Source organism: Allorhizobium paknamense, from assembly GCF_030815125.1.
Classification (GTDB): domain Bacteria; phylum Pseudomonadota; class Alphaproteobacteria; order Rhizobiales; family Rhizobiaceae; genus Allorhizobium; species Allorhizobium paknamense.
The window spans coordinates 56,835-114,505 of sequence record NZ_JAUSWH010000001.1 but is presented as its reverse complement, the minus strand read 5'-3'; the positions used below and the strand labels follow the sequence as shown (position 1 = coordinate 114,505).

The window sequence follows — 57,671 nt, the reverse complement described above, 5'->3', positions numbered from 1 at the left end:
ATTGAAGTTCAGCGCTTGCGGGCTGTCCGTGGAGGGCGCGTAGAAAAGCGGGGCCTGCGATCCGGTCAGGATGACCGGCTTGGAAAGCCCGGCAAGCCGCGTTCCATCCGGTGCAAAGCGCGAGAGCAGCAGCGGAAGCGCCATGCCGCTCGCTTGCATGGTGTCGGTGCCGTGCAACACCACCCAGCCGTCCACATCCTCGTAATGGGTGAGAATATGCTCGGCCATCAGACACCAGTCAGTGGGCTGGAGGTTGGTGCTGTCCAGCATGCCTGTGGCGCTTTGCGGGAAGGTGAGATCGGTGGCGTAGGAGAGCGTCAGGTCAGGAAAGGCCTGAAGAAGAGCCGGCTCTACAAGCTGCCTGAACGCGTCGGCAAAGGCGCGTGCCGTCATCGGCGCCAGCGGAGTTCCCACGCAACTGATGGTGCCGCCGGTGTTGATGATCATGATCTTCAAGACAGAATTCCCCCTTGTTCTGACAGGCTTTGTCGCCGCCTCGCGACGTCCGGCCCTCTGGGCCGGGTGCGCTGAGCTCTTCGATACCGTTTTCCGGCTTTAAGCGATTTCGCCGCTTTGGAAAAGAAGCTGTCAGACAGATTTTTGGGAGAATATGTGCGCTTTGCCGTCAACGCGGACGCTCGATGCGGTCGTAAACGCTCATCAACTGCGTCAACCGATCGCCGTAGGCCTTTGTAATACATGCCTTATCGGCGTTGCAAGCTTGACGCGTTTTCAACCAGGCGCTCTGCTGGTCCTGTAGCTCACCGCGATTGCCCATGGGCAAGAGGCCGGCAATGAGATCGAAGGTCGTGACCATCTTCACGTCCAGATCGTTGAGGTCGCGGTTGTCGCAGATCACCTTTTCATCGGCCTTCAGATCGGTGCGGGTGCAGTCGAAGCTGGCGGCCTCACCATCTGCGGGAAGAGCAAGCGCTGCTCCCATGAGGGCGGTGGCGGCAAGGGCGATTTTCAGCATGGAAGGTCCTTTGTCGACTATGTCTATAAAAGACATGTTGCAGCAAGGAGCAATGTAAAGGGCGAGCCCCACGCTCGCTTGATCATCACGCTGTTGCAATCGCGGTTTCTTGCCACAATTTACCCCTCATCAGGTTCTTTTCCTTGTGACTCATTTTGAGTAAGCCCATATAAAACCACAGCAAGAGGAGCTTCCATGCGTGGTCTGAAACAGAAACTTGCCGCCGGTATCGCCCTGGTCGTCGTCGCGGGCTCCGTGGCGTTTGTTGCGCCGGTGGTGGCTGAGGATAACCGAGCCGTGCCGCAGACCCGCGCTGAGGTGCAGGCCTCCTTTGCGCCGCTGGTCAAGGAGACCCATGGCGCGGTGGTGAATGTCTATGCGGAGCGCATTGTCGAGCGCCGCACCAATCCCTTTGCGGGCGACCCCTTTTTCGAGCAGTTTTTCGGCCAGCGCTTTCCCAATCGTACGGAAAAGCAGTCTTCGCTGGGCTCCGGCGTGATCGTTGAAGCCAATGGCACGGTGGTGACCAATAACCACGTCATTGAAGGCGCGGATGACATCAAGGTGGCGCTTTCGGACGGCCGCGAATTTCCGGTGAAAGTGCTGCTCAAGGATGAGCGCCTTGATCTCGCCGTGCTGAAGATTGACGCCAAGGAAAACCTGCCGGTGCTGAAGATCGCCGATTCCGACAGGATCGAGGTTGGCGATCTCGTGCTGGCCATCGGCAATCCTTTTGGGGTGGGCCAGACGGTGACCAGCGGTATCGTTTCGGGTCTGGCGCGCAACCAGGTATCCGAAGGCGATTTCGGCTTCTTCATCCAGACGGATGCGGCGATCAACCCCGGCAATTCGGGGGGCGCGCTGATGAATATGAATGGCGAACTGATCGGTCTCAACACCGCGATCTTCTCCAAGGGGGGCGGGTCGAACGGCGTGGGCTTTGCCATCCCCGCCAATCTGGTCAAGGTTTTCCTGGCGGCGGCCGATAGCGGCGCCAAAGCCTTCGAGCGGCCCTATGTCGGCGCGACCTTCGAGCCTGTCACTTCGGATGTTGCCGATGCGCTGGGGCTGAAAAAGGTGCTGGGCGCGCTGGTCGTCAAGACGGTGGAGGGCGGCCCTGCCGCCAAGGCGGGCATCAAGGCCGGTCAGGTGATTACCGCCGTCAACGGCATTCCGGTAGAGCACCCGGATGCGCTGAATTATCGCCTGACCACCGCCGGTGTCGGCAAGCCGGTGACGCTGACGGTGATGGAAGAAGGCCGCGAGCGGCAGGTGGAACTGACGCTGAGCGGGGCGCCGGAAACGCGTCCGCGCGATGAGAAGGCCATTACCGGCGAAAACCCTTTCAGCGGCGCGACGGTCGGTAATCTTTCGCCGAAGCTGGCCTATGAGCTGCAAATGCCGACGGAGACCACCGGGGTGGTCATCACCAAGGTAGAGGATGGCTCGGTAGCGGATCGCCTGGGCTTCAAGCCACGCGATATCATTGTCTCTGTCAACGGCACCGAGGTGGCCAGCAGCGCCGATATGGCGAAGGTTGCTCGCAGCCAGCCGAATTTCTGGCGGGTGGAAATCAATCGCAACGGTCAGACCTTACGGCAGATTTTCCGATGAGCGATCTCTTTGCTCCCCATCTCAGCGAGGATATGGCGGCCAAACGGCCACTGGCCGACCGTTTGCGGCCAAAAAACCTCGCCGAGGTGACGGGGCAGGAGCATCTGACCGGTGAGGACGGGGTTTTGCGGCGGATGATTGCCGCAAATTCCATCGGCTCAATGATTTTCTGGGGGCCGCCCGGCACCGGCAAGACCACGGTGGCGCGGCTCCTCTCAGGCGAGACAGGCCTTGCCTTCGAGCAGATTTCCGCGATCTTTTCCGGTGTGGCCGATCTCAAGAAAGTCTTCGAATCGGCGCGGACCCGCCGCCTCTCAGGTCGTCAGACGCTGTTGTTCGTGGATGAGATCCACCGCTTCAATCGCGCCCAGCAGGACAGTTTCCTGCCGGTGATGGAAGACGGTACGGTGATCCTGGTGGGAGCGACGACGGAAAACCCATCCTTTGAACTCAATGCCGCTCTTCTCTCCCGCGCCCGGGTGCTGACCTTTCGCCCGCACGATGCCGAGAGCCTGGAAACCCTGCTGCAAAGGGCGGAAGCCGTTGAGGCAAAGCCGCTGCCGCTGGACGCCAGCGCCCGCGAAAGCCTGCTGCGCATGGCTGATGGCGATGGTCGCGCCGCGCTGACGCTGGCGGAGGAGGTGTGGCGCGCGGCCCGGCAGGGCGAAATTTTCGACCCGGACGGTCTGTCCCGCATCGTGCAGCGGCGCGCCCCGGTCTATGACAAGGGGCAGGACGGGCATTACAATCTGATTTCCGCCCTGCACAAATCCGTGCGCGGCTCCGACCCCGATGCCGCGCTCTACTATCTCTGCCGAATGTTCGATGCAGGCGAAGATCCGCTCTATCTTGGGCGGCGTCTGGTGCGCATGGCGGTGGAGGATATCGGCCTTGCCGATCCGCAGGCGCTGGTTATCTGCAACGCCGCCAAGGACGCCTATGATTATCTGGGCTCACCGGAGGGCGAGCTAGCACTGGCCGAGGCCTGCGTTTATCTCGCCACCGCACCGAAATCCAATGGCGTTTACACCGCCTACAAGGCGGCCATGCGTGCCGCCAAGGAAAACGGCTCACTGCTGCCGCCCAAGCATATCCTGAATGCGCCGACCAAGCTGATGAAGGGTGAGGGCTATGGCGACGGCTATCTCTACGATCACGACCAGCCGGACGCCTTTTCCGGCCAGGATTACTTTCCCGAAAAAATGGGCCGTCAAACCTTTTACGATCCGCCTGAACGCGGCTTCGAACGGGAAATCCGCAAGCGGCTGGATTGGTGGGCGAAGCTCAGGCGCGAACGTGCAGGCAAAATGTGATTGCCTAGAGCATTGTCCCGAGAAAAGTGGAAACCGGTTTTCCGTCCGGAAATGCGTAAAAACAAGAATTTAGAGCGTTTCAATGTTTCCGTGAAACAATGAAACGCTCTATTGCTTACCCGGCGCGCCGCGTTGGCGGGGTGATCATCTTCACAGAGGATTCTGCGAGGCCATGATGGCCTTCCATGTCCACGATCAGGTGCCAGTGGGCCGCTTCGGGAATGACGATCTTGACCGGGGCCTTCTTGGCGACGCCGCCGAGATATTTGTAATCCAGCCCTTCCTTGAAGCGCTGAAAGTTTGGCGCGGTCATCAGGCGTACATTGTTCACCGCGGAGAGGGAGACTTCAAGGATTGCGCCCGCCCGCAATTCCTTCAGATCGAAATGGGTAAAGCGGAAGCTGACCTTGGTCATTGGCATCCTCCCTCAGTATCATGCATTTTTTCGACGATCTAAAATACCCGCAGGCCGTTAAAGAAAAGTAAGATCGGTGACGGGAACCAGAGGCTACTTCACACGTTTAAGGACCATCGACGCACGCCCTGGCGGCCCTACTTGTGCCCCAGGACGTGTCTAGAAGAAGGTTCCCAACCTCCAGTCCCCGTTTCGGCCCTGTGTCGAACGGGGTTTTTTTTATTATAATCTTGATACCAAGGCGCTAGGCATTGTCGCCTTGAAGAGCTTTCCAATATCCTAACTGGATTTAGGACTTGTTATAGGCACGCAGCCTCAAAGCATTGGTGAGGACGAAAACGCTGGAAAGCCCCATGGCAGCCGCGGCGAAGATGGGTGAAAGCAGCATACCATTCACCGGATAGAGTAGCCCTGCGGCAACCGGGATCAGCAGCACATTGTAGCCGAAGGCCCAGAACAGGTTCTGGCGGATATTGGCAAACACGGCCTTGCTCAATCCCACGGCTCGGGAAACCCCGGTGAGATCGCCGGTGATCAGCACCACATCGGCACTTTCAATGGCGATATCCGAGCCGGTGCCGATGGCAATGCCGACATCAGCCGCAGAAAGCGCCGGTGCGTCATTGATGCCATCCCCCACGAAGGCGACAGCGTTTCCGCCGCTTTTCAGGCGCTCGATGGCCTCCACCTTGCCTTGTGGCAGCACCTCGGCCACGATCTGGTCAATGCCGAGCTTGCGGCCAATCGCTTCGGCGGTATGGCGATTGTCCCCGGTGATCATCGCCACCTTGAGGCCCAGCACATGCAAGGCCTGGATGGCCTGCGGCGTGGTTTCCTTGATCGGGTCCGCTACGGCGATCAATGCGGCGGCGCTTCCATCCACGGCGATGTAAAGAGGTGTATGTGCCTCCCGGGCCAATCTCTCGGCGGATGCGGCGAGAGCAGAAATATCGATGCCCGCCCGCTGAAGGGCACGGTCGGCGCCGATCACGACGCTCCGGCCTTCGACCATGCCGGAGACGCCGAAACCGGGTTCCGCCTTGAAATCCTCGACCTCGGCCAGCTTGGCGCCTTCATCCTGTGCTGCGCGGACAATGGCATTGGCCACCGGATGTTCGGATCGCGCTTCAAGGCTTGCGGCAAGTCGCAGAATATCGCCTCGCACATGGCCTTCCGTGGTGATGATCTCCGTCAGTTCCGGCTTGCCAAGGGTGAGGGTGCCGGTTTTATCAAGGGCGATGATGGAGATATCCTTGAGGCTTTGCAGAGCTTCGCCTTTGCGAAACAGCACGCCCAGTTCTGCGGCGCGGCCCGTTCCGACCATGATGGAGGTTGGCGTGGCAAGGCCCATGGCGCAGGGGCAGGCAATGATCAGCACGGCCACGGCATTCACCAGCGCGTGCGCCAGCGCAGGCGAGGGGCCGAAGATCAGCCAGATCAGAAAGGTCAGCGTGGCCGCTGCCATGACGGCAGGCACGAACCATGCCGTGATGCGATCCACCATGGCCTGAACCGGCAGCTTTGAGCCTTGCGCCTCTTCCACCATGCGGATGATCTGCGCGAGCAGGGTGGCCGATCCCACTTTTTCAGCCCGGAACCGGAACGCGCCCGTGGTGTTGATAGTGCCGCCGGTCACAGCGCTTTCCGGCGTTTTCTCGACAGGCACCGGCTCACCGGTGATCATCGACTCATCCACAAAGGAATGGCCTTCCGTGACCTGCCCATCGACGGCGATGCGTTCTCCGGGGCGCACATCGATCAGGTCGCCCGGCGCAATCTTATAAACCGGAAGATCGACAAAGCTTTCGTCGCGCCACACGCGCGCCGTCTTGGGCGCAAGATTGACCAGCCGCTTGATGGCCTGGCTGGTGCGGCCCTTGGCCCGGCTTTCCAGCATGCGGCCCAGCAGGACCAGTGTAACGATGACGGCGGCGGCTTCATAATAGACATTCACCGTGCCCGGCGGCATGAGCTGCGGCGCGAAGGTGGCGATGACCGAATAGATCCAGGCGGCGGACGCGCCCACCACCACAAGCGAATTCATATCCGGCCCGCCGCGCAGCAGCGCTGGAACGCCCTTGCGGAAAAAGGTGAGGCCGGGACCGAACAGGACAAGACTGGCAAGAACGAATTGCAGCCGCCAGCTGAAACCCATGCCGAGCGTGTCCATCACCCACATATGCATGGCGGGGATGAGATGCGATCCCATTTCCACAATGAAGACGGGCAGCGTCAAAAGCGCGCTGATGAGCGTGAGGCCGGCAAGATGCGTGGTTTCCCGGTCACGACGATCCTCCGGGGGGCTCGCCGTTTCCGCTTCGGCAGCGACAGGCTTGCGAACGGCATAGCCGGCCTTGGCAATGGCCTCTTCCAAACGCTCTTCGGCCAAGCCTTCCGCAACCGTCAGGCTCGCTTTTTCCGTGGCCAGGTTGACCGAGGCACTGACCACGCCCGGCACGGCCTGAAGCGCCTTTTCCGCCCGCCGCACACAGGAAGCGCAGCTCATGCCCTCGATCTCGATGTTCCGCTGCTCCAGCCGGGGGCTATAGCCAGCTTTTTCGATGGCTTGCAGCACGGAGGGAAGGTCCGGCTTTTCCGCAAACTCGATGCTCGCCCGCTCGGTCGCCAGATTGACATTCGCCGCCGCCACACCCGGCACGGCCAGAATGGCCTTTTCCACCCGCCGCACACAGGAGGCGCAGCTCATGCCATCAACGGCAATCTCTGCTCTATGCTGGGTGCTGGTGCTTGTCATCCTGTCTCTCCATAAGCTCGCTGCATGGCGATCCAAGGCAGAGATAGGGCTTCCCATAGGGGGAAGGTCAATGGCGGGCGGGAATTTTTTAAGGAAAAGCTCATGCCTTACTTTAAAGAAAAGGCGGCCCTGCTTGGAGCCGCCTTGCGATAATCAGCCAAACACCCGCTTGAAGATCGTATCGACATGCTTGGTGTGGTAGCCGAGGTCGAATTTTTCGCGGATGGCCTCTTCGGAGAGGGCGGCGCGGACTTCTGCGTCCGACAGCAGTTCTTCGAGGAAGTCCTTGCCCTGTTCCCATACCTTCATGGCATTGCGCTGCACGAGGCGATAGGCATCTTCGCGGGAAACGCCGGCCTGGGTCAGCGCCAGCAGCACGCGCTGCGAATGCACGAGGCCGCGGAACTTGTTGAGGTTGGCCAGCATGTTATCCGGATAGATCACCAGTTTTTCGATGACAGCGGCCAGACGGTTGAGCGCGAAATCCAGCGTAATGGTGGTATCCGGGCCAATGCCGCGCTCGACGCTGGAGTGGCTGATGTCGCGTTCATGCCAGAGGGCCACGTTTTCCATGGCGGGCGTCACGGCCATGCGCACGAGGCGGGCAAGGCCGGTCAGGTTTTCCGTCAGCACCGGATTACGCTTGTGCGGCATGGCGGAAGAGCCCTTCTGACCGGGGGAGAAGAATTCTTCCGCCTCCAGAACTTCCGTGCGCTGCATATGGCGAATTTCGATGGCGACGTTTTCGATCGACGAGGCAATCACACCAAGCGTCGCAAAGAACATGGCATGACGGTCACGCGGGATGACCTGGGTGGAAATCGTCTCCGGCGCCAGGCCGAGCTTGGCGCAGACATGTTCTTCCACGCGTGGATCGATATTGGCGAAGGTGCCGACAGCGCCGGAAATGGCGCCGGTTGCCACTTCGGCACGGGCTGCCTGCAGGCGGTCGCGGTTGCGCTTCATTTCGGCGTAGAAGCGGGCAAAGGTCAGACCCATGGTGGTCGGCTCGGCATGGATGCCGTGGCTGCGGCCGATGCGGATCGTGTCCTTATGTTCGAAAGCGCGGGTTTTGAGCGCGTTCAGCACGCGGTCCATATCGTTGAGCAGCAGGTCTGCGGCGCGCACGAGCTGAATGTTGAAAGTCGTGTCCAGCACGTCGGAAGAGGTCATGCCCTGATGCACGAAGCGGCTGTCCGGGCCGATGAATTCTGCCAGATGCGTCAGAAAGGCAATGACGTCATGCTTGGTCACAGCCTCGATTTCATCGATGCGGGCAACGTTGAACTCCGCAGCGCCACCCTTTTCCCAGATGGTGCGGGCCGATTCCTTCGGGATGACGCCGAGATCCGCCAGCGCGTCGCAGGCATGGGCCTCGATCTCGAACCAGATGCGGAACTTGGTTTCGGGCGACCAGATGGCGACCATGTCAGGCCGGGAATAGCGCGGGATCATAGGCTCAACTTTCCTGCAAAAAGAATGGTTGCGAGCCCCTTAGCAAAGGCTGGGCCGAGGTTCAATCTTTGCAATGGAAATGCAGCCCCGCAAAAGCCCAAAGGGCAAAGACTCTAAGGCTTGATCGGTACGGCAAGCCACCGCCCATCCGACCCATCGGAGGCGGGGTTCATCACCAGCACCAGCGCAATCTGCACCACGGCCCCGCCGGGGATCTGGTAGGTGACCACGCCGCCCAGCCGGTAGCCGGTAGGACAACGGCGGCTGGCGGGCACATGGCCATCCTCATAAACGACCTTGTCCTGCTTCTGGCCGGAAATCTGCGTCATGCGCAGGCGGAAGCCCTTGATGGTCTGCACCTGCTCCTTGCAGGCGGCGGGTGCGCCTTCATCCAGCTCTTCCAGCGTCAGTGTGTTGGGCTCACCGGAATTGGGCACGCTGGACCGCAGGCGATAGGTAAGGCTGTGCGGATCGCTGCTGACTTCGCTGACCGGGCTGAAGGCCACAAGCTCGCCGGGATGATCGAGAAGTCCGCGATCCTGTACGATCTTTGCCACCTGATCCGCCGCCTGCTTGCGGATGGCGGAAAGCGTGGCCTTGTCGTCATCGCCGCGCTGGCGCACCGGCGTATCCGGCAGGAAGGTGTTGTTGTTCAGGTCGATGGCATAGATGTTGGAATAGGGAATGTTGACGCCGCTCTGCACACCGAATTCCTCGAAGGCGAAAACGGAGCCATCCGCCGAAAAGCCGATGGGCCTGACGGATGCGATATCGCCCGCAAAGGCCGGAAGGGCGGATGTGAGGAGCGTGGCGGCTAGCGCGAGGCGGCGAAGCGCGGTGTTCATCACGCGCGGCCTCCTTCGGCGGCGGCGCGCAGGCCGCTCACCGTCTTGCGATAGGCATCGACGCCATCGCCCTTGTAAACGGCGGAACCCGCCACGAGAACATTGGCCCCGGCGCGGGTAACGATCGGTGCGGTTTCCACGGTAATGCCGCCATCCACTTCCAGCGCGATATCTCTGTTGCCGATCAGGGCCTTTGCCTGGGCAATCTTGTTTGCGGCCTCGGGAATAAAGCTCTGGCCGCCAAAGCCGGGATTGACGCTCATGATCAGGATCAGGTCGACATCATCGATCACATGTTCCAGTGCGGAAACGGGGGTGGCCGGGTTCAGCGAAACGCCCGCCTTCTTGCCCAGCGCCCGGATGCTTTGCAGCGAACGGTGCAGATGCGGCCCTGCCTCGGCATGCACGGTGATGTAATCGCAGCCCGCATCGGCAAAGGCGGCGAGATAGGGATCGGCAGGAGCAATCATCAGGTGACAATCGAACACTGCTTTGGTCAGCGGGCGCAGCGCCTTGATCACCGCCGGGCCAAAGGAAATGTTCGGCACGAAATGCCCGTCCATCACATCGAGATGCACCCAGTCGGCACCAGCCTCGACCACATCCGTCACTTCTTGTCCAAGCTTTGCGAAATTGGCGGCAAGGATCGACGGGGCGATCAGCAGCGGGCGGTTCATGGGCGGGGATACTCCTGGCACGGCAATTCTGGGCTCCATAGCATTCCGTGGGAAAGGCGACAACTGTGGCGATTCGTTGGTTCGATTTTTCCCGCACGTCATTTAAAACAATTTTATTGGGCGATTTGTGCGGCAAGGGAGGAAATAAAGCGCATGCAACGGTTTGTGATCGTTACCGGTGGCAGCACGGGCATCGGGCGGCAATTGGTGAAACGCTTCTGCGAGGGCGGCGACCGGGTGGCCTTCAGCTATCTCGGCGCGGCGGAACCTGCCGAAACGCTGGTGGCCGAACTCAGCGGCTCAGCCCTTGCTCTCACAGCCGATGTCGGTGAGGGCACAGCAGTGGAGCGGTTTTTCGATGCGGCCTGCGAATGGGCAGGCGCCGCGCCGGATGTGCTTGTCAACAATGCCGGCGTGCAGACCTGGGCTGGCCTTCTCGACCTCTCGGAAGCCGACTGGAACCGGGTGATCCGCACCAATCTCACGGGAGCCTTTTTGAACACCAAGGCCGCCGCCGCCCGCATGGCAGCGGCGATGAGGCCGGGTGCCATCGTCAATATCGGCTCCGGATGCAACAAGATCGCCTTTCCGAAACTGGTGGATTACACCGCCTCGAAGGGTGGCGTGGAGCAGTTCACCAAGGTGGCGGCGGTGGAGCTTGGCCCCAAGGGCATTCGCGTCAATTGCGTGGCGCCAGGGGCCATTGCCACGGAGCGCACCTTCGAGGAAGCGCCCGATTACGGCGAGACCTGGGGCAAGGTGACCCCGCTTGGCCGGGTGGGAACGCCGGATGACGTGGCCGAGGCGGTGCTGTTTCTGGCAAGCGACGCCGCCCGCTTCATCACCGGCCAGACGCTCTGGGTGGATGGCGGCCTCTTCAGTCGCCCGGTCTGGCCCTATGATGAATAGGATCCATCCTAGGGCTGGCTGGTCAGGGCGTGAAACGCACCGTCCCGCCATTCCATGAGGCGATAGGGGTTCTCTGCCCATTCATGATCGCGGCTGAAGGCGATCTTGCCGATGACGGTGTCGAGGCTGGTGGCGGGAATGGTCTCGGCCAGTCGCTGGCCCTGTGCGGACGCGGCGGAGAGAAATTGCACGGCAGCATAGGCGGGCAGGGCATAGCCATCCGGCTCCACGCCCTTTTGCCTTATGGCCTCGGCGGCAGCCTTGGCCGCAGGGGTATCCGCATAATCCGGCGTGATGACGGCCAGAACGCCATTTGCAAGCGGTACGGGCTTGTCGACAGCCTTCATCGCATCGCCGGCAAGCAGGGTGAGCGGAATGTTTTCAGAAGCCGCGTCGCGGGCGATGATGGCAACATCACTGCGGTCGCCGCCGATGAACACATGGGTTGCGCCCGTCTTCTGCAGACGGCGGACCAGCGCGATCTGGTTTTCCTGATTGGGGCGGTAGGTATCGGTAAAGACGGGTTTCAGCCCGCGCGGCTCAAGCGTTGCACGCAGGCCATCCACCAGCTCACGGCCATGAATGGTGCCGTCATCGATCAGCGCAAAGGCAGAACCCGCCCATTGGGTGAGGATGATGTCCGCCAGCTTTTCGCCCTCCGCCTTGTTGGAGGGGGCGAGGCGATAGAGTGGCCAGCCCTTCTTCAGGGCATCTTCCATGATGGTGGGCCAGCGAACCGAGAGCGTGAGCGCCGGAAGGCCAGCAGCCCCAAGCTTGGGAGCCGCCCCTTCCAGCGTTTCGCTGCACAGGAAACCGATGGCCGCCTCCACCTTCGCGGCCAGCAGGGCATCGGCAATGCCGCCGCCGCTGCCAGCGGCGCAGCTTTCATCCACCAACGTCAGCTTCGCACCGGTTGCGGCTGCGGCGGCTTCCGCGCCCGCCCGGATCTGCTGACCAAGCAGGGCGTAAGGCCCGTCCTTCGGCGCGACCACCCCAAGGGTCAGCGCTTCGGCCCGGCTTGCGCCGAAGAGCAGAAGAAGCGACAGGGCGAGAGGACGGCTGAATCTCATGGGTTCCAATGGGTGTTCTTGTCTGCGGCAACGCAGAGTTTTGAGGTTTTATTTCATCTAACAAAGGCCTTATCCTTCGCAAATGACGAGGGCAATGGCAAACATGGAATCGGGGAAGCGTAAAGGACCATGGATAACGAAGAAATTCAGGAGATTTTTGCCGCTTTAGGCCCTGTCAGCATTCGCCGGATGTTTGGCGGCAAGGGCATTTATTGCGACAGGGTGATCCTTGCGCTTTATCTGTTCGACGAGATCATGCTCAAGGCCGATGCCGAAAGCGCCCCGGAATTTTCTGCCCATGGCGCACGGCAATGGGTCTATCAGCGCCCCGGCGGCAAGCCGGTGGCCATGCCCTACTGGTCTGTGCCGGATGCCGCCTTCGACGATCCCGACGAGATGGCGAAATGGGTGCGGCTTGCCTATGAAGCCGGGCGGCGGGCGGCGGTGAAAGCGCCTGCGAAACCTCGCTCGCACCGTAAAAGCTCAGGCCGGTAAAGCGGGCACGTCGAAATGACCGGGCTGAAGCCCGGCTTTTGCCCGCTCCACCATCATCTCATAGGCATTTTCCAGATGGCGGCAGAAGCGCACGGCATCAAACAGCGGTAGGCGATAACGGTTTTCCGTGAGGTGCTGTTTCAAGGCGGTCCGGCGGGAGGCGTCGGCAATCAGTGCCGCAGCAAGAGCCAGAAACGCCGCGTCGTCCTCTGCCACCAATGTCTGCAACCCCGCCGCATTGAGCAGGCTTTCCGAAACACGGGAGGCGAAATTGCTGCCGCGCCGGGTGATGACCGGCAGGCCCGCCCAGAGCATGTCCGAAGTGGTGGTGTGGCCATTGCACGGGAAGGTGTCGATGGCGAAATCGGCAGCCTGCATGCGGGCGATATGGGCGGAATAGGCCATTTTCGGCGCGAAGAGAAATTGCGACTGTTTCACCCCCAGCCGCTTGAAATGCTCTGCCGTGGCCTGCCGGGCATGCTGGCCATCCACCATCAGCCACAGCAGCGCCTGCGGGTTTTGTTTCAGCACCTCGGCCCAGAGCGCCATGGTTTCCAGCGTGTTCTTGCGCTGGCTGTTGAAGGCGGCAATCACCACGCGGTTTTCCGGCAAGCCAAGGGCAAGCCGCGACGGCGCGGGTGGCAGCGGACGGTGAACGGGATCGTTGGGCTGATAGCTTTCCGGCAGACGGCAGAAATGCTCGTGGTAAAAGGGCTTTGCGCTGTCCGGCAGCACGAAGCGGTCGCCAATCACGTAATCGCAATCGATATCCGGGCAGCTTCCGGGAAAGCCCAGCCATTGCACATGCAGGGGCGCCAGCGGCAGGTTCATCAGATCCGAGCGTGAACCGCGCGTATGGCCCTTGAGATCGATGAGAATGTCGATGGAGCGGCCTTGAATCTCGCGCGCAGCAGCCTCGTCGTCCAGACCGTCGATCGAGACGATCGGTTGCCACTGCTGACGACCGCCCTGATCGAAGGCCAGCAGATGGGCGGGCGTATAACAGAACAGCGTCACCTCGAAACGCTCCCTGTCATGGGCTTCGAGCACGCTGCGCAAAAGCCGCATGGTGGCGTGATCGTCCCAGAGATCGCAGGAGAGATAGCCGAGCCTGATTTTTCGACCCCATGGCTGCGGCCTTTGATGACGCGCCGCACGCGCGTTCGCGGAGATCGGACGCTTGCCGCCATGGGCGGTGGCCAGCCGGTTCAGCCGCTCATCCGCCAGCCACATGATGTTGGCGTGCGGTGGTTCCGCGTTCAAGAAATCCAACCGGCCTGCGGTGATATCAGCCTCCAGCAGCGGCATTTCCGCAAGCAGAATCGGATAATCGCAATGCTCGCGCGCCAGCCGTAAAAGGTTCATGCGAATATGCTGGTCCTGCGGCTTATCCCGGCGCAGCCTGCGATAAAGCGCCAGGATCAGCGGGTTGCGCTCATCGGCATCCAGATGCTGGCGGGCAAGGGCAAGATGGGCTTCATCACTGCTGTCGATCAGTGCTGCCAGCGCTGCATCGCGCTCGGCGGGCGAGGGGAATAGGGTCTGAGCATTTCCCGGAAATGCGTCGAAACGCTCCAACGTGCAGACAGCGGCCTGTGCGGTCAGCAAAGCGGCCTCCGCACCCGACGTGCGGGCGGCGGCGAAGCGATAGGCTTCCGCCGCTTCCGCTTTCAGCCCCAATGCGGCGAGATTATCCGCAAGCAAAGCGGCGGCCTCCGGTCCGCTCCACTCGGCAATGAGCCCGGAGGCAAGCGTGAGGCTCTCTTCATGGCGGGCGGCGTTGAAAAGCCTTTGCGCCTCGGTCAGGGTTTCGGAAGCGGCTTGCACGGTAGAGGGTCCATAACAGTCTTGATGACGGCCACTCATTGTCCATCAAGCTTGCGCCAGCGTTTCATCGGCCAATCATCAGCACGGGAATGGCCAGATGCCGGGCGGCAACCACCTTGCCATAGCCCGCTTCGCCGCCGGAATTGCGGCACACCAGATGGGTCACGCCATGCTCCCGCATCAGCGCCATTTCCTGCGCCGGATCGGCGCTCGGTTTGCCGAGAACAAGCGCATGATCGGCAAAGGGCGGGGGATGGGCAGGCGGGTCCACCATGCGCAGCAGAAAACGGCAATCACGCCTGTCTGCAAAGGCGGCGATATGCTGGCGGCCCAGCGCCAGAAAGGCGCAGGCCCTTGCGGGAAGGGCGCGGGCGGCCTCTTGCAGCGATCCCATCTCCCACCAGTTATCGCCTGCCTGTTTTTGCCAGGGCTCACGCTCCAGCCGCACCAGCGGTATGCCCGCCGCCGCACAGGCAATCTCGGCATTGGCAGAAATCTGGCGGGCGAAAGGGTGAGTCGCGTCATACACCCCGGTGATGCCTTCGCTCCGCAGGAAGGCGAGAAGCCCTTCCGCGCCGCCAAAACCGCCCCGCCGCAGACGCCCTGCCGGAGGCTCCGGCTCTTCCGTGCGGCCTGCAAGCGAGGTCAGCACATCCGCCTTGCCCTCCGCCACCAGTTGCGCGGCCAGACGAACCGCCTCCGCCGTGCCGCCGAGAATGAGGATTTTGTCATGGGGACCGGGCAAGGATATTTCCCTTCCGGTCAATCACCATCACCTCCACGGCCACCGGTGCGCCCTTCAGCGTATCGAGCGCGGTCTGCCGTGCCAGCTGTGCGACGGGAGAGGCGAGATCGATCCCCCGTTCCCGCGCCAGTTCCAGCGCGTCCAGCGCGGTATTGGCGGCAAGCACGCGCTCAGCCAGTTCGGGGGACCGATCCGGAATTAGCGAGGCGAGAAAACGGTTATCGATCTGGCTTCGGGAGGAGTGCAGGTCGAGCGCGCCCTGTGCGAGCTTTGCCATTTTGGCGAAGCCACCGGCAAGGGTCAGCCGTTCGACCGGATGCTGGCGCAGATATTTGAGCAGGCCGCCTGCGAAATCGCCCATGTCCAGCAGGGCCTCGGCCGGCAGGGCATGAAAGGCCTGGGCGGCCTGTTCAGAGGTGGAGCCTGTGGCGCCCAGCACATGGGAAAGCCCCATGGCGCGCGCCACATCCACGCCGCGATGAATGGAATGTATCCAGGCCGCACAGGAAAAAGGATGGACGATGCCTGTGGTGCCGAGAATGGAGAGCCCGCCGACAATGCCAAGCCTCGGGTTCCAGGTTTTCTGGGCAATCTCCGCGCCGCCGGGAATAGACAGCGTCACATCGATATCGGCTGGTACGCCCTTAGCCAGCGCCACGGCTTGAAGCTCGGCCATCATCATCTGCCGGGGTACGGGATTGATGGCCGGTTCGCCGATGGCCAGCGGCAAGCCGGGGCGGGTGACGGTGCCGACCCCTTCACCGGCAAAGAAGCGTATACCGGCACCCGTTGGGCCGAGGCGGATGGTGGCGATGACTGTTGCACCATGAGTCACATCCGGGTCGTCGCCCGCGTCCTTGATGATGCCTGCCATCGCCGCGCCCGCTTCAAGCCGTTCTACCGCAAGCGCAAAGGCTGGTTCCTGCCCTTTCGGCAGGCGAATGCTGACCGGATCGGGGAATGTGCCGGTCAACAGGGCGGTATACGCAGCCTTGGCGGCGGCGGTGGCGCAGGCGCCCGTGGTCCAGCCGGTGCGCAGCACGCCGCCCGGCTTGCGCGCCGCGCCTTCCGTGCCCTCTCCGCTTGCCACATCCTTGGTCATTGCCCGGTTATAGAGCATCGAAGCCCGGCGTGGGAAGAAGATTTACGAAAATGCAATGCAAAAACAAAACCCTACAGAAAATCTCGGTTTTTCATCGGATTTTCAGAAGACCGGTTCCAGCTTCCGGGCCTGGACTTTATCGATCCAGCTTCTTGGCCACCCAGGTATAGGTGCTGGTCACCACATGCAGCGGCTTTTCGAAAGCCAGCTTCATATCCCGTTTGCCCGGTATCACCTCGCGGATATAACCAACGGCACGTTGGGCAAAGGAGCGCTTTTCCGCTTCCGGCATGGGTTTTTCGGGTGCCGGATCGTTTTTGGACGGGGTGGCGGGTGAGGGAACCTTCGTTGCGTTCTGCGCCAAATCCTGCTTCTGGCAAACGGCGACGACGCTTGGGTAATTCACGTTGGAAAAATGCGCCAGCACCTTTTCCGAATCGCCATTGCACATCTCCAGCGAGACCCAGCGTTGTTCGGCGGTCGCGATATACTGGCACTGGCTGACACTGTCATTGCAGCCCAGTATGGTCATGATGATCAATGCGGCTTGCATCTTCCTGCCTTTCGGGTCATTCCCGTTCGGCATACACCAAATTCCGTATCCTGGGTATTTTAATGACCGTCATCATTGCAAAAGAGCCGCCTCGCCAGCCAAAGGTGCTGGCGCTACTGGCCCAGTCGGATGCTTATATGGCGGCGCTTTATCCGTCCGAAAGCAATCATCTTCTGGATGTCTCGGCGCTGGAAAAGCCCGAGGTGAAGTTCTTCACCGCCCGGCATCACAACGACATCGTCGGATGTGCGGCGCTGGTGGAAAGCGGGGATGGCACGGGAGAAATCAAGCGGATGTTTGTCGATCCCGCCTCGCGCGGGCTTTCCATCGGGAAAAAGCTGCTCGCCTGTCTGGAGGAGGAGGCGCTGGCGCTTGGTCTTTCCGCACTCAGGCTGGAGACGGGCATTCACCAGCCGGAAGCGCTGGGGCTTTACCGCGCCTTCGGCTTTGTCGAGCGTGGTCCGTTTGGAAGCTATGCGCTCGATCCGCTCAGCCTGTTTATGGAAAAGCGGTTGAGATAAAAAGACTGCGCTCTTCAAAAAAATCCCGCCTCTTTTATAAGAAAGAGGCGGGGCTTGGGAGGAAGTTTGGATTAGAGCGTTTCATTGTTTCACGGAAACATTGAAACACTCTAACTCTTTGTTTCTACGCATTTCCGGACGGAAAACCGGCTTCCACTTTTCCTGGAAATGCTCTAGTGCGCGAAGTTCATGCGCGGCTTGTAATGCCCTGCGCCTTCCTGCACGAAAATCTGCTGAACCTGCGGATTTCTTAGCGGCTGGCCGCTTTGATCATGCTCCAGGTTCTGCTCCGAGACGTAGGCCACATATTCCGACTCATCGTTTTCCGCCAGCAGGTGGTAGAAGGGCTGGTCCTTGCTGGGCCTTATTTCCGGCGGAATGGCGTTCCACCACTCCTCGGTATTGGCGAATTCCGGATCGACATCAAACACGACGCCGCGGAACGGGAAAACCTTGTGACGGACGATGTCACCGATTCCGAATTTTGCGATGCGTTGTTTCATGGCTTCATTTCCTTTCCCTGTCATATTTGGGGAGGAAATGCCCCTTTATCAAGGGGTTTTGCGCATGGCTGCTCAGCTATGGATGAGCTTCAGCGCGACGATGACCAGGATAAAAGCCAGCAAAAGCCGTATGATACGCTCCGGCATCCGCGGCGCGGCATGACTCCCCAGGAGAATCCCCGGGATTGACCCGATCAGCAGCGACAGCAGCAGAGCCCAGTTGACGTCGCCGATCATCCAATACCCCAGTCCGCCCACCAGCGTCAGCGGTATCGCATGGGCAATGTCCGAGCCGACAATCTCGTTGACGGCGGCGCGCGGATAGAGAAACAGCAGCACAGTGACGCCGATGGCGCCCGCCCCCACCGAGGTCAGCGTGACCACCGTACCTAGCACGAGGCCGAGGCAGAAGGTTGCAATGGCAATGGTGCGGGGAGAGGGCGTCTTATGACTTTTCAGCCAGTTCAGTTCGAAACGCACCAGCAGATCGCGAAACAGCAGAATGATGGCTGTCACCAGCAGCATGATGCCGAGACTGGTGGTCAACAGCTCCACCGCATGGCCGCTGCGGCGGTCGACGCCGCTCATCAGCCAGAGCGTGATGGCGCTTGCCGGAATGCTGCCGAGGCTGAGCGCGCCGACCAGCCGCCAGCGCACATGGCCGTTGCGGTGGTGCACGCTGGCCCCTGCCATTTTGGTGATTGCCGCGTAGAGAAGATCCGTGCCCACCGCCGTAGCGGGATGGATGCCGAAGAGCAGCACCATCAGCGGTGTCATCAGGGATGCGCCCCCTACGCCGGTGATGCCGACCAGCGCGCCGACGAGAAAGCCGGAGAGAGAGACCATGGGGTCGAAGGCAAAATGGGCCGGCAACGTCTCTCCCTTCACGAATCCTGAAGCTTGCCCGGGTCTAAAGCCCGTTGCGGCTTATCAGCCTCATGCAACGTGCTTTACGTTCTTGTTTTAACGCATGTCGTTATCGCAAAACCGCTGCACACTTTTGCGCGACATGCTCTAGCGAAGGGCGAGGGGTTGCGTCAAGGACGGCAGGGATAGCAAGCGGCCTGCTTTGCTGAAACTTGTTGTTTCGTATTTTTTGAACATGGGGTAAGAGCGGCAGACCATCAGAACAATAAGACGTGCACGCCAAGGGCCAAACCCGATGAAAGACACCTATTATATCACCACCGCCATTTCCTATCCGAACGGCAAGCCGCATATCGGCCATGCCTATGAGCTGATCGCCACGGATGCCATGGCCCGCTTCCAGCGGCTGGATGGCAAGGATGTCTTCTTCCTCACCGGTACGGATGAGCATGGCCAGAAAATGCAGCAGACGGCGCGTAACGAAGGCATCACGCCCGAAGCGCTTGCCGAGCGCAATTCCAATGAATTCCGTGAGATGGGCAAGCTTCTGAATGCCTCGAACGATGATTTCATCCGCACCACCGAGCCCCGCCACCATGCTGCCAGCCAGGAAATCTGGAAGCGCATGGAAAAGAACGGCGATATCTACAAGGATAGCTATGCCGGCTGGTATTCCGTGCGGGATGAAGCCTATTACGCCGAAGAGGAAACCGAAGTCCGCGCCGATGGCGTTCGCTACGGACCGCAGGGCACGCCGGTGGAATGGGTGGAGGAGGAAAGCTATTTCTTCAAGCTCTCCGCCTATGAAGACAAGCTCCTGAAGCTCTACGAGGATCAGCCGGATTTCATCGGGCCGAACGAGCGCCGCAACGAGGTGATTTCCTTCGTCAAGTCCGGCCTCAAGGACCTGTCGGTCTCGCGCACCACCTTCGACTGGGGCATCAAGGTGCCGGGCAATGACAAGCATGTCATGTATGTCTGGGTGGATGCGCTGACCAATTACGTTACGGCCACCGGCTATCTGAGCGATGAAAACGGGCCGCGCGCCAAATACTGGCCTGCGGACGCCCACATTATCGGCAAGGACATCATCCGTTTCCACGCCGTCTATTGGCCCGCCTTCCTGATGTCGGCTGGCCTGCCGCTGCCCAAGCGCGTCTATGCCCATGGCTTCGTTCTGAACAAGGGCGAGAAGATGTCAAAGTCCTTGGGCAATGTCGTTGATCCCTTCGATCTGTTGCAGCAGTTCGGCCTCGATAATGTCCGCTATTTTCTCTGCCGCGAAATTTCGTTCGGGCAGGATGGCAACTGTAATCCAGAGCTTGTCGTCACCCGCATCAACGCCGATCTCGCCAACGGTATCGGCAATCTTGCCAGCCGTTCGCTGTCGATGATCGGCAAGAATCTTGAGGGCAAAGTGCCGGAACCCGGCCCGCTGACCGATGCCGACAAGGCCATTCTCGCCACCGCTGATGAAGCCATTGGCATTTGCCGCGAGGAAATGTCGCGCCAGCAGATCCACAAGGCGGTCGGCGCCATCATGAACATCGTCAATGAGGCAGACCGTTACTTTGCCGCGCAGGAGCCCTGGGTGCTGCGCAAGACCGATGTGGCCCGCATGGCGACGGTGCTTTATGTCACGGCGGAAGTGGTGCGCCAGATCGCCATTCTCTTTCAGCCAATCATGCCGGACAGTGCGGCGAAACTTCTCGACCTCGTGGCCGTTGCTCCCGAGGACCGGGTTTTCGCCAAGCTGGGTGAGGCAGGCCGCCTGACGCCAGGGACGGAGCTTCCTGCCGTATCGCCGGTCTTCCCGCGCTATGTTGCCCCGGAAGCAGACAAGGCCTGATTTGATGCTGATCGATACCCATTGCCATCTGGATTTCGCCGATTTCGAAGAGGAACGTGACGATCTGGTGAAGCGCGCCCATGATGCGGGCGTCAAGCAGATGGTGACCATCTCCACCCGCGTGGCGAAGCTGGAAGGGTTGCTGGCGCTGACAACCCGCTATCCTTCCGTCTTCTGCTCTGTCGGGACCCACCCGAACAATGCCGGTGACGAATTGGACATCACCGCCGACGATCTGGTGCGGCTGGCCGAGGCCCATGAAAAAGTGGTGGCCATCGGCGAATGCGGCCTCGATTATTTCTACGATACGCAGACGCCGGAAGACCAGAAAACCGGCTTTTTGCGGCATATCGAGGCTGCGCGGCGCACGCAGCTGCCGCTCGTCATCCATAGCCGCAGCGCCGATGACGACATGGCCGCGATCCTGCGGCAGGAAACGGAGAAGGGCGCTTTTCCCTTCATCCTGCATTGTTTCTCTGCCGGTGAGATGCTGGCAAAGACAGGCGTGGAGCTTGGTGGTTTCATCTCCTTCTCCGGCATTCTGACCTTCCCGAAATCGCAGGAACTGCGCGACATCGCGCGCGACGTGCCGCTGGACCGGCTGCTGGTGGAAACCGACGCACCCTATCTCGCGCCGAAGCGCTGGCGTGGAAAACGCAACGAACCCTCCTATGTGGTGAATACGGCAGAGGTGCTGGCGGAGGTGAAGGGCCTGAGCTACGCTGAGATGGCGGAGATCACCACCGCCAATGCCTTTCGTTGTTTTTCAAAGATGCCGAGGCTTTAGGGAATGCATTACAGGCGCCGCTTCACCATTCTGGGCTGCTCGTCCTCACCGGGCGTGCCGCGGATCAATGGCGATTGGGGTGCCTGCAATCCGGACAATCCAAAGAACCGCCGCAGCCGTGCGGCTTTTCTGATCGAGCAATTTGCCCCCGATGGCGGGGTGACGACCATTGTGGTCGATACCGGGCCGGATTTCCGCGAGCAGATGATCCGTGCAGGCGTTACCGCCATCGATGCCGTGGTCTATACCCATGCCCATGCTGATCACTTGCACGGCATCGATGATCTGCGCGGCTATTTCATCACCCAGCATCACCGCATTCCGATCTATGCCGAGCCGGAAACCATGCGCCGTATAGCCGATGGTTTCGGCTACTGCCTGGAAACGCCCGCAGGCAGCGGCTATCCGCCGATTGTCAGACCGCAGGTGCTGGACACGCTGGGCGAGCCCTTTTCCATAGAAGGCGCAGGCGGCGCAATCTCACTCACGCCCTTTGGGCAGCAGCACGGCGATATTCTGTCCCTGGGCTTGAGAATTGGCGATGTCGCTTATTGCAGCGATGTCAGCGACTTTCCGGAGGAAAGTCTGGCGCATCTTAACGGGCTGGATGTGCTCATCATCGATGCCCTGCAATATAAGCCGCATCCCAGTCACCTGTCGCTTGCGCAATCGCTGGAGTGGATCGAGCGATTGCAGCCGAAGCGGGCCATTCTTACCCACATGCACACGCCGCTGGATTATGATGCGGTGATGCGTGAGACGCCGGATCATGTGGAACCGGCCTATGACCAGATGCAGTTTGAATGCCTCATTGACAGTGAGGCGAGTGCGCCCGCAAGTGTCGGGGCCTGCCCGTAAGCGGGGCACGAAAAGACAATCTTAAAGAGGCGTGAGCCTTAATCTGTGAGCCGCAGATGCTGAACAAGCCCTACCAATCTCCCAGCACATCCAGTTTTCTGGATAATCTGCGGCTGTCGCGGCTGAATTCCCTGCTGCGGCGGGGGGAAATCGGCCTGGTCATCCTGGCGGCGCTGGTCGGGGTGATGGCGGGTCTGCTCGTGGCTCTCGTCAGTTTTCTCAGCAATAGCCTGCACCGGCTGATCTTCGGTGTCGATGGAACGCTGAGCGGCAGCAATATCACCGGCCAGATCGTGCTGATTGGTCCGCTGGCAGGCGGCGTCATTCTCGGGCTGATTTTCTTCATTCTGTCGCGCACCCGCAAGAAACCGATGATCGACCCGATCGAGGCGAATGCGCTGCATGGTGGACGCCTGTCCTTGACAGACAGTATCATTGTTTGCGTCCAGAACATCATTTCCAACGGCTTCGGGGCCTCCGTCGGGCTGGAGGCCGGTTATACGCAGATCGCTTCCGGGGCTGCCTCCAAGCTTGGCGTGAAGCTGAAGCTGCGGCGCGCCGACTTGCGGCTGATGGTGGGTTGCGGCGCAGCGGGCGCCATTGCCGCCGCCTTCGACGCGCCGCTGACCGGCGCTTTTTACGCCATCGAACTGATTATCGGCTCCTATACCGTGATGTCGCTCGCCCCGGTCATTGTGTCGGCGCTGGTGGCCAGCATGGTCGCCAATCAGATCTCCGAACACGGACTGGTCTTTGAGATTGGCGGCGTCGATGCCATCACGCCGCCGGATTATGTGCCCGCCATCGTGCTCGGCATTCTTTGCGCCGCCATCGGCATCGCGCTCATGCAGGCGGTGTCCTTTATCGAGGAAACGGCGCGCAAGAGCGCTATCGCGCAACCTTTCCGGCCCTTTATCGGTGGCTTTATCGTCGGGCTTCTGGCACTGGTATCGCCGCAGGTGCTGTCGGGCGGCCATGGCGCACTGCATTTGAACATGAGCAGCGAGGCAAGCCTTTGGGCGCTGGGGTCGCTCTTCCTGCTCAAAGCGGTGGCCAGCGCCGTCTCCATCGGTTCCGGGTTTCGCGGCGGCCTGTTCTTCGCTTCGCTGTTCATGGGCGCATTGATCGGCAAGATTTTCGCCTTCGCCGCACCGCTTTTTCATGGCGCCAGCGTCGAACCCGCCGTCTATGCCGTCGTCGGCATGAGCGCCTTTGCCGCTGCCGTGATCGGCGGGCCGCTGACCATGACCTTCCTGGCTCTGGAACTGACCGGAGATTTTCCCATTACCGCGCTGGTGCTGGCTGCCGTCATCACCACCTCGCTGGTGGTGCGGGTTTCCTTCGGCTACTCCTTCGCCACATGGCGCTTTCACCTGCGCGGAGAAACCATTCGCAGCGCCCATGACGTGGGCTGGGTGCGCGATCTGACCGTGGGCAAGATGATGCGCGCCGATGTGCGCACCGCCAAGGTGAGCATGGGGCTGGAAGCCTTTCGCAAGCAGTTTCCGCTGGGCTCGACCCAGCGGGTGATCATGACCCGCGACGATGGCCGCTATGCGGGTATTATTCTCGTGCCTGAAATCTATGCCGATCCCCTCGAACGCAGCAGTGAGGATGTCAGCCTGGAGCGCTTCCTGCGATACCAGAAGGATGTGCTGCTGCCGACCATGAATGTGAAGCAGGCCGCCGCCCTGTTTGATTCCACCCAGAGCGATGCGCTTGCCGTCGTCAATGACCGTGTCGAAAACCGCCCCGCAGGCCTGTTGACCGAAAGCCATACCCTGCGCCGCTACAGCGAGGAGCTCGACCTGAGACGGCGCGAGGCGGCCGGGGAGTTCTGAGGGTTAGAGCATAATCCGACCGGAGTGAAACGAGGATCGACAAGATTATGCTTCCAAAATAAAATGTTAGAGCGCCGATCTGATTCAATCAGATCGAAAAGCGCTCTAATTCCTGTAGGTTTCAGCAATCGCCTTGCCGATCTCCGCAATGGCCTTGTTTCGCTCATCCATGCTGGCCTTGGTGCCGGTGATATAGACGACAGCCACCAGCGGTGCGTGGTGCGATGGCCAGATCACCGAGACGATGCCGCGTGTGCCATGGCCTCCGGCTCCGGTCCGGTCGGCAATCCGCCAGTCCTTGGGAAGACCGGCGCGCAACAATGGCCCGGCCACCTCATCGGCGATCAGCCATTGGGTCAAGGTTGCGCGGGAAGCCTCTGGCAGTGCCTGCCCAAGCACCAGCTTTTCCATGGTTGCGGCCATGGCGGCAGGGGTCGTGGTATCGCGTGGATCGCCGGGCTTGCCTTCGTTCAGCGTGGGTTCGGTGCGGTCGAGGCGGGTACGCTTGTCGCCGATACTGCGCAGGAAGGCCGTTACGGCCTTTGGTCCACCCACGGCCTCCAGGACTTTGTTTGCCGCCGTGTTATCGCTGGTGCGCAGGGTGATGGCGCAGAAATCCGCGGCACTTGCGGATTTTCCAACCATGTCCTTGGTGACCGGCGCATACTCCATCAGGTCGGATTGCTGGACGGTCAGCATTTTTCCCGAAACCGCATCGCCACCCTTGAGCAGGGCGGCGCAGGCCAGTGCCTTGAAGGTACTCGCCATTGGGAAAGCTTCCTCAGCCCGGTAGGAGACTGTCTGGCCGTTGCCGGTGTCGTGAACCACGAAGCCGATCCTGGCCTTCAGCCGTGTCTCGGCGGCCTTCGCCGTGGTCAGGACAGGGCTCTCTGCCGACGTCTCCGCCGCCTGGGCGGGGGCCGACATTGCCAGAACGGCCATCAGCGGCATGACGATCCCGAAATTCCGTGTGCTCATCCTGCTCTCCTCCACTGCCAGGTTGATGTGCGTGACCGGAATGGCAGCGGAATGTGGCTGGTTTGGGAGCATTCTGGTTTAGGGTGTGTGGGGATTCAGTTTTGGGGGAGGCGAAAACGGTGATTTTCGAGAACCGGAGCGGATTGTACTTAAGTTACATGAGCCTAGGTAAGCGCAGGAAATTGCCGTTTGCAGCCCGCCCAAAGCTGAATCCCCACACACCCTAGGAGCATGAAAGAAAAGGCCGGCAGTTTCCCGCCGGCCTCAAAAATCTCCGTGAGCCAGATCGCTCAGGCAGAATAGTACATGTCGTATTCCACCGGATGCGGCGTCATTTCGAAACGCATGACTTCCTGCATCTTCAGCTCGATAAAGGCATCGATCTGGTCGTCATCGAACACGCCGCCAGCGGTCAGGAACTTGCGGTCCTTATCCAGGCTTTCCAGCGCTTCACGCAGGCTGCCGCAGACCGTCGGGATCTTCTTCAGCTCCTTCGGCGGCAGGTCATAAAGATCCTTGTCCATGGCCTTGCCGGGATGGATCTTGTTCTTGATGCCGTCGAGACCGGCCATCAGCATCGCGGCGAAGGCGAGATAGGGGTTGGCGGTCGGGTCGGGGAAGCGAACCTCCACGCGCTTTGCCTTCGGGTTGGAGCCAAAGGGAATGCGGCAGGAGGCAGAGCGGTTACGGGCCGAATAGGCCAGCAGCACCGGCGCTTCGTAACCCGGCACCAGACGCTTGTAGGAATTGGTGGACGGGTTGGTGAAGGCGTTGATCGCCTTGGCATGCTTGATAATGCCGCCGATGTAATAGAGGCAGGTTTCCGACAGGCCGGCATATTCGTCACCGGCGAAGGTGGGCTTGCCGTCTTTCCAGATCGACTGGTGAACGTGCATGCCGGAGCCGTTATCGCCGAAGATCGGCTTCGGCATGAAGGTTGCGGTCTTGCCATAGGCATTGGCGACCTGATGCACGACATATTTGTAGATCTGCATCTTGTCGGCATTGCGGACCAGCGTATCGAACTTGATGCCAAGCTCGTGCTGGGCGGCGGCCACTTCGTGGTGGTGCTTTTCCACGACAACGCCCATTTCGGCAAGGACCGTCAGCATTTCGGAGCGCATGTCCTGGCAGCTGTCGACCGGGGGAACCGGGAAATAGCCGCCCTTGACGCGCGGACGGTGGCCGAGATTGCCCGTTTCATAATCGGTGTCGTCGTTGGACGGCAGTTCGGTGGAGTCGAGCTTGAAACCGGTATTGTAGGGATCGGCCTTGTACTTCACGTCGTCGAAAATGAAGAATTCCGCTTCCGGACCCACGAAGACCGTGTCGCCGATACCGGAGGCCTTCAGATAGGCCTCGGCCTTCTTGGCCGTGCCGCGCGGATCGCGGTTATAGGCCTCGCCGGAAACCGGATCGAGAATATCGCACATGATCACCATGGTGGACTGGGCGAAGAAGGGGTCCATATGCACTGTATCGACATCCGGCATCAGCACCATGTCGGACTCGTTGATCGCCTTCCATCCACCGATGGACGAGCCGTCGAACATCACGCCGTCGGCGAACATGTCCTCGTCTACACAGCAAACATCCATCGTCACATGCTGCAACTTGCCCTTGGGGTCGGTAAAGCGCAGGTCCACGAATTTGACGTCGTTGTCCTTGATCTGCTTGAGAATGTCATTTGCGGTCGTCATTTATTCTGTTCCTCGATTGAGATGACGATTTTTAAAGACCGGCCTCCCTGTGCCGGCCCCAGTGCAAAGGGCCGGTTCCGGCCCCCAAAGTGCTTTCAACAGTTATTATTTGGCTTGAAGTGGCTTGGGTCCACCCCAGGAAAATCGTGCCGAAAACAGGTTCCCTCGTTTCGGTCCGATGTTTCAGCAAGATCATGCAATTGCGGAAAAGAAATGGTCCTCCCGAAAACGCAAGCGTCAGATAGCGTCCACACCTGTTTCGCCGGTTCTGATCCGGACGACTTCCTCGATATTGGAAACGAAAATCTTGCCGTCGCCAATGCGACCGGTTTGCGCAGCATTGCGAATGGCGTCGATGACGGCCTCGACGTTTTCGTCGGCGAGAACCACTTCCACCTTCACCTTGGGCAGAAAATCCACCACATATTCAGCGCCGCGATAAAGCTCGGTATGCCCTTTCTGACGCCCGAACCCCTTAGCCTCAGTGACCGTAATGCCCTGCAAACCGACTTCCTGAAGGGCTTCCTTCACTTCGTCCAGCTTGAAAGGCTTGATGATCGCTTCGATCTTTTTCATGAGAAAATGTCTCTCCGCTTCCCTCATTGATGCAGGATTATCCTGTTCGCCCTGCGATGATGCACATGCCGTGCCAATTCGGTGCGCGAATTGCGAAAAAAATTGAAGATCACCCGCATTGCGTTCGCAGTTTTGCCCAAAGCCGTGCAAAATACCAGAGGTCGCCTGCGGTTTTTTGTGGGTGGTCCGAGAATGGTTTTGCTGAAGAACTATTCAGTGATGGTCGAAATATGTGCATAAAAATGCATATCAAATATGCATTTGCTTATTTTTGGGTCATATTAGAAATATCATTGCCCTTGCTCTTTGCCTCTGCTTTGGCTTGAATAGCGGCATGCGCACAAAAGCTTTTCATTTTCTCCTTTCCCCACAGGCCATGGCACGCGTCGATCAGGCTGCAGCGTCTTCCGGCATGGACAGCTACGGCCTGATGCAAAGGGCAGGCGAAGCGGTGGCCGCCGCTGCGCTGAAGCGGTTTCCGGGCGCCCTGCGTTATGCCGTTCTGTGCGGGCCCGGCAACAATGGCGGTGATGGCTATGTGGCGGCAGCGGCCTTGCATCGCGCCGGAGCCATCACAAATGTTTTTCATCTTGGAGAGCCGGAGCGGCTGAAGGGTGATGCCGCGCGCGCGCGCCTTGCCTGGAATGGGGATAGCGAGCCGCTTTCGGCCTACCAGCCCATGGAGGGAGATGTCGTTATCGATGCGCTGTTCGGCGCAGGGCTGGCGCGGGCTGTCGATGCCGCTGTGGCAAGGGCGGTCGAAGCGGTGGAGCAGGCCGGGTGTCCGGTGTTGGCGGTCGATCTGCCCTCCGGGGTGGATGGGCTCACCGGGGCGGTGCTGGGTGCGGCCTTCCAGGCCAGCCATACCGTAACCTTCATGGCGAAGAAGCCGGGCCATCTGCTTTTGCCGGGCCGCACCCTTTGCGGCACGCTGGAGGTGTTCGATATCGGTATTCCGATGCGGCTGGTGGCGGGTGAGGCGGGGACCCTGGCGGAGAACCATCCGGATCTCTGGCGGGCCAGCCTGCCACGCCTCAGCGGCGCTTCGCACAAGTTTCGTCGCGGGCATCTCACCGTGTTTTCAGGTCCTGCCAGCGCCACGGGGGCTGCCCGGCTCTCCGCCATGGCGGGGCTGAAGGCTGGGGCAGGGCTGGTGACCCTTGCTGCGTCCGGATCGGCCCTGCTCGTCAATGCCAATCACACGACGGCCATCATGGTGAAGCGTCTGGAGGGGCGGGAGGACCTGGATGCCTATCTTGCCGATCCCCGCATGGCGGCCTTCGTTCTGGGGCCGGGATTTGGGGTGGGTGACAAGGCCCGCGATTTTGCCCTGGCGCTGAAGGAGCGGGCTCTGGTGCTGGATGCGGATGGCTTAACCTCGTTCAAGGAGGATCCTGCGGCGCTGTTTGGTGCCTTTGCCGGGGGGCAGACGCGGCTGGTGCTCACGCCGCATGAAGGGGAGTTTTCCCGATTGTTTCCGGACCTGGCCGCCGACGAAAGCCTGGGAAAGGTGGAAAAAGCCCTGACGGCGGCTGCCCGCGCCCATGCTGTCCTTGTCTGCAAGGGGGCCGATAGCGTAATCGCGAGCCCTGACGGGCGCGCTGTCATCAACACCAACGCCCCGTCAAGTCTGGCAACAGCCGGATCCGGCGATGTTCTCGCAGGCATTATCGGCGGATTGCTGGCGCAGGGAATGCCGGCCTTCGAGGCAGCATCAGCGGGCGTCTGGTTGCATGGCGATGCTGCCGCACGCGCACGTACCGCGCTGACGGCGGAAGACCTGGCGCTCAATGTGCAAACGCAACTCTCTGACAAATCCTCAGGAAGCCTCGACCAGTCTCGTCTGCCTTAGCATGCCGTTGTTTTCCAGCAGCGGGTAGCCGATAGACACGAAGAGGGAGTTCAACTCCTTCAGATCGCGCATCGTATCCAGATGCAGGGAAGAGGATTCGAAGCTGGCGATATTGCCGCTGCGCAACCGGTGCATATGGCTTTCCTCGCTGCGCTTGACCATGCCGCGCAGCGCTTCCTTGCTGGCCACAAGCTGGCGGGCGTGTTCGACATCGCGGGTCAGTAGCAGATTGAAGGCTAGCCGGGCGTTTCGTGCCACCTCTCCATGCATGCCGGTGAGTTCAGACCAGCCCTCCTCGGAAAAGGCAGTGTTGCGGGCATGTTTTTTCTGGGCGCGTGTCAGCATGTTCTGGGAAATGATGTCGGCGGCCTGCTCCAGCCGGATGGCGGTGTTCAGCAGGTTCTGCGATTGCTCCAGCAGGTTTTCATCCATCTGCAGGCGTGAAATCCGGGCCAGATAGAACTTCACATCGCGATGGATCGCATCGATATCATCGTCCAGCGCCTGAATACGCTGCATTTTCTGATCGTCCCAGCGCTGGTAGAGGTCGAAAATGCCGTTGAGCATGATCTCCGTCTTGTCGCAAAGCGTCATCATTTCCCGGGTGGCGTTGCTGAGTGCCTGGCGCGGCATGTCCAGATCGTCCGGATTGAGCGCAGACAGCCGCTTTTCCGTCAGCGTCACCGGCTCGGCGGGGATCAGCCATCGCTCCAGAGCTGCCGCCACCGGTCCGCAGAGCGGCAAGCCCGCCAGGGCGGCCAGGGCGTTCAGGCCGATATGGGCCATGACCACGGCATTGCCCGGATGGGGCGTTACCGAGGTCGGATCGAACTGCACGGCATATTGCAGGGCCAGCACCCAGAGCGTGGTGCCACCCCGAATGACCACATTGCCCAGGGGCACCACGCGGGCGGCGGGGTCGGCATTCTTGGTCAGGATAGCGCTGATGACCGAACCGCCAAAATTGATGCCCAGCACCAGCGGAATGATCAGTTCGGGCGGCAGCAGATGGCGATCGGCCAGCGAGGCAACCAACAGGATCGTCGCGACGCTGGAATGGAACGCCCAGGCAAGAAGGGCTGCAAACAGAAAGGCGCTGATCCAGTCGCGTGCGAGATAATTGAAGATCATCGGCACGACGTCACTGTGCCGCAGCGGATCGGAGGCCTCGCCGATCAACTTCAGCGACAGCAGCAGCAAGCCGAGACCGAAGGCAATGCGGCCCAGTTGCCGCGAGGCGCGCCCCTCCGACGCCCGAAACAGCACCGTGCCGGTCAGCAGCAACAGCGGAATGAGCAGCGACATATCAAAGCGCAAAACCCAAGCGATGAAGGCCGAGCCAATATCGGCGCCAAGGATGGTCGCAATGCCGATGGCGCTGCCGACATAGCCGCTGGCGACGAAGGAAGAAAGAATGAGCGCTACGGCAGTGACACTTTGCAGGGCAACAGCAAAGACAAAGCCTGCTCCGGCTGCGGCAAACCGATTACGAAGCGCAATGCGCATGCCGTTTTTCAATATCGGACCGTAGGCGCGCTCGATGCCGGTGCGCACCATGCGCGTTGCCCACAGCAGGAGAGCCACCGCTCCGGCGAGATTGATGAAGACCGAAATACCCGACATCTGCCCATCCAATCTGCGGCTGCCTGTCCGCTCCTGCTGCCTGCCGAGGTTTGATAATCCGCGTATTTCCACGAGAGTCCAATGGGGATTTTCCCGCCTGGAAATCTGCGAAAACAACAAGCTTACCAAACCTCCATCACTTCGCGTGCCCGAGGGCGACCGTGAAACGATTCATAGCGTCATGGTGACATGCTAATATTGCCCAAACCTTCCTTCGGTCTGGCAGTTCGGATTTTTGTGGGTGATGGCCTGTTGAAAAAACAGGAAAGTGTCAGTTCACGCGCTCTTGCAGAAGGCGAGCACCGTGTGGCGCATTCACCTTGCCGCCTGTGATGAAGAAGGCGAAAACGTCGCGGGGGCCGGGTGCGGCAGGAGCGTCCCGGGCAATCAGCGGAAGATCATCCGCTGCTTGGCCTTCCGCATAGCTTTTCAACCGCTTCGCCCAGAGATCGACCTCGGCTTCCGGGTAGCAGGTCTTGATCTCGTCCTCGCCCTTCTGGAGGCGGGCATAGACGAAATCGGCGGTCACATCGGGAAACATGGGATAGTCATGGTGGTCGGCACACACCGCCGCGACGTTGTGTCGACGCAGAAGACTGATGAAATCCGGGCTGAGAAAGCTTTCATGCCTCGGTTCCACCACATGCCGCAATGGCAAGCCCTCAAGCGTTTTCGGCAACAATTGCAAAAAAGCCTCGAAATCCTCCGGCTCGAATTTCTTTGTCGGCATGAATTGCCAGAGGATGGGGCCGAGATGGCCGCCAAGTTCCGCAATGCCCTGATTGAGGAATTTCTCGATGGAAGGCCCGGCTTCCGCCAGCACCTTGCGATTGGTGCAATACCGGCTGGCCTTCAGCGAAAAGATAAAATCCTCCGGCACTTCCGAAGCCCACTTGGCAAAGGTCGCGGGCTTCTGGCTGGAATAATAGGTGCCGTTGACTTCAATGGCGGTCAGTTGGCGGCTTGCATGCTCCAACTGCCGTTTTTTCGGCAGGCTGGCGGGGTAGAAGCTTTCGTCCCAAGGCTCAAAGGTCCAGCCGCCAATGCCCGTTCTGATCCTGCCAACCATGCGCTACCCTCTCATTATGCCTGCCTGTACGGAAATACCGTCACGACCTATCCGGTGAGCTCTTACTCCGCCGCTTGTCTCTTCTTCACCGGTCGCCGATCCAGAAGCTCCTTCAGGAACTGGCCGGTATAAGACGCCTTGACCTTCACTACATCTTCCGGAGTGCCTTCGGCGACAATCGTGCCGCCGCCATCTCCGCCTTCCGGGCCGAAATCGATGATCCAGTCCGCTGTCTTGATGACTTCGAGATTATGCTCGATCACCACCACGGAATTGCCCTGGTTCACCAGTTCCTGCAACATTTCCAAAAGCTTTGCGACATCGTGGAAATGCAGGCCCGTGGTCGGTTCATCAAGAATATAAAGGGTGCGGCCGGTCGAGCGCTTTGACAATTCCTTGGCCAGCTTGACGCGCTGCGCCTCACCCCCCGACAGTGTATTCGCCTGCTGGCCGACCTTGATATAGCCAAGACCGACATCGTAAAGCGCCTGCAACTTGTCACGCACGGCAGGAACTGCGGAGAAGAACTCCACGCCTTCCTCCACCGTCATGTCCAGCACATCGGCGATGGATTTACCCTTGAAGGTGACATCCAGGGTCTCGCGATTGTAACGCTTGCCGTGGCAGACATCGCAGGTGACATAGACATCCGGCAGGAAGTGCATTTCGATCTTGATGACGCCATCGCCCTGGCAGGCCTCGCAGCGCCCGCCCTTGACGTTGAAGGAGAAGCGGCCTGGCTGGTAGCCGCGCGCCTTGGCTTCCGGCAGACCGGCGAACCAGTCACGGATGGGGGTAAAGGCGCCGGTATAGGTGGCCGGGTTGGAACGTGGCGTGCGACCGATCGGCGACTGGTCGATATCGATGACCTTGTCGATGAATTCGAAGCCGTCGATACGCTCATGTTCGGACGGATTTTCCCGCGCGCCCATGATCCGCCGCGCGGCGGACTTATACAAAGTTTCGATCAGGAAGGTGGACTTACCGCCGCCTGAAACGCCGGTGACAGCGGTGAACACGCCGAGCGGGATGGAGGCCGTGACGTTTTTCAGATTGTTGCCCTTGGCCCCAACCACCTTGATCTGCTGGCCTTTCTTGGGCTTGCGCCGCTGGGATGGCACAGCTACGCCCAACTCACCGGTCAGATATTTGCCCGTCAGGGATTTCGGATTGGCCATGATTTCCTGGGGCGTACCCTCAGCCACCACCTGACCGCCATGAATACCGGCGGCAGGGCCGATATCCACCACGTAATCCGCTGTCAGGATCGCGTCCTCGTCATGCTCGACGACGATGACGGTATTGCCAATATCCCGCAGGTGTTTCAGCGTGTCGAGCAGGCGGGCATTGTCACGCTGATGCAGGCCGATGGAGGGCTCATCCAGCACGTAGAGCACACCGGTCAGCCCGGAGCCGATCTGTGAGGCAAGACGGATACGCTGGCTCTCGCCGCCGGACAATGTGCCGGAGGAGCGCGACAGGCTGAGATAATCCAGCCCCACATCATTGAGGAAGGTCAGCCGTTCGCGAATTTCCTTGAGAATGCGCGTGGCAATCTCATTCTGTTTGTCCGTCAGCTTGCCGGGCAATTCATTGAACCAGCCCCCGGCCACGCGGATCGACATTTCCGTCACCTGACCGATGTGCAGCCCATTGATTTTCACCGCCAGTGCTTCAGGCTTCAGACGGAAGCCGCTGCAGGCCGGGCAGGGGGCGGCGGACATATAACGCTCGATCTCCTCCCGCGCCCAGGCGCTGTCGGTCTCCTTCCAGCGCCGTTCAAGATTGGGCACGATGCCTTCGAAGGTCTTGGAGGTGGTATAGGAGCGGGAACCGTCGGAATAGTTGAACTCCACGGCCTTGGTCGTGCCGTGCAGAATGGCCTTCTTCGCCTCGTCGCTCAGTTCGGACCATTTGCTGGTGAGCTTGAAGCCGAAAACCTTGCCCAGGCCTTCCAGCGTCTGATTGTAATAAGGCGAGGTGGACTTCGCCCAGGGCGCGATGGCACCGTCCTTCAGACGCATAGCCTGATCCGGCACGATCAACGCTTCATCGATCTTCTGCTGAAAGCCCAGACCGTCACAGGTGGGGCAGGCGCCGAAGGGATTGTTGAAAGAGAAAAGACGCGGCTCGATTTCCGGAATGGTGAAGCCCGAAACCGGGCAGGCGAATTTTTCCGAAAACAGCACGCGCTCATGGGTTTCGTTCAGCGACTTGTTGGCGGAACCGCCCGCCGAGGTTTCTTCCGGCGGCAGCGGCTTGTCGGCAAATTCCGCCACCGCCAGGCCATCCGCAAGCCGAAGGCAGGTTTCCAGACTGTCGGCCAGACGCGTGCCAATATCCGGGCGCACCACCACGCGATCCACGACCACGTCGATGTCATGCTTGTATTTCTTGTCCAGCGCCGGAGCCTCGGCGATTTCGTAGAACTGACCGTCGATCTTGACGCGCTGGAAGCCCTTCTTCATCAGCTCCGCCAGCTCTTTCTTGTACTCGCCCTTCCGGCCCCGGATCATCGGGGCCAGAATATAAAGCCGCGTTCCTTCCTCAAAGCCGAGCACGCGGTCCACCATCTGGCTCACCGTCTGGCTTTCGATGGGCAGCCCCGTGGCTGGGGAGTAGGGGACGCCAACACGCGCAAACAGAAGGCGCATATAATCGTAGATTTCAGTGACCGTGCCGACGGTTGAGCGCGGATTGCGCGAGGTGGTTTTCTGCTCGATGGAAATGGCCGGAGACAGACCCTCGATCTGGTCCACGTCCGGCTTCTGCATCATTTCCAGAAACTGGCGGGCATAGGCTGAAAGGCTCTCGACGTAGCGGCGCTGCCCTTCGGCATAGATCGTATCGAAGGCGAGCGATGATTTGCCAGATCCCGACAGCCCCGTCATCACGATGAGGCTGTTGCGCGGCAGGTCCAGATCCACGTTCTTCAGATTGTGTTCGCGCGCACCGCGCACACTGATGGTCTTCAATTCGCTCATGACAGGCTCGATCGGTAGGAAAGCGATGGGAGAAATCGCTCCTTATGTAGTCATGGGAGCCGTGCTGTCGAGGCAGCGACAGCGAATTTGCTCCCGGCTTTGAGAATCCGTTGACACCACTATAGCGGATCTCTAGAACAAAAAAAGAACATTTTTCGTTGTGGATTACGCCCGCGGAGGGTGCCCCTGCCGGGCCGGGATGGGCTAAGGTTAAAACTGATTAAGTTTTGCAGCCGCGCATGCGCGGCAATGAGGTGAGTATCATGGCAGGAAGCGTCAACAAGGTGATTTTGATCGGCAATCTCGGGGCTGACCCGGAAATTCGCCGGACGCAGGACGGCCGGCCGATTGCCAATCTGCGCATCGCCACCTCTGAAACCTGGCGGGACCGTAATTCCGGCGAGCGCCGGGAAAAGACCGAATGGCATACCGTGGTCATCTTCAACGAGGGTCTCTGCAAGGTGGCTGAACAGTATTTGAAGAAGGGCTCGACCGTCTATGTCGAGGGTCAGCTTCAGACGCGCAAATGGCAGGATCAGAACGGTAATGACCGTTACTCCACCGAGGTCGTGCTCCAGGGCTTCAATTCCACGCTGACCATGCTGGGTGGCCGTGGTGATGGCGGCGGTGCAGGTGCTGGCCGCGGCGGCAATGATTTCGGCGGCGGCGGTGGTTATGACGATTACGGCATGGCGCCGTCCTCGGGTGGACGCGGCGGTTCGTCCGGCGGCGGCCGCGGATCCTCTCAGCCGTCAGGCGGTTTCTCCAGCGATCTGGATGACGATATTCCGTTCTGAGATTGTCCTTGATGCTTGATGCTTGATGCTTGATGCTTGATGCTTGGGGCGCCCGGGAACGGGCGCCAACCCATCTGTGCAAGCGACATCCGGTCAAAGCGCGAAGGCTGATTTCACGCCATCAACGACGAATTGCACCGACAGCGCGGCGAGGATGACGCCGAGCAACCGGGTCAGGATGGCGCGGCCCGTGAAGCCCAGGAATCGGTCCAGCCTGTCGGCGATCAACAGCGAGCAGAAGACGGCCAGGACGCTGAGGGCGATGACGGCCAGCAGTTCGATCCGCCCCACGGCGCCGGGCAGTGAGCCTGCCAGCAGGATGGTTGCGGAGATGGCGCCAGGCCCTGCGATAAGGGGCAGGGCCAACGGAAATACCGCGATATTGTGGACGTGATCGCGGGTGATGGCTTCTTCCGATGTCTTTTCCTTCCGCTCATTGCGCTTTTCGAAAATCATCTCGAAGGCGATCACGAAAAGCATCACGCCACCGGCGATGCGGAAGGCCCCCATGGAAATGCCCAGCGCCGATAGAATGCTGGCGCCGAGCAGGGCAAAGACGGCAAGAATGCCGAAGGCGATGATGCTGCCGCGAACGGCGACCTGCTTGCGCTGGCTTCTGCTCATCCCGCGCGTGAGGCCGAGGAACAGGGGTGCGAGACCGGGCGGATCGAGCGTCACCAGCAACGTGGTGAGCGCGTTCACCAGCAGTTCGATCGTCGTCATTGTCCTTCTCCTTCACACTGCTGCGCCTGAGGAGGGCGCGATCCTGCATCCTGGCATCAAAAAATTCGAAATGCCTTGTTTAATCCGTAAAAGCCTGTTCAAAACATGCGCGAAAATTGGCGCTGAGGGACCCTTTCGGCTATAAAACCCGCACACATGCGCGTTAGGGCCGAATCGCCCCTGCGTATCATGAGCAGATAACAGCCAAGACATGCGCAGCGCTTGACGTCTTCGCGCATGGCGAGGTGTTCCAACGAGAGATCGTGACCCGTTTTGACTGAGCAGAGCACACCCGGCGGCGGCAAGATGCCGTCCGATATCGAACCCATCTCGATCATGACGGAGATGCAGCGGTCCTATCTCGATTACGCGATGAGCGTGATCGTGAGCCGCGCCCTTCCGGATGTCCGCGACGGGCTGAAGCCCGTGCATCGCCGCATTCTCTTCGGCATGTCCGAGCTTGGCATTGACTGGAACAAGAAATACGTCAAATGCGCGCGTGTCACCGGTGACGTGATGGGTAAATACCATCCGCACGGCAATATGGCGATTTATGACGCGCTGGCGCGCATGGCGCAGGACTGGTCGTTGCGGCTGCCGCTGATCGACGGCCAGGGGAATTTCGGTTCCGTCGATGGCGATCCGCCCGCCGCCGAGCGTTACACCGAGTGCCGCCTGCAAAAGGCTGCCCACTCGCTGCTGGACGATCTCGACAAGGAAACGGTCGATTTCCGCGATAACTATGACGGCACGCTGCACGAACCCGTCGTCGTTCCCGCGAAGTTCCCGAACCTCCTGGTCAATGGCGCTGGCGGTATCGCGGTCGGCATGGCCACGAATATCCCGCCGCACAATCTTGGCGAAGTGGTGGATGGCTGCATCGCCATCATCGACAATCCCGCCATCGAACTGCCGGAACTGATGCAGATCATTCCCGGGCCGGATTTTCCCACCGGTGCAATGATCCTGGGCCGCAGCGGCATCAGGTCTGCATATGAGACCGGGCGTGGCTCCGTCATCATGCGGGGCGTGGCCAGGATCGAGCCGATGCGCGGCGACCGCGAGCAGATCATCATCACCGAAATTCCCTATCAGGTGAACAAGGCGACGATGATCGAGAAGATGGCCGAACTGGTGCGCGACAAGCGCATCGAAGGCATTTCCGATCTGCGTGACGAATCCGACCGTCAGGGCTACCGCGTCGTCATCGAATTGAAGCGCGACGCCAATGCCGAGGTGATCCTCAACCAGCTCTATCGCTACACGCCGCTGCAAACCTCGTTCGGCTGCAATATGGTGGCGCTGAACGGCGGCAAGCCGGAACAGCTGACGTTGATCGACATGCTGAAGGCCTTCGTGTCCTTCCGGGAAGAGGTCGTCAGCCGCCGCACGAAATACCTGTTGCGCAAGGCCCGGGATCGGGCGCATGTGCTCGTGGGTCTCGCCATCGCGGTTGCCAATATCGATGAGGTGATCAATCTCATTCGCCGCGCTCCGGATCCCCAGACCGCCCGCGAGCAGTTGATGGAGCGCCGTTGGCCGGCCCATGACGTAGAGGCGCTGATCCGGCTGATCGACGATCCGCGCCACCGGATCAATGAAGACAATACCTATAACCTCTCGGAAGAGCAGGCACGCGCCATTCTCGAATTGCGCCTGGCACGCCTCACCGCCCTTGGGCGCGATGAAATCGATGAGGAATTGAACAAGATCGGCGCTGAAATCTCCGACTATCTGGAGATCCTTTCCTCCCGCGTCCGCATTATGCAGATCGTCAAGGACGAACTGACCGCCGTGCGCGACGAGTTCGGCACCCCGCGCCGCACCCAGATCCTGGAAGGCGGCCCGGATATGGATGACGAGGACCTGATTGCCCGCGAGGACATGGTCGTCACCGTATCGCATGCCGGTTATATCAAGCGGGTGCCGCTCGCCACCTACCGCGCCCAGCGTCGTGGCGGCAAAGGCCGCTCCGGCATGGCGATGAAGGACGAGGATTTCGCGACCCGCCTGTTCGTGGCCAATACGCACACGCCGGTGCTGTTCTTCTCCTCACGCGGTATCGTCTACAAGGAAAAGGTCTGGCGCCTGCCCATCGGTACGCCGACCACGCGCGGCAAGGCACTGATCAACATGCTGCCGCTGGAGCCGGGCGAGCGGATCACCACCATCATGCCGCTGCCCGAGGATGAGGCGAGCTGGGAAAATCTCGACGTCATGTTCTCCACGACGCGCGGCACCGTGCGCCGGAACAAGCTGTCGGATTTCGTACAGGTCAACCGCAATGGCAAGATCGCCATGAAGCTGGAAGAGGAGGGGGATGAAATCCTCTCCGTCGAAACCTGTACGGATCGGGATGACGTGCTGTTGACCACGGCGCTCGGTCAGGCGATCCGCTTCCCCGTCGATGAGGTGCGCGTCTTTGCGGGCCGCAATTCCATCGGGGTGCGGGGCATTACGCTGCAACCGGGAGACCGCATCATCTCCATGACCATTGTTGGCCATGTCGATGCTGAGCCGTGGGAGCGGGCTGCCTATCTCAAGCGGTCAGCCGCAGAGCGTCGCGCCAGCGGTGTCGATGAGGAGGATATCGCGCTGGTCGGCGAAGAGGTTGGCGAAGTGCAGGAACTCGCCGAGGAGCGGTATCAGGAGCTGAAGGCGCAGGAGCAATTCGTGCTGACAGTCTCAGAGCGGGGCTTCGGCAAGCGCTCTTCCTCCTATGACTTCCGCACATCGGGCCGTGGCGGCAAGGGTATTCGCGCAACCGACACCTCCAAGACCAATGAAATCGGTGAACTTGTTGCCGCCTTCCCGGTGGAGGACAAGGACCAGCTCATGCTGGTTTCCGATGGCGGTCAGTTGATCCGCGTGCCGGTCGATGGCATTCGCATCGCCAGCCGCGCCACCAAGGGGGTTACGATCTTCTCCACCGCCAAGGATGAGAAGGTGGTTTCCGTAGAGCGCATCAGCGAGCCGGAGGGGGATGACGAGGCCGGCGCGCTGGCCGAGGAGGGCGTTGTTCCGGATGCGCCTGAAGGAGACGCGCCACAGGAATGAGCGCGCATGGTTAATACCCATTAACATCAGCGGCCCCGGAAGGGGCCGTTTTGCTTTGAAACAGTGTCGAATGGCCTGATTTTAACCGAGCATTAACCATAACGCGAAGTTCTTGCCTTAAGCCTTTAACCATAATCGCATTTTTGCCATGTTGTCCCCATCTTTGCTGTGGCAGGTTCTGTGCCAAACGGGGAAAGAGGACGTATCATTCTGGAATTGCGATGCGGCATTCGCAATCCAGATGTCGGCCTTGGTGCGATGAAGGTTATGCTGGTGATTAAAGCTTTTCGGCCGGTTACGGTTTGTTTTAGGGGTGTGGCATTGGCCTGTTTCGGGCTGTCGCTGGCAGCGTGCTCCACAACCCACGACACCTCCAAGATCAATACGCCGAAGAAGCGCAGCAAGGAATATTTTGCTGAATCTGCTTATGGCGTGAAGGCAAGCCCGCGTGTGGTGGAAAACGGTCCTGTGCCGAAGGGTGGTGGCCGTCGGCTTGTCGGCGATCCTTATGTGGTGGCTGGCAAAGTTTATACGCCACGGGAAAATCCCAATTACGAGGCAAATGGCCTTGCATCCTGGTATGGCTCGGCTTTCCATGGCCGCTACACCGCCAATGGCGAAGTATATGACCAGTACAGCATTTCCGCAGCCCACCCCACCATGCCGCTGCCCAGCTATGCGCGGGTGACGAATACCGATACTGGCAGCTCTGTTATCGTCCGCGTCAATGATCGCGGACCTTTCCACGAGGGGCGGTTGATCGACCTATCGGAAAAGGCTGCTGAACTTCTTGATGTGAAGGGCCACGGCACGGCGCATGTGAAGGTGAAATATGTCGGACCAGCCGATATGAGCGGCCACGACATGCCCTATCTGATGGCATCCTACACCCGCAAGGGTGAGCGCGTTCCGCTCAATGATCCGATGCTGAACGGCAATGTCATGGTGGCGTCGAATTCTTCGCCGCTGCAGAGCTTCTTTGGCCGCTTTGCCGGTCCGACCGAGCCGTCGCGTCCGGCCGCCAAGACCTCCAAGCCGACGGTTCAGTCCGCGCCGACGGTAGCCTATAACGCGCCGCAGCAGCCTGCGGTCAGGGCGGCCCCGCCGGTTCAGGAGGCTTATACGGCTCCCAAGCCAGTGGTCGCACAGGCGCCGGTTGCCATGCCGCAGCCGGTGCAGCGCACGGCAATCCGTGCAGAGTTGCCGCCGGTGCGTCAGGCTGCCGTGGCGCCCGCACCTCAGCCGGTCTATCGTGAACCTGCAAGAGCGAGCGTCCAGCCGCAACCGGTTCAGCGAAGCAAGCCTGCTGCCATTGCCTCGGCTCCTGCACCGCAGCCCATGCAGAAAAACGGCCTGCCGCCGGGCTGGAATGTCGGCCCCCAGCCGGTCAAGGTTGGATCAGCTTACGTGGAAAATGACGGCTGATCTTCTGCTCGTCTTGCTTTAGGGCGTTTGATAAAACGCACGGCGCTGTAGGCGCATGCTATGAGGAATGAACCGCGATTCCTGTGAAGCGCGGTTTTCTTTGACTCGTTCCGCAGGAAGGATCGCTTTGAGCCTGCGTCTGGCCGCCATCTGCTTTTTCCTCTTGGTTTCGTTTTTTAACGCGACATCTGCGCCTGCGCAGACGCCGCAGGCCTTCGTGACTGACGCAAAGCAGGTTTTGCTGGTGGAGGAGGAAACCGGCACTATTCTGTTTGAAAAGCAGAGCGCGGCAGCTTTTTCATCTGCCTCCCTTTCCAAGCTGATGACGGCGGAGGTTGTGCTGGATGCGCTGAAGAACGGGCGCTTGCGGCTGGAGGATGAATTTCCTGTTTCCGAAAATGCCTGGCGGACAGGTGGCGCACCGTCGCGCACGGCGACGATGTTTGCGGCGGTCCGCTCGCGTGTGCCTGTCAGCGCGCTTTTGCGCGGGCTGATGGTGCAGATGGCCAATGATGCCTGCCTGATCCTGGCGGAAGGAATGGCAGGATCAGAGGAGAATTTCGTCAAGCGGATGAATGAACGGGCCGCCGCCCTTGGGCTCAAGGACAGCCATTTTGCCAATGCGACGGGTCTGCCAGACCCCGGCAACAAGGTGAGCGCCCGTGACATGCTGAAGCTCGCCGAACATGTGCGGCAAGCCTATCCGGAATTTTACAGCCTCTACAAACAGCCCGATTTCGAATGGAACCGGATTTTCCAGCGTAATCGAAACCCGCTCCTGGGCCAGGCTCCCGGCGTGGACGGCCTGGTGGCAGGCTTTGCCGAGGGAGAAGGATATTCCGTGGTGGCTTCTGCGGAGCAGAACGGCACGCGGCTTTTTCTGGTGATGGCAGGCAGCGAGACCGAAAAGGCGAGGGTGGACGATGCTGCGCGTGCCTTTGCCTGGGGTTTTTCTTCTTTTGAGAAGATCCGCCTGTTTGAGGCCGGACAGGAAGTGGAAAAGGCGACCGTCTATGGGGGTGAGCCGAAGCAGGTCGCGCTGGTGGCTGAGCAGCCGGTCGATGTCTATGCGCCCCTAGGCTCCGCGGACAAGCTGGAAGCGGATGTGACCTATGCCTGGCCGCTTCGTCCGGGCTTTGGTAAGGGCGATGAGATCGCGCGGCTGCAAATCCGCCTGGGCGACAAGGTCCTGCGGCAGGAACCGCTTCACGCGGCGGACGCCTCTGCTCTGGCGCCACTCACCGCCCGCGCCCGTGATGCGCTGGTGGAATTGCTGTTCTTCTGGCTGTGAAAGCATTGGGCTTTCGCGGAAATTACAGTAAAGAGCGAGGAGGATCATGCCCCTGCCGGGGTGTAGGAGACAATAGGCCCGTGGCAGCAGGTAGCGGTTTGTTCGTGACATTCGAGGGTGGTGAAGGGGCGGGGAAGTCTACGCAGATTCGCCTTTTGGCCGAGCGTTTGCGTGCCCTTGGATTGCCTGTCACCGTCACCCGCGAGCCGGGTGGATCGCCAGCGGCGGAAGCTTTGCGCCATGTCTTGCTCTCCGGTGCGGCGGAGCGTTTTGGCGTGCGTATGGAGGCGGTGCTGTTTGCTGCTGCGCGAAACGACCATGTGCGCACGCTGGTGCGTCCGGCTCTGCAAAAGGGCGGTATCGTGCTCTGCGACCGCTTCATGGATTCCTCCCGCGTCTATCAGGGGGCAACCGGCAATCTGGAGCCGGATTTCGTCGCCCGTCTGGAGCGGGTGGCTGTGGATGGCGTCGTGCCGGATCTTACGGTTATCCTTGATCTACCCGCTGAAACCGGGCTTGCGCGGGCGCGGCAGCGGGCAGGGGCGCAAGGGAACGATCAGCCGGACCGCTTCGAAAAGGAAGAGCGCGCCACCCATGAGAAGCGGCGCGAAGCCTTTCTGGCAATTGCTGCCGCCGAGCCCGACCGTTGCAAGGTGGTGGATGGTGCGGCGGCACAGGATTTGATTGCAGCGCGCATTTTTGCTCTGGTTGAGCCGCTTCTGGCGAATGCAAAGCTGCCAACTGGACGGAGCCGCTGATGGAAGCGCCCGGTCTTCTTGATGGTGCGATTGCGCCGGTGCAAAACACACAGCTCTTCGGTCATCAGGCGGAAGAGACCTTTCTGGCCAAGGCCTATCGCAGCGGCAAGCTGCATCATGCTCTGCTGATCGAAGGGCCGGAAGGCATCGGTAAGGCGACGCTGGCCTTTCGCTTTGCCCATCACGTTCTAAGCCATCCGGATCCAGAGCGTGCGCCGGATATGCTGGCCAATCCCGATCCACAATCCGTGGTGGGCCGTCAGCTCGCCTCCGGGGCTTCACATAATCTTCTGCATATTACGCGGCCAGTGGATGAAAAGAGCGGACGGGTGAAATCTGCCATCACCATCGAGGAAATTCGCCGTGTGGGGCATTTCTTCTCGCAGACCTCCGGTACTGGCAATTGGCGCATCGTCATCATCGATCCCGCAGATGACATGAACCGCAATGCCGCCAATGCCGTGTTGAAGGTGCTGGAGGAGCCGCCGAAGCGGTCGCTGTTTCTGGTGCTGTCGCATGCACCCGGCAAGCTTTTGCCAACCATTCGCTCACGCTGCCTGCCACTGCGGCTTGCGCCTTTGACGTCTTCCGATCTCAAGCAGGCGCTGGACCATCTTGGGCTTGCGGTGCAGCCTGATCAGACGGACATGCTGGCGACCCTTGCCAAGGGAAGCGTATCGCAAGCCTTGAAGCTGCTGAACTATGGCGGCGCGGATATTCTGGCTGCCTTCCGCGACATTCTCTCGGCTGATGGAGTGGTAGCACGCCGACAGATGCATAAACTGGCGGATGCCCTTTCAGGAAAAGACAGTGATGTCATCTACCAGTTCTTCATCGAACATCTGTCGGAATATCTGATGCAGGAAGCCAAAAGCGCCGCTCTTCAAGGTGACCTCCACCGCGCAGATGCACAATCGAGGCTCTCCAGCGAAATCATCGAGCGCCTGACGATTGCTTCCGCCTACAACCTGGATCGCAAACAGACCCTTTTGGATGTCCTGGCAGATGTGAGGCGATAATACCAAGGCATCGAAGATGCTGACGCATCCTCGCCTTGAAGAGATTTCGAATATCTCAATTGCGTCAGAAGCTTGAGATACTCGAAAAAGGAATACGAACTGTCATTTTCAATGACCCTTCGTATTATCCGCCTGTCACGATATCAATGATAGCGCCGAATCAACCCCACCAGCTTGCCCTGAATCTTGACCCTGTCCGGCCCGAAAATACGGGTCTCGTAGGCGGGGTTAGCCGCTTCCAGAGCAATCGAGGCGCCCCGGCGGCGAAAGCGCTTGAGTGTCGCTTCCTCATCATCCACCAGCGCGACGATGATATCCCCCGGGCTTGCGGTGTTGCCGTTGCGGATAATCACCGTATCGCCATCGAGAATACCCGCCTCGATCATCGAATCGCCTTTGACTTCCAAGGCGTAGTGCTCCCCCGTGCCGAGCATCTCCATGGGCACGGAAATCTCGTGGGTGTTGTTCTGGATCGCCGAAATCGGCACACCGGCGGCAATGCGCCCCATGACGGGAATAGAGGTGGATTTGGACTCTTCAACTGGCTTCGGCGCAACATTCGGCTGAGGCGGCTTGCCCCGGCTGCCCTCGATAACGGAGGGCGAAAACGTCCCCCGCCGGGGCGGAATGCTCGGCATCATCGCTTCCGGCAGCTTGATAACCTCAAGCGCACGCGCCCTGTTCGGCAGCCGGCGAATAAAGCCGCGTTCCTCCAGCGCCGTGATCAGGCGATGGATGCCCGATTTGGACGCAAGATCGAGCGCATCCTTCATCTCATCAAAGGAAGGCGGCACGCCTGATTCCTTCATTCGCTCGTGAATGAAAAGCAGAAGTTCCTGTTGCTTGCGCGTCAGCATCGGGGATCCTCGAATCCGTGAAACAAATCCAGAACATACGCTATATGTTCCAGTTGTGTTCCGCAAGCCTTAAATTTCAGTGATCTCAACCGAAAGTTTTTTGAACGGTTCAGGAAAAGACAGCGACGTCAGGATCTTCAGAGATGGTGCGGACGACGGGAATCGAACCCGTACGGATCACTCCGAGGGATTTTAAGTCCCTTGCGTCTACCAGTTTCGCCACGTCCGCTTGCCAGCCTTTTCAACGGGCTGGAAAAAAAATGCAAGAGGTTCCCCACGATGCGAGGTGGGAAAACCCCTTATTCCCTCAATCGTCAGGGGCTTATTCTGTTGTGTCCGCCTGGCGTTCCAGATGCTTGGCGTCTTGCCAGAGTTCTTCCATGCGCTCCAGCGTGGCGTGGTGAATATCTTCACCTTGTTTTTCCAGACTCTCCTCGATGTGCCGGAAACGGCGCCGGAATTTGCTGTTGGTGCCGCGCAGCGCCTGTTCGGGATCGCTTTTGACATGCCGTCCGATATTGACGAGGGCGAAGAGGAGATCGCCCAACTCATCCTGAACGCGGTTTTGCGCACCGTCCCGCAGCGCTTCGCGCAGTTCGGCGATTTCTTCTTCGATCTTGTCGAGAATGGGCTCCGGCTTGTCCCAGTCGAAGCCGACTTTCGCAGCTTTCTCCTGGATTTTCAGGGCCTCTGTCAGGGCCGGAAAGCTGCGCTGGACTTCTGCGAGAAGCCCCTTGGCCTTGTCTTCCGCCATGCCACGTTGCGTGCGGCGCGCGGCGCGTTCGCGTTTTTCCGCCTGCTTGATGGCGTCCCATTGCGCTTTTACGGCCTCAGGCGTATCGGCATCAGAGCGGGCGAAGACATGCGGGTGGCGGCGAATCATCTTGCGGGTGATGGCCTGCACCACGTCACCGAAGCTGAACAGGCCCTGCTCTTCGGCGATGCGGGCATGGAAAACCACCTGCAGCAAAAGGTCGCCCAGTTCCTCGCAGAGATCATCCGGATCATTGCGCTCGATGGCGTCTGCCACCTCATAGGCTTCTTCAATCGTATAGGGCTTGATGGTTTCGAAGCTTTGCTCGATGTCCCAAGGGCAGCCGGTATCCGGCTGGCGCAGGGCGGCCATGATCTCGAGCAGCCGCGCAATGTCCTTCGAAGGCTCCATCCGTCTGTTCCGTTTGCTGCTCAGTTGAGGGGGATGCTGTTGCCGGATTTGCCGGACTGGTAGCGGGCGGAAAGGTCGCCATAGAGCGTGCGGATGCGCTCCGCCTGCACCATCAGGTCCTGCCTTTCGCTGTCATCGGCGAATTCGATCATCTCATTGAGCCAGAAACTGTGCCAGAAGGCGTTTTGCTTGCGATAGCCGCCGGGCTCAAGGCCGAAGACTTCCTTGAGGATTTTCAGATCGTGCGGAATGGCAAAGGCGTCCCGGCTGTCCTCATGGCTGAAGAAGTAATAGAAATTGTCAAACCCCGCCCAGGTGATGGAGGACATGCACATGGTGCAGGGTTCGTGGGTGGAGAGGAAGATGAGATCGGAGGTGTCGGGCCGCTCCGCCATTTCGTAAAACCGCTTCAGCGTATGAACCTCGCCGTGCCACAGCGGGTTTTCCAGCTCGTTATTGGTTTCCGCCAGCACCAGCGAAAGATCGGATTTGCGCAGGATGGCGGCGCCGAAGATCTTGTTTCCGGCTTCGACGCCTTTTTGCGTCAGCGGAACGATATCATTTTCGATCACGTCGAGCAGGCGGGCTGTCAGGCTTGGGTCGCTCAAGGGGATGTCCTTCTTTTCTTTGTCATGGCGTTGTAGCGCATAAACGCCCGGGAATGGAATATGCCGGGTGTTCATCCACGCCTTTGGGGCAGCAATGGGCACGCGCGGATGGGTTTTGCGTGCCACCGGCAACACTGAGCAAAGAAATGCCCGCCTTCGCGGTCATACGGATTTCTGTTTCTTCAGGAACTGTGCTTAATTGACGATACTCATGTCAAAGAGGTGCGTGTTGACCAAGGATTCGGACAGGCTGACAGTGTTCCCGGCTTTCTTTCGCGTTGCTGGCGCGAAGGTGGCCGTTTTTGGTGCTGGAGACGAGGCCTATGCGAAGGCCAGGCTTCTGCGCAACACTGAAGCTGACATTATTGCCTTCGCCAAAGAGCCGGAGGCGGATTACGCGGCTTTTCTGGCGCGGGAAGCCATTGTGGTGGATGACCGTGATTTCTGTCCCGCCCTTCTTGAAGGCTTTGCACTCGTCTTTGCGGCAACCGGTGAAAATGTCGAAGACCGGCGGATCGTCGATGCCGCCCGTGCGATGAAGATTCCGGCCAATGCCGTGGACCAGCCCGACTATTGCGATTTCTACACGCCTGCGCTCGTCAACCGCGCGCCTGTTGCGGTGGCGATTGGCACGGAGGGTGTTGGTCCCGTACTGGCGCAGATGATCCGCGCCGATGTGGACCGTCTTCTGCCGCGTTCGATGGGCAAGCTTGGGCGTCTTGCAAACTCCTACCGCACGGCGGTGGAAAAGCTGGTGCCGCGCGGTGCTCCGCGCCGTCTGTACTGGCGCGCTTTCTTCAAGGGCAAGGTTGCCGATGCGGTAGAGGCTGGCGATGTCAGCGCGGCCCGCCGCGAAGCGACCCGGCTCTTGAAGGGTGTGGCGGCTGACAAGGTCGAAGGCCGGGTTTTCCTGGTGGGGCCGGGTGCGGAGGATTTGCTGACGCTTCGTGCGCATCGCCTGATGATGGAAGCAGACGCTATCGTGTATGACGCCCTGGTTCCGCAGGCCGTGGTGGATATGGGGCGGCGGGATGCCGAGCGCATTCCCGTTGGAAAACGTAAAGGCTGCCATTCCAAGTCCCAGAGCGAGATCAACGCGCTGCTGGTGGAACTCGGTCTGGCGGGCAAGCGGGTGGTGCGGTTGAAATCCGGCGATCCGCTGGTTTTCGGGAGGGCTGGCGAGGAAATGGCCGCCCTTCGCGATGCCGGCGTGGCCTATGAGATCGTACCGGGGATAACCTCCGCTCTTGCCGCGGCGGCGGATTTCGAATTGCCGCTGACGCTGCGGGGTGTTTCGTCCTCGCTGGTCTTTACCACCGGCCATGATTTGCATGGCGATGTTTTGCCGGATTGGGCCCGTCTTGCTCTTTCCGGCGCAACGGTTGCAGTTTATATGGGCCGCAGTGTCGCAGCTTCCGTTGCGGAGCGCTTGATGCAGGCAGGGCTTGCGGCGGATACCACCGTGGCCGTGATTGAAAATGCCGGGCGCGCCAGCCGCACGCTGTTGCATGGTACGCTTTTGGAATTGCCGGGGCTTGAGCATCGCGAAGAGCTGAAAGGCCCCGTCATGGTGATTATCGGGGATGCGGTGGCGGGCGCGAATTTCGCGCTGTCGAAGCCGCTTCGCCTCTCGGCGGATGCCGATCAGGAAACAGTGAGGGTTTGACCATGGCTCAGAAAGTCTTGACTGCCAATCGCCTGTTGGATGGCATTGCCGTCTGGCTCGATGCCGCCGGCAATTGGACGGAAAACCTTCAGGATGCCTTCGTGGCGCGCCATGCTGAAGCCGTGGCCGCGCTCGAGGAAACCGGCAAGCGCGCCTTTGCCGATAATCTCGTCGTTGACGTCAATGTCGTCGATGTCGAGGAGCGGGATGGCAAGCTCTGGCCGCTGCGCCTGCGTGAGCGTATTCGCGCGCTTGGTCCCACCATTGCCTATGCTGACGGATACGGCGCTGCCGATTCCGATTTCGTTGCTGCCTGAGGATTAGCATGTATCGTTACGATGAGTTCGACCACGCCTTCGTGTCCGCCCGCGTGGAGCAGTTCCGTGATCAGGTGGCGCGCCGCCTTTCCGGCGAATTGGCGGAAGATGCCTTCAAGCCGCTGCGCCTGATGAATGGCGTGTATCTGCAGCTTCATGCCTATATGCTGCGTGTCGCTATTCCCTATGGTACGCTGAATTCGAAACAGTTGCGCATGCTGGCCCATGTGGCGCGCAAATATGACCGTGGCTACGGCCATTTCACCACGCGGCAGAACATTCAGTACAATTGGCCCGCCCTGAAGGACACGCCGGATATTCTGGCAGACCTCGCCAGCGTCGAGATGCATGCCATCCAGACCTCTGGCAACTGCATCCGCAACGTGACGGCGGATCATTTTGCCGGTGCGGCCCGTGATGAAGTGGCCGATCCGCGCCCTTACGCGGAAATCCTGAGGCAATGGTCCTCCGTTCATCCGGAGTTTTCCTTCCTGCCGCGCAAGTTCAAGATTGCGGTGACAGGGGCGCCGCATGACCGTGCAGCCATTCAGGTGCACGATATTGGCCTGCAACTGAAAAAGGACGAGGCGGGCAAGCTCGGCTTTGCCGTCTATGTCGGCGGCGGGCAGGGCCGTACGCCGATGATCGCCAAGAAGATTCGCGACTTCCTGCCGGAAGAGGATCTTCTGTCCTATGTGACGGCTATCGTGCGCGTTTATAACCTGCATGGCCGCCGCGATAACAAGTACAAGGCCCGCATCAAGATCCTCGTGCATGAAACCGGCACGGAAGAACTGACGCGACAGGTGGAAGCCGAATTTGCCGAGCTGAAGGATAGCGTTCTGAAGCTTCCCGATGCAGACATTCGCGCCATCGAGCGTTATTTTGCCCCGCCTGAACTGGCAGCCCGCCCCGAAGGCTGGGAACTCCTCGCCAAGGCCAAGAAGGCGGATGCCGATTTCGCCACCTGGGTTGCTCAGAACGTGCAGCCGCACAAGCATCCCGATTATGGCATGGTGACGATTTCGCTGAAACCGATCGGCGGCATTCCGGGCGATGCCTCGGATGCGCAGATGGAACTGGTGGCCGATCTGGCCGAGCGTTACGCCTTTGACGAGATCCGCGTGAGCCATGAGCAGAACCTCATTCTGCCGCATGTGGCCATGGCTGATCTTTATGCGCTGTACGAAAACCTGAAGACTGCCAATCTGGCGACCGCAAACTCCAATCTGATTACGGACATCATTGCCTGTCCCGGGCTGGATTATTGCGCGCTGGCCAATGCCCGGTCCATTCCGGTGGCGCAGGCCATTTCCGAGCGTTTCGGCTCGCAGGCCCGTCAGGCGGAAATCGGCGAGTTGAAGATCAAGATTTCCGGCTGCATCAATGCCTGCGGCCACCACCATGTCGGCCATATCGGCCTTTTGGGTGTGGAGAAGAAGGGCGCGGAACTGTACCAGATCACGCTCGGCGGTTCCGGCGATGAAAACTCGTCGATCGGTGAAATCATTGGCCGCGGCTTCGAGCCCGAGAAGGTGACGGACGCCGTTGAGACAGTGGTGGATACCTATCTGGGCTTGCGTCTGAGCCCCGAGGAAACCTTCCTGGAAGCCTATCGCCGCGTTGGGCCGAAGCCCTTCAAGGATGCGCTTTACGGCGCTGCTGCCGAAGCCGCCTGAGGACAAGATCATGACCCGTATCTGGAAAGAAAGCGGCTTTGCCGAGCAGGATAACTGGATCATCGAGACCGATGAGGTCAAGGCAGGCGAGGGGCAGAAGCCGCTCCTGCCTCTCGATGCGTTCCTGAGCGCAGTCGCGGAAACCAATGAGGTCGGCCTTGGTGTTCTCATCAAGCCAGCCGATGATGTCACCAAACTCGCGGCCCACCTCGACCGTGTCGAATTGATTGCCGTCCAGTTTCCCGCCTTCAACGATGGCCGCGGGTTCAGCCATGCCTCGCTCTTGCGCGAGCGGCTTAACTATCAGGGCGAGCTTCGTGCCGTTGGCGACGTGTTGATCGATCAGGTGCCGCTGATGTTGCGCACCGGCTTCAACAGCTTTGCGGTCACCAATGCCGTGGCCATCAAGCGTCTGGAGGAAGGCCGCCTGCCGGGCATTGCCAACCACTATCAGCCGACGGCGCGTCCGGCGGCAGAGGTGGAAGGCTATAGCTGGCGCCGCCGGACGGTCGCGGGGTGAGCCGTTGCAGCTTTTATGTGTTTCCGGACGGCAAACCGGATTCCACCTTTTCGGGAAACACTCTGATGCGATGTGATCTCTGTCAGTAACGAAACAGGTTTCCGGTCATGGAATGATATGTGCTCGCCGCGAGGCTGGCTTGTCATTGCCCGGGCTTTCCCAAAACACGCTTCAAGTGTATAGGAGCCCCGTGAAATGGCCGTGGACGATATGCAAGGTTAGAATTTCGATGAACGCTCCTGTGAAAACCGACCAAGCCGAACTCATCGTGCCGGAAGGCGTCTACGCCGAAACCGTGCTGAGCGTGACGCATTATACGGACCGTCTTTTCCGCTTCCGCATGACCCGGCCTCAGGGTTTTCGCTTCCGCTCCGGCGAGTTCGCGATGATCGGGTTGATGGTCGAGGGCAAGCCGATTTACCGCGCCTATTCCATCGCCAGCCCTTCCTGGGATGAAGAACTGGAATTCTTCTCCATCAAGGTGCCCAATGGTCCGCTGACGCAGCATTTGCAGCGCATTCAGCCGGGCGACAAGGTGTTGATGCGCAAGAAGCCGACCGGCACCCTGGTGCTGGATGCTCTGGTGCCGGGCCGTCGCCTTTACATGTTTTCCACCGGCACCGGCATCGCGCCCTTTGCCAGCCTGATCCGCGACCCGGAAACCTATGAGAAGTTCGAGGAAGTCATCCTCACCCATACCTGCCGGGAAGTATCCGAATTGAAATATGGCTTCGACCTGATCGAAGAGATCAAGGCCGATGAGATGCTGAGCGAAATCGTCGGCGACAAGCTGAAGCATTACGCGACCGTCACCCGTGAAGACTTCCCCTTCCAGGGCCGCATCACCGATCTCATTGCCAATGGCAAGCTGTTCACCGATCTCGGTGTGCCGCCTCTGGACCCCGCCATTGATCGCGGCATGATCTGCGGCTCTGCGGCGATGCTGAAAGACACCAAGGAACTGCTGGAAAAGGCTGGCCTTACCGAAGGCGCCAATAACAAGCCGGCGGAATTCGTGATCGAACGCGCTTTCGTCGGCTGATACGAAGAGTCATTGAAGATGACTCTTCGTATTCCCTTTTCGAATATCTCAAGCCATCGACGCATTTGAGATATTCGAAATTCCTTCAAGGCGAGGATGCGTCAGCATCTTCGAGCCTTGGTATGAGCTGAAAATATTTGAAAATGAAAAAGGCACCGGTTGTCGCACCGGCGCCTTTTTTCATTTGCTGCTCAACTGCTCGCCGTCCGGGCCGATCACTTCCACGGTTGCCGTCAGACCGGCAATCAGCGCCACGTCCTGTGGTACATTGATCAGGCGAATACGAACAGGCACGCGCTGGGCAAGGCGAACCCAGTTGAAGGTGGGGGTGATGTTGGCGAGCAGGCCGGTGGAAGAGGAGCGCTCGCGGTCTTCGATGCCGGTGGCGATGCTGTCAACCACGCCATCCAGCACGATTTTCTGGCCCATGAGATGAATGCGGGCGCGGTCGCCGGGCTTTATACGTGGCAGCTTGTTCTCCTCGAAATAGCCTTCCGCCCGCAGCGAATCGCTGTTGACCACCGCTACCTTTGCGGTTCCTGCGGCGACATAATCCCCCGGCTGGAGTGAGAGGTTACTGATCGTGCCGTTCACCGTGGAGCGCACGTCGGCGCGTTCGAGGTTCAGCTTCGCCACGTCGCGGGTGGCGACGGCTTCACGATAGGCGGCGGCGGCCTGTTCCTCGGTGGAGGCCGCTTTTTCCCGCTCCTGGATCGAGCCGGAATCGCCCAGCCGTTCCTGCCGTTCGCGTTCGCGAATGGCGAGATCCCAGCTGGATTTAGACTGTTCCAGCGAAGCCTCCGCCTGGGCCAGCGCCAGTTCGAAGCGGCGCTTATCGACGCGGAAGAGGATATCGCCGGTATGGACCTGTTGATTGTCCCTGACCATGACATCGCTCACCAGCCCGGACACATCCGGAGCGATGTTGACGATATCGGCGCGGATCTTGCCATCCCGCGTCCAGGGTTCTTCCATGTAATAGGTCCACATATGGCGGCCGACCAGCACGGCGGCAGCGACGACAATCAGGGTGAGGCAAATTCTGCCGATCAGTTTGAGCGTGTTCATGGTTTTATCCATAGCGTGATAGGGCGTGATCAACCGGATCAGGACACTTCTCCGGGATCAGGCATTTGGGGTTCAAAGATTCGCGAGCGCCGAAAGGCCGCCGAGCAGCAGCGTGTAGAGCGCGATATCGAACAGGCCGCGGTGCCAGACGAGGCGGTAAAAGCCAATCCATGCCAGCCCCTTGCGCAGCAGTATGCTGATCACAAGGGCAGCGAGCATCAGCAGGAGAAGGCGGGGCACGAAGAGCCCGTAAAGGTCAATTTCACTCGGCATGGTCGTTACTCGGCTGCGTTGGGCAGGGCTTGGTGTGACGGCGGTGTTTCAGGGTTGAGTGTCCTGCTGCGCTCAGGTGGCGGCGCTTCGGGAAAGAGAACGCGTCTCAGCCCCACCAGCGAATCCACCGAACGCCTCAGGTTTTCAGGCGGGGTGGCTTGACGCAGGCTCAAAAGCGCAGTGTCCACCACCTCTCGCAATGCCTCGGGCGGTGGCAGTGAGCGAGCGGCCCGCACCTGACGACGATAATGATCGGCAATTCCCGCAAGCACGGCGGAGACCTGTTGCCGCTCGGGCTCGGCAAGCCTTGCCCGGTCTTCCTGCAGGATCAGCACGTTGAAGCCAAGCCGCACGTCGGCAAAGCCGTCCACCTGCTGAATATCGCGGGTGGTCGCCGTGGCTAGGCGCGGCACCAGCTGGCCAAGCCGGTCAAGAATGCGCGAGGCAAGACGGTTGTGGTCAGCAGAGCGCAATCCCGCCGCCGTTTGCGCCAGATCCCGCCAGCCCGACAGCACCAGCCGCCTTGCGGCCAGTTCCGCGCCGAAAGGCCGCGTCGCCGTAACCCAGACGAAGGCGAAGCTGACCCCCAGCATGGTGGCAATCGAGCTGTTGGCGAAACTGGTCATATCGGCGGAATACTGGTCCTGGATGGCAATGAAAGAGGCATTGTTCACCGCCATCAGCATGGCAAGCGTCATGGTCGCCGGATTGGTCATTTGCAGGCCGAGGAACAGGAAGGCCGGGGCCAGCACCATCACCAGCATCTCAAAGCTGTTGATCATCGGCAGGATGCCGAAGATGTAGATGAAGGATGTGACGATGGCGACGCCGGTCCACAACAGCATGGAGAGGATCATCGGCCCGGGCCGGTCCTGGGCGGCGAAGAAGGAGGAGGCAACAGCAGCCATGGCCACGAAGGTTGCACCCTGGTCCCAGCCCAGGAAAATCCATATCATGCAGGCGGCGAAGGTTCCCGCCACCACGGTACCGGCCTTCACCACCAGCAGAGCATGATCGTAATGCCGCGCACCCAGTTGCAGCCGGCGTTCGCGAAATTCCGGCTTGAAGCTGCCGCTTTCGGTCTGGCCGCCGATGGTGTCGCGCAAGGTCAGGCAATCCTGCCAGAGCTGGATGATTTCCTTCAGCCGCGCCAGGAGGCCGGTCAGCACCAGTCGCTGCCAGTCGCTGCGGTCATTGCCGGCGGAAAGCGTATCGATGGCGGCAATAAGCGCATGGGCCGAGCTCTGCGTGTCGCTGTTTGCGCCCTTGCCCATCCAGTCTGCGGTCCTTTGCAAGAGGCCAGGCAGTTCGGGCGGCAGATCGCCCTCTTCCATCTTCAGGGCATGCAAGCGGTCTGCCAGCGATGAGAAGAGCGGCAGCAGCATCAGCAGGCGGCTTCTGAGTTCGCGCGCCTCGCGCACCACATCCACCGTTGCGGGATCATAGCTCAACTGGCTGATCAACTGGTCGAGCGCGGTGACATCTGTAGCAAGCTTCTGCCGTTTCAGCGGAGTGACCGGTGTTGCACCTTCGCCACGCAAAATATCATCGGCCCAGGCACCGGCATCAGCCAGCCAGCCGTCGATCCGGTCCCTGAAAACGGTTCCGATGCTGGAGGGAAAGAGGACGCTACTGACCAGGCTGGCGCAGACGATGCCAAGCGTAATTTCCTCGGCGCGGGCCAGCGCAACATCGAACACCGTATCGGGTGAACCCACGGTCGGCAGGGCAATCAGCGGCAGCGTATAGCCCGCCAGCATGAAGACATAGCTGCGGGCGCTGCGATCCAGCATGGAGATGAACAACAGTGTTCCCGTCCACAGCGCCACGATCAGCGACAGCAGGACCGGCGCATTAACGAAAACCGGCACAAAAATCACGGCTGCAACGGCGCCCAGCACAGTGCCCATGACGCGGTAGAGCGCCTTGGATTTCGTTGCGCCTGAAAAGGGGCTGGAGACGATGTAGACGGCAGACAGCGCCCAATAGGGGCGTGAGAGATCAAGCGCCAGCGCGATATAGAGTGCCAGCATGGCGGCAATGAAGGCCTTTACGGAAAAAAGCCAGTCTCTCCAGCCGGGCATGGTCATCATGCGTCTCCCTTGGCGCGGGCAGAACGGGCTGCCGCACAGCGATCGTGGAAAACCGATAGAACGCGCAGGGCCGCCTCCAGGTCCGCCTGCGGAATATCCTGCATCAGGCGGGTGCGTTCTTCATCGAGCACGCCTTCGATCCTCTCCGCCATCTCCTTTCCGGCCTCAGTCAGCCAAAGGCCTTTGGCGCGGCGGTCATGCGGGTCGTCCTTGCGGAGAATGAAGCCCATGCCTTCCAACTGATCCAGCAGCCGTACCAGCGACGGACCTTCGATGCCGATCTGTTCGGCCAGAGTGATCTGCCGCACACCGCCGCCCATGCGCCCGATCCAGACAAGAGGGGCGGCGCAGGCTTCGGAAATGCCATGGGCACTGAGCGCCGGATCAATGCAGCGGCGCCAGACGCGCGCGGCGGAAAACAGTTGGGTGGTAAAGGCGCGTTGCATCGCGTGATGATCCTGCATTGTTCACTCACCGGACAAAAATGGGGAAGGGGCAATCTGCCTTGTTCTGTATTCTAGGGTGTTTGGTTATTCAGCTTTGGGCGGGCTGCAAACGGCAATTTCCTGCGCTTCCGGTGCTCATGTACTCAAGTACACTCCGCTCCGGTTCTCGAAAATCACCGTTTTCGCCTCCCCCAAAACTGAATCCCCACACACCCTAGATAGGATAGAAATAATTAGCTTTCAAACTATTTATGTATGCATATTTCGCACGGCTGGATGGTGCAACCGTCACGTCTACAGCGCCGTGCGTTTTATCAAACGCACAAAGGACGCTGTAACACTTTAAATCTGCTGCATAATTTTCATCTTAAATCGATTCCGATTTAAGGAATTATGCAGCAGGCCCGCTGGAACTTCACGAGAGCCGCAGGGTTGATAACGACAGGGGGACTTATACCAAGGCTCGAAGATGCTAACGCATCCTCGCCTTGAAAGGATTTCGAATATCTCAAATGCATCAGGGGCTTGAGATATTCGAAAAGGGAATACGAAGAGTCATGTTCAATGACTCTTCGTATTATCCGGCCTGTTGCATCATTTTAGGAGGAGCCAATGACGTCCCAGACGACAACCGATCACGATGAGATCCGCGCATGGGTGGAAGAGCGAGGAGGGCGTCCCTCCGTCATCCGCACGGAAGGAAAAGGCGGTGTCCTGCGCATCGACTTTGGAGAGAAGGAAGAGGCCTTCGAGGAAATAGGCTGGGAGGAGTTCTTCGAGATTTTCGAAGCCAGCAAACTCGCCTTTCTCTATCAGGACGAGACCCAGGATGGCGAAACGAGCCGATTCAACAAATTCGTAGACCGGCAATAAAATGTCAAAGGCCCGGGCAATGTCGCGGGACATCTCCGGGCCTTCGAGAAATCAGCAGATCACCGGGCGGCTAAACCGCCCGATATCCTCAAGCCGCCATGGCCTTCTGGAGGTTTTCGTCGATCTTGTCGAGGAAGGCAGTGGTGGAGAGCCACGGCTGGTCGGGACCGATCAGCAGCGCGAGGTCCTTGGTCATGTAACCGGCTTCGACGGTTTCCACGCACACTTTTTCCAGCGTCGATGCAAAGCGGGCAAGTTCCGCATTGTCGTCCAGCTTGGCGCGGTGGGCAAGGCCACGCGTCCAGGCGAAGATGGAGGCGATGGAGTTGGTCGAGGTTTCCTGACCCTTCTGGTGCTGGCGGTAGTGACGCGTCACCGTGCCGTGAGCGGCTTCGGCCTCGACGGTCTTGCCATCGGGGGTCAGCAGAACCGAGGTCATCAGGCCGAGCGAACCAAAGCCCTGGGCAACCGTATCGGATTGCACGTCGCCGTCGTAGTTTTTGCAGGCCCAGACATAGCCGCCGGACCACTTCAGCGCGGAAGCTACCATGTCGTCGATCAGGCGGTGCTCATAGGTGATGCCGATTTCATCGAACTTCGCCTTGAACTCAGCCTCGTAGACTTCCTGGAAAATGTCCTTGAAGCGGCCGTCATAGGCCTTGAGGATGGTGTTCTTGGTAGAGAGGTAAACCGGCCATTTGCGCATCAGGCCGTACATCATCGAGGCGCGGGCGAATTCGCGGATCGACTCATCCAGGTTGTACATGGCCATGGCCACGCCCGAACCCGGAGCGTTGAAGACTTCCTTTTCGATCACTTCGCCGTCTTCGCCGACAAACTTTATCGTCAGCTTGCCCTTGCCCGGGAATTTGAAATCGGTGGCGCGGTACTGGTCACCGAAAGCGTGACGGCCGACGACGATCGGCTGGGTCCAGCCGGGAACGAGGCGCGGAACGTTCTTGCAGATGATCGGCTCGCGGAAGATAACGCCGCCCAGGATGTTGCGGATCGTGCCGTTCGGGCTCTTCCACATCTGCTTCAGGTTGAATTCCTTGACGCGGGCTTCATCCGGCGTGATGGTCGCGCACTTGATGCCGACGCCGTGCTTCTTGATGGCGTTGGCGGCATCCACGGTCACCTGGTCGTCGGTGGCGTCGCGGTTTTCAACCGAGAGGTCGTAATATTCGATCTCAAGATCGAGGTAGGGCAGGATCAGCTTGTCCTTGATGTACTGC

50 protein-coding genes, 1 tRNA gene and 1 pseudogene (2 of these 52 cut by a window edge) are annotated in these 57,671 nt (G+C 59.9%); 22 read left to right on the top strand and 30 right to left on the bottom strand.

All coding sequences use genetic code 11. The annotated features are described in order from the left end of the window. Positions 1-447: the 5' portion of an asparaginase domain-containing protein gene (locus QO005_RS00550; RefSeq protein ID WP_307156563.1), read on the bottom strand. It extends 1,134 nt beyond the left edge of the window; 447 of the gene's 1,581 nt are visible here — the first part of the coding sequence; it begins with the start codon at positions 445-447; its stop codon lies off the left edge, out of view. A gap of 178 nt (positions 448-625) precedes the next feature. Continuing rightward, positions 626-976 (bottom strand): lysozyme inhibitor LprI family protein, encoded by a 351-nt coding sequence (locus tag QO005_RS00545; RefSeq protein WP_370877974.1) that lies wholly within the window; start codon positions 974-976, stop codon positions 626-628. A gap of 195 nt (positions 977-1,171) precedes the next feature. Here QO005_RS00545 and QO005_RS00540 point away from each other — a divergent pair, with 195 nt between their 5' ends. Together QO005_RS00540 and QO005_RS00535 are read left to right on the top strand one after the other, a co-directional pair. Then, positions 1,172-2,590 carry a DegQ family serine endoprotease gene (locus QO005_RS00540; RefSeq protein ID WP_307156025.1) on the top strand — a complete coding sequence of 473 codons (1,419 nt, stop codon included), beginning with the start codon at positions 1,172-1,174 and terminating at the stop codon, positions 2,588-2,590. Continuing rightward, positions 2,587-3,903, top strand: a complete 1,317-nt coding sequence (locus QO005_RS00535) for a replication-associated recombination protein A (RefSeq protein WP_307156024.1) — start codon at positions 2,587-2,589, stop codon at positions 3,901-3,903. The genes QO005_RS00540 and QO005_RS00535 overlap by 4 nt, the downstream gene beginning before the upstream one ends. Before the next feature lie 115 nt (positions 3,904-4,018). On the opposite strand, the gene QO005_RS00530 is transcribed toward QO005_RS00535, so the two are convergent. From QO005_RS00530 to rpe, 5 genes are all read right to left on the bottom strand, one after another. After that, positions 4,019-4,318, bottom strand: a complete 300-nt coding sequence (locus QO005_RS00530; RefSeq protein ID WP_307156023.1) for a DUF1883 domain-containing protein — start codon at positions 4,316-4,318, stop codon at positions 4,019-4,021. Positions 4,319-4,607: 289 nt separating this feature from the next. Then, positions 4,608-7,073, bottom strand: a complete 2,466-nt coding sequence (locus QO005_RS00525) for a heavy metal translocating P-type ATPase (protein WP_307156022.1) — start codon at positions 7,071-7,073, stop codon at positions 4,608-4,610. A gap of 153 nt (positions 7,074-7,226) precedes the next feature. Beyond that, the gene (gene purB, locus QO005_RS00520; protein WP_307156021.1) at positions 7,227-8,528 is read right to left on the bottom strand and encodes an adenylosuccinate lyase; all 1,302 of its coding nucleotides are present in this window, start codon (positions 8,526-8,528) and stop codon (positions 7,227-7,229) included. A 113-nt stretch (positions 8,529-8,641) separates the two neighbouring features. Next, positions 8,642-9,373 (bottom strand): DUF2259 domain-containing protein, encoded by a 732-nt coding sequence (locus tag QO005_RS00515; protein WP_307156020.1) that lies wholly within the window; start codon positions 9,371-9,373, stop codon positions 8,642-8,644. Then, positions 9,373-10,050 (bottom strand): ribulose-phosphate 3-epimerase, encoded by a 678-nt coding sequence (gene rpe / locus QO005_RS00510; protein WP_307156019.1) that lies wholly within the window; start codon positions 10,048-10,050, stop codon positions 9,373-9,375. Before rpe ends, QO005_RS00515 begins: the two co-directional genes overlap by 1 nt. Before the next feature lie 153 nt (positions 10,051-10,203). On the opposite strand from rpe, the gene QO005_RS00505 reads away from it, so the two are divergent. Then, positions 10,204-10,959, top strand: coding sequence for an SDR family NAD(P)-dependent oxidoreductase (locus tag QO005_RS00505; protein ID WP_307156018.1), 756 nt, complete (start codon positions 10,204-10,206; stop codon positions 10,957-10,959). A gap of 8 nt (positions 10,960-10,967) precedes the next feature. On the opposite strand, the gene QO005_RS00500 is transcribed toward QO005_RS00505, so the two are convergent. Next, a complete protein-coding gene (locus QO005_RS00500; RefSeq protein WP_307156017.1) occupies positions 10,968-12,029 on the bottom strand; it encodes a branched-chain amino acid ABC transporter substrate-binding protein in 1,062 nt (353 codons plus the stop codon). A gap of 129 nt (positions 12,030-12,158) precedes the next feature. Here QO005_RS00500 and QO005_RS00495 point away from each other — a divergent pair, with 129 nt between their 5' ends. After that, positions 12,159-12,524 (top strand): TfoX/Sxy family protein, encoded by a 366-nt coding sequence (locus QO005_RS00495; protein WP_307156016.1) that lies wholly within the window; start codon positions 12,159-12,161, stop codon positions 12,522-12,524. Here the strand turns inward: QO005_RS00495 and QO005_RS00490 are convergent. The 4 genes from QO005_RS00490 to QO005_RS00475 form a co-directional block, all read right to left on the bottom strand. Beyond that, positions 12,513-14,351: an O-linked N-acetylglucosamine transferase, SPINDLY family protein gene (locus QO005_RS00490; RefSeq protein WP_307156015.1), complete on the bottom strand. Its 1,839-nt coding sequence runs from the start codon at positions 14,349-14,351 to the stop codon at positions 12,513-12,515. The two genes, QO005_RS00495 and QO005_RS00490, sit on opposite strands and share 12 nt — an antisense overlap. 64 nt (positions 14,352-14,415) lie before the next feature. Further along, positions 14,416-15,096 (bottom strand): cobalt-precorrin-6A reductase, encoded by a 681-nt coding sequence (locus tag QO005_RS00485; RefSeq protein ID WP_307156014.1) that lies wholly within the window; start codon positions 15,094-15,096, stop codon positions 14,416-14,418. Continuing rightward, positions 15,080-16,198: a cobalt-precorrin-5B (C(1))-methyltransferase gene (locus QO005_RS00480; RefSeq protein WP_307156013.1), complete on the bottom strand. Its 1,119-nt coding sequence runs from the start codon at positions 16,196-16,198 to the stop codon at positions 15,080-15,082. The genes QO005_RS00485 and QO005_RS00480 overlap by 17 nt, the downstream gene beginning before the upstream one ends. A gap of 136 nt (positions 16,199-16,334) precedes the next feature. Further along, positions 16,335-16,751: a hypothetical protein gene (locus tag QO005_RS00475; protein WP_307156012.1), complete on the bottom strand. Its 417-nt coding sequence runs from the start codon at positions 16,749-16,751 to the stop codon at positions 16,335-16,337. Positions 16,752-16,813: 62 nt separating this feature from the next. Here QO005_RS00475 and QO005_RS00470 point away from each other — a divergent pair, with 62 nt between their 5' ends. After that, complete coding sequence (locus tag QO005_RS00470; protein ID WP_307156011.1) at positions 16,814-17,272, top strand: GNAT family N-acetyltransferase; 459 nt, start codon at positions 16,814-16,816, stop codon at positions 17,270-17,272. A 173-nt stretch (positions 17,273-17,445) separates the two neighbouring features. On the opposite strand, the gene hspQ is transcribed toward QO005_RS00470, so the two are convergent. Then, positions 17,446-17,775, bottom strand: coding sequence for a heat shock protein HspQ (gene hspQ, locus QO005_RS00465; protein ID WP_307156010.1), 330 nt, complete (start codon positions 17,773-17,775; stop codon positions 17,446-17,448). Between the two features lie 72 nt (positions 17,776-17,847). Continuing rightward, positions 17,848-18,621, bottom strand: coding sequence for a sulfite exporter TauE/SafE family protein (locus QO005_RS00460; protein ID WP_307156561.1), 774 nt, complete (start codon positions 18,619-18,621; stop codon positions 17,848-17,850). 316 nt (positions 18,622-18,937) lie between these two features. On the opposite strand from QO005_RS00460, the gene metG reads away from it, so the two are divergent. From metG to QO005_RS00440, 4 genes are read left to right on the top strand one after another with little or no spacing between them, the layout of a single operon-like run. Then, positions 18,938-20,491, top strand: a complete 1,554-nt coding sequence (gene metG / locus QO005_RS00455) for a methionine--tRNA ligase (RefSeq protein WP_307156009.1) — start codon at positions 18,938-18,940, stop codon at positions 20,489-20,491. 4 nt (positions 20,492-20,495) lie between these two features. Next, positions 20,496-21,278, top strand: a complete 783-nt coding sequence (locus tag QO005_RS00450; protein WP_307156008.1) for a TatD family hydrolase — start codon at positions 20,496-20,498, stop codon at positions 21,276-21,278. A gap of 3 nt (positions 21,279-21,281) precedes the next feature. Beyond that, positions 21,282-22,136: an MBL fold metallo-hydrolase gene (locus tag QO005_RS00445; protein WP_307156007.1), complete on the top strand. Its 855-nt coding sequence runs from the start codon at positions 21,282-21,284 to the stop codon at positions 22,134-22,136. A 56-nt stretch (positions 22,137-22,192) separates the two neighbouring features. Next, positions 22,193-23,977 (top strand): chloride channel protein, encoded by a 1,785-nt coding sequence (locus QO005_RS00440; RefSeq protein WP_307156006.1) that lies wholly within the window; start codon positions 22,193-22,195, stop codon positions 23,975-23,977. Positions 23,978-24,082: 105 nt separating this feature from the next. Here QO005_RS00440 and bla read toward each other — a convergent pair whose 3' ends face one another. The 3 genes from bla to QO005_RS00420 all read right to left on the bottom strand — a co-directional run bounded on the left by bla (position 24,083) and on the right by QO005_RS00420 (position 27,231). After that, on the bottom strand, positions 24,083-24,928 hold the full coding sequence (gene bla, locus QO005_RS00430; protein ID WP_370877992.1) for a class A beta-lactamase: 846 nt from the start codon (positions 24,926-24,928) through the stop codon (positions 24,083-24,085). A gap of 317 nt (positions 24,929-25,245) precedes the next feature. Further along, positions 25,246-26,655 carry a type I glutamate--ammonia ligase gene (gene glnA / locus QO005_RS00425; RefSeq protein WP_307156005.1) on the bottom strand — a complete coding sequence of 470 codons (1,410 nt, stop codon included), beginning with the start codon at positions 26,653-26,655 and terminating at the stop codon, positions 25,246-25,248. Positions 26,656-26,892: 237 nt separating this feature from the next. Continuing rightward, on the bottom strand, positions 26,893-27,231 hold the full coding sequence (locus tag QO005_RS00420) for a P-II family nitrogen regulator (protein WP_007601055.1): 339 nt from the start codon (positions 27,229-27,231) through the stop codon (positions 26,893-26,895). A 334-nt stretch (positions 27,232-27,565) separates the two neighbouring features. On the opposite strand from QO005_RS00420, the gene QO005_RS00415 reads away from it, so the two are divergent. Further along, positions 27,566-29,083, top strand: a complete 1,518-nt coding sequence (locus QO005_RS00415; protein ID WP_307156004.1) for an NAD(P)H-hydrate dehydratase — start codon at positions 27,566-27,568, stop codon at positions 29,081-29,083. On the opposite strand, the gene QO005_RS00410 is transcribed toward QO005_RS00415, so the two are convergent. The 3 genes from QO005_RS00410 to uvrA form a co-directional block, all read right to left on the bottom strand. After that, complete coding sequence (locus tag QO005_RS00410; protein WP_307156003.1) at positions 29,051-30,706, bottom strand: Na/Pi cotransporter family protein; 1,656 nt, start codon at positions 30,704-30,706, stop codon at positions 29,051-29,053. The two genes, QO005_RS00415 and QO005_RS00410, sit on opposite strands and share 33 nt — an antisense overlap. A gap of 271 nt (positions 30,707-30,977) precedes the next feature. Next, positions 30,978-31,775: a DUF72 domain-containing protein gene (locus tag QO005_RS00405; protein WP_307156002.1), complete on the bottom strand. Its 798-nt coding sequence runs from the start codon at positions 31,773-31,775 to the stop codon at positions 30,978-30,980. A 62-nt stretch (positions 31,776-31,837) separates the two neighbouring features. Then, the gene (gene uvrA / locus QO005_RS00400; RefSeq protein WP_307156001.1) at positions 31,838-34,759 is read right to left on the bottom strand and encodes an excinuclease ABC subunit UvrA; all 2,922 of its coding nucleotides are present in this window, start codon (positions 34,757-34,759) and stop codon (positions 31,838-31,840) included. A gap of 263 nt (positions 34,760-35,022) precedes the next feature. Between uvrA and QO005_RS00395 the strand changes: the two genes are divergently transcribed. Continuing rightward, complete coding sequence (locus tag QO005_RS00395) at positions 35,023-35,556, top strand: single-stranded DNA-binding protein (RefSeq protein WP_307156000.1); 534 nt, start codon at positions 35,023-35,025, stop codon at positions 35,554-35,556. Between the two features lie 93 nt (positions 35,557-35,649). Here QO005_RS00395 and QO005_RS00390 read toward each other — a convergent pair whose 3' ends face one another. Continuing rightward, the gene (locus tag QO005_RS00390) at positions 35,650-36,279 is read right to left on the bottom strand and encodes a MarC family protein (protein ID WP_307155999.1); all 630 of its coding nucleotides are present in this window, start codon (positions 36,277-36,279) and stop codon (positions 35,650-35,652) included. Between the two features lie 273 nt (positions 36,280-36,552). On the opposite strand from QO005_RS00390, the gene gyrA reads away from it, so the two are divergent. The 5 genes from gyrA to QO005_RS00365 all read left to right on the top strand — a co-directional run bounded on the left by gyrA (position 36,553) and on the right by QO005_RS00365 (position 43,829). Beyond that, on the top strand, positions 36,553-39,336 hold the full coding sequence (gene gyrA, locus QO005_RS00385) for a DNA gyrase subunit A (protein WP_307155998.1): 2,784 nt from the start codon (positions 36,553-36,555) through the stop codon (positions 39,334-39,336). Between the two features lie 315 nt (positions 39,337-39,651). Then, on the top strand, positions 39,652-40,761 hold the full coding sequence (locus tag QO005_RS00380; protein ID WP_370877973.1) for a septal ring lytic transglycosylase RlpA family protein: 1,110 nt from the start codon (positions 39,652-39,654) through the stop codon (positions 40,759-40,761). Between the two features lie 217 nt (positions 40,762-40,978). Then, positions 40,979-42,052 (top strand): D-alanyl-D-alanine carboxypeptidase family protein, encoded by a 1,074-nt coding sequence (locus QO005_RS00375; RefSeq protein ID WP_307155996.1) that lies wholly within the window; start codon positions 40,979-40,981, stop codon positions 42,050-42,052. Positions 42,053-42,132: 80 nt separating this feature from the next. Further along, the gene (gene tmk / locus QO005_RS00370; protein ID WP_307155995.1) at positions 42,133-42,810 is read left to right on the top strand and encodes a dTMP kinase; all 678 of its coding nucleotides are present in this window, start codon (positions 42,133-42,135) and stop codon (positions 42,808-42,810) included. Then, on the top strand, positions 42,807-43,829 hold the full coding sequence (locus tag QO005_RS00365; RefSeq protein ID WP_307156559.1) for a DNA polymerase III subunit delta': 1,023 nt from the start codon (positions 42,807-42,809) through the stop codon (positions 43,827-43,829). Before tmk ends, QO005_RS00365 begins: the two co-directional genes overlap by 4 nt. 143 nt (positions 43,830-43,972) lie before the next feature. Here QO005_RS00365 and lexA read toward each other — a convergent pair whose 3' ends face one another. The 4 genes and pseudogenes from lexA to QO005_RS00345 form a co-directional block, all read right to left on the bottom strand. Then, positions 43,973-44,686, bottom strand: a complete 714-nt coding sequence (gene lexA / locus QO005_RS00360; RefSeq protein ID WP_307155994.1) for a transcriptional repressor LexA — start codon at positions 44,684-44,686, stop codon at positions 43,973-43,975. A gap of 144 nt (positions 44,687-44,830) precedes the next feature. Then, positions 44,831-44,915 (bottom strand) — tRNA-Leu (locus QO005_RS00355). Positions 44,916-45,008: 93 nt separating this feature from the next. Continuing rightward, positions 45,009-45,851: a nucleoside triphosphate pyrophosphohydrolase gene (gene mazG, locus QO005_RS00350; RefSeq protein WP_307155993.1), complete on the bottom strand. Its 843-nt coding sequence runs from the start codon at positions 45,849-45,851 to the stop codon at positions 45,009-45,011. Between the two features lie 163 nt (positions 45,852-46,014). Continuing rightward, positions 46,015-46,459 (bottom strand): annotated as a pseudogene (locus tag QO005_RS00345) (deaminase); the annotation flags it as partial. 229 nt (positions 46,460-46,688) lie between these two features. Between QO005_RS00345 and cysG the strand changes: the two are divergent. The 5 genes from cysG (at position 46,689) to QO005_RS00320 (ending at position 51,683) form a co-directional block, all read left to right on the top strand. Further along, positions 46,689-48,125 carry a siroheme synthase CysG gene (gene cysG / locus QO005_RS00340; protein WP_370877972.1) on the top strand — a complete coding sequence of 479 codons (1,437 nt, stop codon included), beginning with the start codon at positions 46,689-46,691 and terminating at the stop codon, positions 48,123-48,125. 2 nt (positions 48,126-48,127) lie between these two features. Next, entirely contained in the window at positions 48,128-48,442 is a 315-nt protein-coding gene (locus tag QO005_RS00335) for a DUF2849 domain-containing protein (protein ID WP_307155990.1), read from the top strand. An 8-nt stretch (positions 48,443-48,450) separates the two neighbouring features. Next, a complete protein-coding gene (locus QO005_RS00330) occupies positions 48,451-50,121 on the top strand; it encodes a nitrite/sulfite reductase (protein WP_307155989.1) in 1,671 nt (556 codons plus the stop codon). A gap of 10 nt (positions 50,122-50,131) precedes the next feature. After that, positions 50,132-50,641, top strand: a complete 510-nt coding sequence (locus QO005_RS00325) for a DUF934 domain-containing protein (protein ID WP_307155988.1) — start codon at positions 50,132-50,134, stop codon at positions 50,639-50,641. Between the two features lie 229 nt (positions 50,642-50,870). Continuing rightward, a complete protein-coding gene (locus QO005_RS00320) occupies positions 50,871-51,683 on the top strand; it encodes a ferredoxin--NADP reductase (RefSeq protein ID WP_307155987.1) in 813 nt (270 codons plus the stop codon). A gap of 180 nt (positions 51,684-51,863) precedes the next feature. On the opposite strand, the gene QO005_RS00315 is transcribed toward QO005_RS00320, so the two are convergent. From QO005_RS00315 to QO005_RS00300, 4 genes are all read right to left on the bottom strand, one after another. After that, positions 51,864-52,751, bottom strand: coding sequence for an efflux RND transporter periplasmic adaptor subunit (locus QO005_RS00315; protein ID WP_307155986.1), 888 nt, complete (start codon positions 52,749-52,751; stop codon positions 51,864-51,866). A gap of 72 nt (positions 52,752-52,823) precedes the next feature. Further along, complete coding sequence (locus tag QO005_RS00310) at positions 52,824-53,024, bottom strand: DUF1656 domain-containing protein (protein ID WP_307155985.1); 201 nt, start codon at positions 53,022-53,024, stop codon at positions 52,824-52,826. A 5-nt stretch (positions 53,025-53,029) separates the two neighbouring features. Further along, positions 53,030-55,114: an FUSC family protein gene (locus QO005_RS00305; RefSeq protein ID WP_370877991.1), complete on the bottom strand. Its 2,085-nt coding sequence runs from the start codon at positions 55,112-55,114 to the stop codon at positions 53,030-53,032. Beyond that, the gene (locus QO005_RS00300) at positions 55,114-55,581 is read right to left on the bottom strand and encodes a MarR family winged helix-turn-helix transcriptional regulator (protein ID WP_307155983.1); all 468 of its coding nucleotides are present in this window, start codon (positions 55,579-55,581) and stop codon (positions 55,114-55,116) included. The genes QO005_RS00305 and QO005_RS00300 overlap by 1 nt, the downstream gene beginning before the upstream one ends. A gap of 594 nt (positions 55,582-56,175) precedes the next feature. Between QO005_RS00300 and QO005_RS00295 the strand changes: the two genes are divergently transcribed. Beyond that, positions 56,176-56,436: a bifunctional DNA primase/polymerase gene (locus QO005_RS00295; protein ID WP_307155982.1), complete on the top strand. Its 261-nt coding sequence runs from the start codon at positions 56,176-56,178 to the stop codon at positions 56,434-56,436. Between the two features lie 88 nt (positions 56,437-56,524). Here the strand turns inward: QO005_RS00295 and QO005_RS00290 are convergent, their stop codons facing one another. After that, positions 56,525-57,671: the 3' portion of an NADP-dependent isocitrate dehydrogenase gene (locus QO005_RS00290; protein ID WP_307155981.1), read on the bottom strand. It continues 68 nt past the right edge of the window; only the last 1,147 of its 1,215 coding nucleotides appear in the window; its start codon lies beyond the right edge, outside the window; it ends in the stop codon at positions 56,525-56,527.

Coding starts and splice junctions, on each gene's coding strand:
- QO005_RS00420 (WP_007601055.1), bottom strand. CDS start 27,231: ATGAAAAAGATCGAAGCGATCATCAAGCCTTTCAAGCTGGACGAAGTG.
- QO005_RS00505 (WP_307156018.1), top strand. CDS start 10,204: ATGCAACGGTTTGTGATCGTTACCGGTGGCAGCACGGGCATCGGGCGG.
- QO005_RS00325 (WP_307155988.1), top strand. CDS start 50,132: ATGACCCGTATCTGGAAAGAAAGCGGCTTTGCCGAGCAGGATAACTGG.
- QO005_RS00445 (WP_307156007.1), top strand. CDS start 21,282: ATGCATTACAGGCGCCGCTTCACCATTCTGGGCTGCTCGTCCTCACCG.
- QO005_RS00530 (WP_307156023.1), bottom strand. CDS start 4,318: ATGACCAAGGTCAGCTTCCGCTTTACCCATTTCGATCTGAAGGAATTG.
- QO005_RS00525 (WP_307156022.1), bottom strand. CDS start 7,073: ATGACAAGCACCAGCACCCAGCATAGAGCAGAGATTGCCGTTGATGGC.
- QO005_RS00440 (WP_307156006.1), top strand. CDS start 22,193: ATGCTGAACAAGCCCTACCAATCTCCCAGCACATCCAGTTTTCTGGAT.
- QO005_RS00475 (WP_307156012.1), bottom strand. CDS start 16,751: ATGCAAGCCGCATTGATCATCATGACCATACTGGGCTGCAATGACAGT.
- QO005_RS00515 (WP_307156020.1), bottom strand. CDS start 9,373: ATGAACACCGCGCTTCGCCGCCTCGCGCTAGCCGCCACGCTCCTCACA.
- bla (WP_370877992.1), bottom strand. CDS start 24,928: ATGCCGCTGATGGCCGTTCTGGCAATGTCGGCCCCCGCCCAGGCGGCG.
- lexA (WP_307155994.1), bottom strand. CDS start 44,686: ATGCTGACGCGCAAGCAACAGGAACTTCTGCTTTTCATTCACGAGCGA.
- QO005_RS00495 (WP_307156016.1), top strand. CDS start 12,159: ATGGATAACGAAGAAATTCAGGAGATTTTTGCCGCTTTAGGCCCTGTC.
- QO005_RS00480 (WP_307156013.1), bottom strand. CDS start 16,198: ATGACCAAGGATGTGGCAAGCGGAGAGGGCACGGAAGGCGCGGCGCGC.
- QO005_RS00540 (WP_307156025.1), top strand. CDS start 1,172: ATGCGTGGTCTGAAACAGAAACTTGCCGCCGGTATCGCCCTGGTCGTC.
- QO005_RS00410 (WP_307156003.1), bottom strand. CDS start 30,706: ATGTCGGGTATTTCGGTCTTCATCAATCTCGCCGGAGCGGTGGCTCTC.
- QO005_RS00300 (WP_307155983.1), bottom strand. CDS start 55,581: ATGCAGGATCATCACGCGATGCAACGCGCCTTTACCACCCAACTGTTT.
- purB (WP_307156021.1), bottom strand. CDS start 8,528: ATGATCCCGCGCTATTCCCGGCCTGACATGGTCGCCATCTGGTCGCCC.
- QO005_RS00320 (WP_307155987.1), top strand. CDS start 50,871: ATGAACGCTCCTGTGAAAACCGACCAAGCCGAACTCATCGTGCCGGAA.
- QO005_RS00305 (WP_370877991.1), bottom strand. CDS start 55,114: ATGACCATGCCCGGCTGGAGAGACTGGCTTTTTTCCGTAAAGGCCTTC.
- QO005_RS00310 (WP_307155985.1), bottom strand. CDS start 53,024: ATGCCGAGTGAAATTGACCTTTACGGGCTCTTCGTGCCCCGCCTTCTC.
- QO005_RS00470 (WP_307156011.1), top strand. CDS start 16,814: ATGACCGTCATCATTGCAAAAGAGCCGCCTCGCCAGCCAAAGGTGCTG.
- QO005_RS00390 (WP_307155999.1), bottom strand. CDS start 36,279: ATGACGACGATCGAACTGCTGGTGAACGCGCTCACCACGTTGCTGGTG.
- QO005_RS00335 (WP_307155990.1), top strand. CDS start 48,128: ATGGCTCAGAAAGTCTTGACTGCCAATCGCCTGTTGGATGGCATTGCC.
- metG (WP_307156009.1), top strand. CDS start 18,938: ATGAAAGACACCTATTATATCACCACCGCCATTTCCTATCCGAACGGC.
- QO005_RS00295 (WP_307155982.1), top strand. CDS start 56,176: ATGACGTCCCAGACGACAACCGATCACGATGAGATCCGCGCATGGGTG.
- QO005_RS00405 (WP_307156002.1), bottom strand. CDS start 31,775: ATGGTTGGCAGGATCAGAACGGGCATTGGCGGCTGGACCTTTGAGCCT.
- QO005_RS00450 (WP_307156008.1), top strand. CDS start 20,496: ATGCTGATCGATACCCATTGCCATCTGGATTTCGCCGATTTCGAAGAG.
- QO005_RS00395 (WP_307156000.1), top strand. CDS start 35,023: ATGGCAGGAAGCGTCAACAAGGTGATTTTGATCGGCAATCTCGGGGCT.
- uvrA (WP_307156001.1), bottom strand. CDS start 34,759: ATGAGCGAATTGAAGACCATCAGTGTGCGCGGTGCGCGCGAACACAAT.
- QO005_RS00460 (WP_307156561.1), bottom strand. CDS start 18,621: ATGGTCTCTCTCTCCGGCTTTCTCGTCGGCGCGCTGGTCGGCATCACC.
- QO005_RS00545 (WP_370877974.1), bottom strand. CDS start 976: ATGCTGAAAATCGCCCTTGCCGCCACCGCCCTCATGGGAGCAGCGCTT.
- QO005_RS00500 (WP_307156017.1), bottom strand. CDS start 12,029: ATGAGATTCAGCCGTCCTCTCGCCCTGTCGCTTCTTCTGCTCTTCGGC.
- QO005_RS00535 (WP_307156024.1), top strand. CDS start 2,587: ATGAGCGATCTCTTTGCTCCCCATCTCAGCGAGGATATGGCGGCCAAA.
- QO005_RS00415 (WP_307156004.1), top strand. CDS start 27,566: ATGCGCACAAAAGCTTTTCATTTTCTCCTTTCCCCACAGGCCATGGCA.
- QO005_RS00330 (WP_307155989.1), top strand. CDS start 48,451: ATGTATCGTTACGATGAGTTCGACCACGCCTTCGTGTCCGCCCGCGTG.
- glnA (WP_307156005.1), bottom strand. CDS start 26,655: ATGACGACCGCAAATGACATTCTCAAGCAGATCAAGGACAACGACGTC.
- mazG (WP_307155993.1), bottom strand. CDS start 45,851: ATGGAGCCTTCGAAGGACATTGCGCGGCTGCTCGAGATCATGGCCGCC.
- QO005_RS00315 (WP_307155986.1), bottom strand. CDS start 52,751: ATGAACACGCTCAAACTGATCGGCAGAATTTGCCTCACCCTGATTGTC.
- hspQ (WP_307156010.1), bottom strand. CDS start 17,775: ATGAAACAACGCATCGCAAAATTCGGAATCGGTGACATCGTCCGTCAC.
- rpe (WP_307156019.1), bottom strand. CDS start 10,050: ATGAACCGCCCGCTGCTGATCGCCCCGTCGATCCTTGCCGCCAATTTC.